A 55,960-nucleotide genomic window follows, 5' to 3' on the forward strand; every position below is an offset into this window, starting at 1 on the left:
GAGGGGCCCTTCGTTCCTTGGGGGGAACCAGATGCTCATGCTCCGCGATCCGAACGGCCTTGCGAGAGCCGTGGTGGCCCTGCTCGCCGGCAACATCGTCTTCGACGTCCTGCTCGGCCTGATCGACGTCCGCAGTCTCGCGGACGGATCCCTGTACTACTCCGACCCGACCCGGTTCGGGGCCCTCGACCTCAACGCGGCCTACGGCATCTCGTTCCTGGTGTACGTGGCCACCGCGGTCGTCTTCATCATCTGGTTCCACCGGCTGCGGCGGAACGCCGAGGTCTGGGCCGGTGACCTGCAGGGCCGGAAGCCGGGCTACGCCATCGGCGGCTGGTTCATCCCGATCGGCAACCTCTGGATCCCGCGGGCGGTCGCCGTCGACATCTGGCGGGCGAGCCGCTGGGAGCCGTACGCCGCCGACGGCACGCGGGAGCTGGCGCTGCTCAACAGCTGGTGGACGTTCCTGCTGGCCGCCAACACGGTGAACTGGATCTCCAGCAAGCTGTACAACGCGGCCGAGACGCCCGAGGCCTACGACACGGCGACCGTATGGTCGCTCGCGGGCTACGGCCTCGACATCGTCGCCGCCGTCCTCGCGATCCTCTTCGTGCGGCGTCTGACCTCTATGCAGCACGCCAAGGCCACTGGCATGATTCCGGCCGCAGTGACGAAAAGTCGCGCCCCGGCGCAGTAGTGGAAGTACTGCGTCCGAATCGCTGGCGAGGAGGCGTCCATGACGTCCGTGACGAGCACGAGCATGCAGGATCTGATCGACCGCGCCGACGTGCGGGGCCTCGCGGCCGCCGGGCTCGCGTGCCTGGACCGGTGTCTGCCCCTGCTCGCACCCGAGCGCGCCGAGGTGCTCCGGCCCGTGTGGGCCGCGGTGGCGCGCGGGGACGGCGGAGCGTGGGCCGAGGCTGTCGGCAAGGCGCGGGTCGAGCTGGACGGCGTGGGAGGCGAGGCCGTGGACGCCGGCGGGGTCGTGACGATGGTTCACGCGATGCTCGACGGAGTCCCCGCAGAGTGGGCCGATGAGCCCCTGCGGGCCTGGGCCGAGCGGTGCTCGGCGGTCGCGCTCGCCGTCCACCGCCTGTACGACGCGACCGAGACCGGCCCGCTCCACGCCGGCGAACTCCGCCGCCAGCAGGCCGTCCTGGAAGCCGCCGCGCACGGACCGACCGGTCTGCGCCGGGCCCGCGAGCTGTCCACCGAGGGCGGACGGGTGCTGCGCGCGGTCGTCTCGCGCCGGGCGCGGACCGCCTGAGCCGCGAGGGAAAGCAACGAGGGGGTGGCCGGCGCCGGCCACCCCTCGCTTCGTACGGACCTCGCTTCGTACGGAACGTCGGCTCAGGCCTCCGGCTCCGGCTCCTGGATCGACACCGAGGCGATCGCCTCGGCGATCTCCCGTTCCGCCGTGGCCTTGTCGAGGCCGAGGCCGGTCAGCACGCCCGCGCCGTCCTCGTGCTCCAGCAGCGCCAGCAGGATGTGCTCGGTGCCGACGTAGTTGTGGCCGAGGCGCAGGGCCTCGCGGAACGTCAGCTCCAGGACCTTCTTCGAGTCCGCGTCGAACGGGATCAGCGGCGGGATCTTCTCGGCCCGCGGCGGCAGTGTCGGGGTCACCGCGTCGCGTACCGCCTCCGCCGTCACGTCGTGCCCGGTCAGCCACCGCATGGCGAGCGACTCGGGCTCGGCGAGCAGTCCGAGGACGAGGTGACCGAGCACGATCTCCGCGTTGGCGGCCGTCCGGGCCTCCTCCTGCGAGGCCACGACCACCTTGCGGGCGCGCGGGGTGAAGCGGCTGAACCCTGCGTTCGGGTCCATCGTGGACGCGTCGGGGTCCTTCGCCACGAACCGCTTCTGGGCCGCCTGGCGGGTGACGCCCATGCTGCGGCCGATGTCGGTCCAGGAGGCGCCGGAGCGCCGGGCCTGGTCCACGAAGTGGCCGATGAGGTGGTCGGCGACGTCGCCGAGGTGGTCCGCCGCGATGACCGCGCCGGAGAGCTGCTCCAGGGCGTCGGAGTGGACCTTCTTGATCGCTTCGATGAGCTCGTCGAGACGGACGGGCACGTTCATTCCGGCTGGATTCGTCATGAGGCAACCCTAGGTTGACACCCCTGCACTGTCAACCTTCGGTTGACAGTGAAAAGGGCGCAGTGTGCCCAGCCCAGGGCGGGCGATGTCACGGAGGGAGGGGAGGGGCGGAAAAGGGAGACGACCGGGGCCGCCACCCCCCACAGGAGAGGCCCCGGTCGTCATCCACGGAGCCGCAGCACGGCTCCGTACTCCATACAGCGCCGGTGGTGCGCTTTCTGTCACACCGGCACGTGCACCCGCACGTGCAGCACGGCCCCGATCTCGAAGGTTGCAAGTTGTACAAAGACCCCGGACCGCGTGGACGCGGCGCGGGGACACGACGTAGCGTGCAGATGCGCGAGGTGGCGTGGCGGTGGTGACCAGCCGCGACGACGCGAGGACGCGACCGACGAACAGGGTTTGGGGAGTGCTGGGGGACGACGCGGAGCTGACGGCCGCGGTGCTCGCTGCGCAGGACGGGGACGAGAACGCGTTCCGGACTGTGTATCGCGCCGTGCATCCTCGGTTGGTCGGCTACATACGCACACTGGTCGGCGAGGGCGACGCCGAGGATGTCGCCTCGGAGTCCTGGCTCCAGATCACGCGCGACCTCGACCGCTTCAGCGGGGACGCGGACCGCTTCCGCGGCTGGGCTGCCCGGATCGCCCGCAACCGCGCGCTCGACCACATCCGGATGCGCGGCCGGCGGCCCGCCGTGGGAGCCGACGAGACCGAACTCACCGACAAGCCCGCCGACTCCGACACGGCGGACGAGGCACTGGAAGCCCTGGCCACCGGCCGCACCATGCACTTGATCGCCCAACTCCCGCAGGACCAGGCCGAGGCCGTCGTCCTGCGCGTCGTCGTCGGCCTGGACGCCAAGAGCGCCGCCGACACCCTGGGGAAGCGCCCCGGTGCCGTAAGGACCGCCGCGCACCGGGGTCTCAAGAAGCTCGCCGAACTCCTCGGGGCGGACGGAGTGGCTGACGGGACCGGTGGGGACGTCGTTCCGCTGGACGGTGTGCCTCCGCAACGCGGGCGCGGGCCGGGGCCCAAGGGTCCCGGCGGTGTGACGCATTCACGTCCGCGTACGCAGAAGGACATGTGATGGCCGACGAGCGCTACCAGTGGCTCGACCAGGAGGCCGCGGAGCGGCTGCTCCGGGGTGAGCCGGTCGATGCCCTCGACGATCCCGCACGGACCGAGGCGGGACGTCTCGCCGAGGCCCTCGACGCGGCCCGTACGCCGTCCATCGCCCGGGCCGGACAGGCCGAGCTTCCCGGCGAGGCGGCGGCAATGGCCGCCTTCCGCAGGACCACGGCCGAACGCGCTGCCCACGCCGCCCACGCCGAGCACACCGCCCGCGGCGGGCGCACCGAGCGTGCCGACCTGGGCCGGGTCCGCCTCGCCCCCGTCGCCGCGCCCGCGCGCCGCTGGGGGCGTTCCCTGCGGTACGGGCTGGCCGCCGCGGTCGCCGCCGTCACGGTCGGCGGGGTCGCCGTCGCCGCCGGTACGGGCATGCTGCCGATGGTCGGCCCCGAGCCCGCGACCTCCGTCACGGCGGGGGAGAGTCCCGATGCGCCGGTCGTCTCGGAGTCGCCCGGGATCCGGAAGGATCCCGAGGCCCCCTCGGTGGCACCGGGCGGCGGCGAACACTCACCGGGCTCGTCGCCCTCGCCCGGGACCTCGTCCTTCCCCGCCTCGCCCTCCGCGTCCGGGTCCCCTTCGCTCTCCATGCCGCCGGGCACCCGGCGCACCCCGGACCCGGGCCGGACGACGTCCCGCCCGGCCGGGGGCAAGAGCGCCGACGGGTCGACGGCGAAGGAGAAGGCCCTCAAGGCCTGCCGGGACTACCGGGCCGGCCGGCTCGACTCCGCCGGTAACCGGCAGCTCACGAGCACCCTGCGCAGCGGCGAGACGCTCCGCCGGTACTGCGACCGGATCCTCGGCTCCGGCGGCACGGGCGCGTCCGCCGATCCTCAGGAGGACGGCAAGAAGGACGACGGCACGAAGGACGACGGCAAGGACGACGGGAAGAGCGACGGGAAGAGCGACGGCACGGCCGACGGCAAGGACGACGGGAAGAAGGATTTCCGTCGGCAGACCGGCGGGAGTGACAGCGGGAACGACGGTGGGAACGAAGGCTCCGAGCGCCGGAACCGCAGCTCAGAGGGCGCGGACAGGAACCGCAACGGCGCCCTTCTCGCACCAGGTGTGACACTTTCCGGGCCGTCGGCGCAGTACTGAGTGAGCCGACTGGTCATCGGCCGCGCGTGAGCCGGGGTTCCCCCCGTACCTACGGCTCCGCGCACCCGGCGCGGGTGGGGCACGTTCCCCCGGTCCCACCCGCGCCCTTTCTTCTCCCCGCCGCTACCAGTGGACGACGACCTTGTCGCCGGGCTTCACCTGGTCGAAGAGGGCCGAGAGCTTCGCCTTGTCCCGGACGTTGACGCAGCCGTGCGAGGCCCCGTTGTAGCCGCGGGCCGCGAAGTCCGCCGAGTAGTGCACCGCCTGGCCGCCGCTGAAGAACATCGCGTACGGCATGGGCGTGTGGTAGATCGTCGACGTCCACTTGCGGGCCTTCCAGCCCACGCTGAACGTGCCCTCGCGGGTCGGGGTGTTCTCCGAGCCGAAGCGGACGTCCATGGACGAGACGACCCGGCCGTCGATCATCCAGGCCAGGGTCCGGCTCTCCTTGCTGATGCACAGCACCCGGCCGGTCATGCAGCGCGCGTCCGGGGTGTCCAGCTGGTTCGTGGTCGACGGCTTCAGCTCGTCGGCGGTCGGCTTCCGGCTGGCCGTGAGCAGCCGCTGCCAGGTCGTCTCGTCGACCGAACCCGTGCCCGGCAGCCCCTGCTTCTTCTGGAACGCCGTGACCGAGGCCGCCGTCATCGTCCCGTAGAAACCGGTGGGAGCCCGGTCGAAGTGGCCGAGCTGACGGAGCCGCGCCTGGAGCTCGCGGACCTGCTCGCTCTCGTCGCCGTCGCCCATGAGGGCCTTGGACGCCGGCGCCCCGGTGCTGGGAGTGGCGGAGGGGGACGGCGGCTTGTCGTCGGTCGTCGGCGTGGCGGTCGGGGCATCGGTGGGGGCGGACGTCGTCGCCTTCGGCGCCTGCGTCGTCGGGCTCGCGCCGCCGCCTCCGGGGCCGGCCGCCTCGGGCGTACAGCCCACGGCCAGCGCCACCACCGCTGCTGCCAGTACCGCTCTGCGTATGACGGACGTGGTCCGCTTCATCGTTGCCCCCCGAGGCGAGTCGTGTGTGTACGTAGGGATGCTTTCCGCGCGCGTGCGGTTGCGTACGCGCGTATGAAGATCGGAGAGAAGTGCGGGCAAGCTGTGAGGAAGGTCCCAGCGTGCTGCCCTCCACCGGCCGCACGCCCGCCGCTACAGTCCGTCGCGAGGGTCGGTACCGCTGAGCAGCAGGTCTATCGGGAAGGCACAACACATGGCGCGCGAGTCGGAGTCGGGGCTGCCGATCGAGCCGGTCTACGGGCCGGGGGCTCTGGAGGGGTGGGATCCCGCCGGGAAGCTGGGCGAGCCGGGTGCGTACCCCTTCACGCGCGGCGTCTACCCGTCGATGTACACGGGCCGTCCCTGGACGATGCGGCAGTACGCGGGCTTCGGTACGGCGGTCGAGTCGAACGCCCGTTACAAGCAGCTGATCGCGAACGGCACGATGGGTCTGTCGGTGGCGTTCGACCTGCCGACGCAGATGGGCCACGACAGCGATGCGGCGATCTCCTCGGGCGAGGTCGGCAAGGTGGGTGTCGCGATCGATTCGATCGACGACATGCGGGTCCTGTTCGACGGCATCCCGCTGGACAAGGTCTCGACGTCGATGACGATCAACGCCCCCGGTTCGCTTCTCCTCCTGCTGTACCAGTTGGTGGGTGAGGAGCAGGGTGTTCCGGCGGACAAGCTGACGGGCACGATCCAGAACGACGTGTTGAAGGAGTACATCGCGCGGGGGACGTACATCTTCCCGCCGAAGCCGTCGCTGCGTCTGATCGCGGACATCTTCAAGTACTGCCGGGCCGAGATCCCGAAGTGGAACACCATCTCGATCTCCGGCTACCACATGGCCGAGGCCGGGGCGTCGCCCGCGCAGGAGATCGCGTTCACCCTCGCGGACGGCATCGAGTACGTCCGCACGGCGGTCGCGGCCGGCATGGACGTCGACGACTTCGCCCCGCGCCTCTCCTTCTTCTTCGTGGCGCGCACGACGATCCTCGAAGAGGTCGCGAAGTTCCGTGCGGCCCGGCGGATCTGGGCGCGGGTGATGAAGGAGGAGTTCGGGGCGAAGAACCCCAAGTCGCTGATGCTCCGCTTCCACACCCAGACCGCCGGTGTGCAGCTGACCGCCCAGCAGCCCGAGGTCAACCTGGTCCGTGTCGCCGTCCAGGGCCTGGCGGCGGTCCTCGGCGGCACGCAGTCCCTGCACACGAACTCCTTCGACGAGGCGATCGCGCTCCCGACGGACAAGTCGGCCCGTCTGGCTCTGCGTACGCAGCAGGTCCTCGCCTACGAGACGGACGTGACGGCCACGGTCGACCCGTTCGCGGGCTCGTACGTCGTCGAGAAGATGACCGACGACGTCGAGGCCGCGGCCCTTGAGCTGATGGCCAAGGTCGAGGACATGGGCGGCGCGGTCGCGGCGATCGAGCGCGGTTTCCAGAAGAGCGAGATCGAGCGCTCGGCCTACCGGATCGCGCAGGAGACCGACAGCGGCGAGCGGGTCGTCGTCGGCGTCAACCGCTACACGATCGACGTCGAGGAGCCCTACGAACCCCTCCGCGTCGACCCGGCGATCGAGGCCCAGCAGGCCGAACGCCTCGCCAAGCTCCGCGCCGAGCGCGACCAGGCGGCCGTGGACGCGGCCCTCGTGGAGCTGAAGAAGGCGGCCGAGGGCACGGACAACGTCCTCTACCCGATGAAGGACGCCCTCAAGGCCCGCGCCACCGTCGGCGAGGTCTGCAACGCCCTCCGCGAAGTCTGGGGCACGTACGTCCCCACCGACGCGTTCTAGCCCTTCAGGCCGCGTAGACGCAGGTCACGCAGGTCACAGCGGAGTGTCGTACTCGTGTGCGACACTCCGCTTTATGTTGGGTGTCACCGATCTGTCGACCTATCTCGTGGGGCTCGTCCTCATCATCCTGCTGCCGGGGCCGAACTCGCTGTATGTGCTGTCCGTTGCCGCCCGCAAGGGCACGCGGACCGGGTACAAGGCCGCCGCCGGAGTCTTCACCGGGGACGCGGTCCTGATGACGCTGGCCGCGCTCGGCGCGGCCTCGCTCCTCCAGACCACGCCGCTCCTCTTCACCGTCGTGAAGTACGCGGGCGCCGGCTACCTGGCCTGGATGGCGTACGGGATGCTGCGGTCCGCCTGGTCGATGTGGCGCGGCCAGGGCGGATCGGCGGACGAGGAGCCGGAGCAGGCCGTGCCCGCGCCGGCCGAGCGTCCGTACCGCCGCGCGCTGCTCATCAGCCTGTTCAACCCGAAGGCGATCCTCTTCCTGATCTCGTTCTTCGTGCAGTTCGTGGACCCCGCGTACGCCTACCCGGCCCTGTCCTTCCTGGTGCTCGGCACGCTGCTCCAGATCGGCAGCTTCCTCTATCTCACGATGCTGATATTCGGCGGGACGCGGCTGGCGGCCGCGTTCCGGAGCCGTCGTCGGCTGTCCGCCGGGGCGACCTCGGCGGCGGGTGCGCTCTTCCTCGGCTTCGCCGCGAAGCTGTCGCTCAGCAGCGCCGCCTGACCCTGAGGCCGCTTGTCCCCGGTTTTGCTTGACCCTGACACCGTGTGAGGCCGTTCCGTAGGGGGCGTCATGTTTGTTATCGGAGACTTCGCCCGGCACGGGCGGGTGTCGGTCCGCATGCTGCGTCACTACGACGCCATCGGGCTGCTGCGCCCGGCCCGGGTCGACCCGCACACGGGCTACCGCTTCTACACGGGGGAGCAGCTCGCCCGGCTCAACCGTGTCATCGCGCTCAAGGACCTCGGCTTCACCCTCGAACAGGTGGGGGCGATCCTCGACGAGCAGATCGACGCGGACGAGCTGCGGGGCATGCTGCGTCTGCGCCAGGCCGAGCTGGAAGCGGCCCTGGAAGCGGCGCGGGCCCGGCTCACCCAGGTCGGTGCGAGGCTCCGGGCCATTGAAACGGAGGGACGCATGTCCACTCAGGACGTCGTCGTCAAGAAGATCCCCGCCGTGCGCATCGCCGAGCTGAGCACGGTCGCCGCGAGCTTCGGCCCGCACGACATCGGCCCCGCCATCGGGCCGCTCTACGACGAGCTGTGCGGTCGGCTCGAAGCCGCGGGCGTCACCGGCTTCGGTCCGGGGATCGCGTACTACGAGGACGCGGGCAAGGGCGACGGCTCCGTCCTCGTGCACGCCGGCATGACCGTTCCCGAGGGGACCGTCGTGGAGGGCGTCGAGGTGCACGTCCTGCCCGGCATCGAGGAGGCCGCGACCATCGTCCACCGGGGCTCGATGGACGACATCCTGCCGACCGCGCAGACCCTGGCCCGCTGGATGGAGACCAACGGCTACGCGTCGCAGCACTACGCGCGCGAGCTGTACCTGGAGTGCCCGGAGGACCGTTCGCAGTGGGTGACGGAGATCCAGGAGGCGATCGTCCGCGCCTGAGGCGAACCCTTGAGGCGAAACCCGAGGCGAACCCTGACGTGAAGAGGGGGAGGGGCCCGGGACCCCCGCACGGGTTCCCGGGCCCCTCCTCTCTTCGGCCGCCTACTTCCGGGCGGCGCCGCGCTTCCGCAGCTCCTTGCGGAGCCGCAGCGCGCGGCGCGCCAGACGGCGGACCTGCGGATGCCGGGGCAGGGGGAGGCCGCCCGGCAGGTTCAGGACGGTGAGGCGCCGGCGGGTGAAGTGGTGCCGGGTGCGCTCGGCGTGCGGGCCCGACAGGTGCCGTGCCGCGGCCTCCCGCAGGTCGGCCCGGATCTTCGGCTGCATCGCGAAGCCGACCGCGGCGACCAGGTCGTTCAGCTCCGCCACGTCCGGGACCGGCCCGGCCGGCTCGTCCGCGCCGCCCTCCTCCAGGGGCGGGACGACCGCGTCCACCACGGTGAGCGGGATCCGGTTGCTGTTCTGGAAGGGGGTGAGCCGCTCCAGGAGCGGGCCCGTGCCGACCCGGGCGACCGGCAGCCCGTAGAAGGCGTGCGCCGTGAGCAGCGCCGTGGAGAAGCAGCCGACCACGAGGGCGGGCCGCAGCTCGCGGTAGAGCACCTCGGCGAGGACGGGCCGGTCCTCGACGGTCAGCTCGGCACCGAGCCGCTCCGCCTCGTCCACCAGCGACCGCGACCAGGCGTCCGGGGCGGTCGGGTGGGGCTTGAAGACGAGCTTCCGGTGGCCCCGGGCGATCGCGCCGCGGACCATCCGCAGGTGCAGCTCCTCCTCCTCGGCGGCGGTGACCAGCTGCAGGGCGGCCAGGTACTGGCCGAGGAGCAGCGCGGGGCCCTCCTCGCGCGTTCCCGGTCCCGCGGCCGGTCCGGAGAGTTCCTCGACGACCTTCGTGAAGGCCTCCACCGGTACGGCCTCCGGCGGCGCCCCGAACTCGGCGAGCAGCAGCGGTTCGAGCCCGGGGACGAGGTCCAGGTGGAGCAGCCTGCGGACCCGTCCGCCGATCAGCGGGTCGATCTTGTTACGGGTCGGCCCGTAGCTCATGAGACCGTCGGCGTACGCCGTGATCGGCGCGTCGGGCAGCAGCTGGGCGATGGCGAGCGCGGGTGTCACCTGGAGCGATTCCAGGGCGAGTTCGACCCGGTCGTCACCGAGCTCCCAGAGCAGCCGCAGATGGCGCTGGAGCATCGCCATGTCCTGTCCCCGGGGCGTCCAGCCGGCGGGGTGGAGCGGGGAGATCGTCTCGTTCCAGGACAGGACGGAGTCGAAGCGGCCGCGCAGCCGCTCGAAGCCCTCGGCCTCGTCGAGGGCGGGTGTCGTCTCGGGCACGGCGGCGTTGTTGGTGACGAGCAGGATCCGGCGGTCGGCCCGGCCGAAGCAGCCGCTGTCCAGTGCGGCGGCCAGGGTCGCCGCCCCGTAGAGGGTGGAGGCGCAGAAGATCTGTGTGGTGCGTCGGGCGCTCATGCCGCCACCTCCGGGGAACCGTTCGCGCCGGCCCCGGAGACAGGCGCCGACGCCGACGCCGACACCGACACGGACACGGACCCGGACACGGACCCGGACACCGTCTCGGCCGTCGACACCGACACCGCCGCAGGTGTCGGATCCGGTGCCGCCGGTGGCGGTGCCGGGCGCTGCTTCCGCAGTTTCCGCAGCAGCGTCGCGCGGTCCCCGCCCATCGACGTGAGGGCCTCGTCGAGGACCGCCTGCGGCATCCGGCGCAGCGCTCCCGCGCTCATCGCCTTCAACTGGCGTGCCACCTCGGGTTCGAATCGTCCGATCCCGCCGATGTGATGGGAAATCAGTGCGCAATACGTCCGCACCGCTTTGGGGAGAAGGAGATCAGCGTCCCGGTCCTTCGCCGTTTCCTCGATCACCAGGTCGAATGCACGGATGAAATCCAATTGCCGCACATCGCCGATCTGGGTGAGCGAGGTCGCGACTCCGCGCCGGTAGAAGACGCCGAGCTCCCCGATCGCCGCGAACGATTCCGCCTCGCGGTGCAGCTTCCAGATCCAGGGCCGGTCCTCGGCCGTCCGCAGGCCGTGCGGGAAGTGGAGGAGCCCGCGCTCCAGGAGCCGTCGGTGGTAGATCCCGGCCCACGCGTACGGGTAGTCGACGGAGGTCGTCCGGTGGGCCGGCAGTATCGCGTCGCGCGGGTCGAGCACCTCGTCGCGGCGCGGGACCGGCACCCCGCGGACCGAGCGGCTGCGGCCCGAGACGGAGACGTGGCCGGTGCGCAGGAAGTCGCATCCCAGCTCGTCCATGGCGGCGACGAGCCGCCCGTAGTAGCCGGGGGAGAGCCAGTCGTCCCCGTCGAGGAAGGTCACGTACTCGCCGCGGGCCGCGTCGAGGCCGGTGTTGCGGGCCGTGGCGAGTCCTTCGTTGCGTTCGTGCCTGAGCAGGACGGCACCCGGGACGTCGTGTACGGCCCGTTCGAGGAGTTCGGGAGTCCCGTCGGACGAGCAGTCGTCGACAAGGAGGAACTCGAAGTCCTCGCGGGCGTTGGCACGCAGGCTGGTGAGGGTGTCGGGGGCATATGTCTGCACGTTGAAGAACGGCACGACCACGGAGAGCTTGACCACGTGGCCGACGCTAGGCGCCGACCCGGCACGCCCCCCGACCGGTGGGGGGATATTCGGTGAACACCAAGCGGCGGGCCGCTTAACCGCCTTTACCTACAAGGAAATCCGGCCCCGCCCCGCAGCGATTCCGGCCGGAATCCGACCCGTTTAACACGTCGGAGAGGCGCTGTTCACCCGTTGTTGTGACTCAGTTGGGCCGGAAAGCGGAATGCCCTTCTAGCGTCCTCGACGTGCCAGCAAGTACCAACGAGGCAGTACGAGTAGCCGTACTCGCCGACTCCGACACCCGGTGGAAATGGGGCGCCCTCACGGCGCGCCGCCTCACCACGGCGACAGCCGAACCCACCGGATTCGTCCTACGGGGCCGGGCCACACCCACCCCCCGCCAGCTCGCCGAGACCGGGGTGTCCACGACCACCCCGGGCGAGGTGACGGGCGCGGAGTTCCTCCGTGCCGTACGGGACGCGGCGGAGCGCGGCGAGGGATACGACGTCGTCGTCCTCGCGCTGGTCGGCGGCACCGTCCGGGCCGTCCTCCAGGGCCTGGCCGATCTGGCCCTGGACCGGCGCCCGGTGATCGTCACCGGCTACGTCGGCGTCGTCTACGAGAAGCTCACCGACGGGCTCCTCCTGCGCCACGGCGCCGACGTCGTCCTCGCCAACTCCCGGCACGACGCCGAGCGGTTCCGCGCCGTGTACGAGGGCGTGGGCGCCGGCTCCGACTCGGTCGTCGAGGCCGCGCTGCCCTTCCTCGGCGGCGCCCCGCACACCCCCGAGGCCGGCCGCGACACCCTCGTCTTCGCCGCCCAGCCGTCCGTGCCCGCCACCCGGGCCGAGCGGACCTACGTCCTGCGGCGGCTGATCGACCACGCCCGCCTCCACCCGGGCCGCGAGGTGCTCCTCAAGCTCCGCTCCAAGCCGGGCGAACACACCACGCACCTGGAGGAGTTCCCCTTCCAGAAGCTGGTCCGCGACCTCGACCCGCCCGCCAACTTCCGCCTCGTGTACGGACACATGGGCGAGGTCCTCGACCGCACCGACCTCCTGGTCACCGTCTCCTCCACGGCCGCGCTCGAAGCCCTCCACCGCCGCGTCCCCACCGCGATCCTCACCGACCTCGGGGTCCGCGAGGCGCTCGGCAACCACCACTTCGTCGGCTCCGGCCTGCTGACCTCCTTCGACGGACTCGACAAGGGACACGTCCCCATACCGGACGACACCTGGCTCGCCCGGCAGGGCGTGGCCTCCGACAGCCCGTACGAAGCGGCCTTCGACGCCGCCCGCGACCGGGTCGCCGCACTCCTGGCGCTCCCCGCGCTGCCCCCGATCACCCCCTACTACACAGCGGAGACGGCCCCCGGCTACCTGCCCGGGATCCTCGCCCGCCACCGCCTGGACGTCACCGCGCAGGAGCCCCGCGAGAGCGGCCTCCGCCGGGTCGTCCGGGAGGCGGCGCGGGGCGCGTACCGGCACGGAGTGCAGCGCGTGGCCCCCGTCATCCGCCGGCTGGGAGAACTCTGATGACGACCGCCGCCACGCCGCCCCCGCGGCACACCGCCACCGTGCTCGCCGTGATCCCCGCCCGGGGCGGCTCCAAGGGCGTCCCCGCCAAGAACCTCGCCCCGGTGGCCGGTGTCCCGCTCGTGGCCCGCGCCGTCCGCGCCTGCCTCGGCGCCCGCCCGGTCACCCACGTCGTGGTCTCCACCGACGACGCCGCCATCGCGGCGGCGGCCCGCACCGCCGGAGCCGAGGCCGTGCACCGCCCCGCCGAGATCGCGGGCGACACCGCGACCAGCGAGGCCGCCGTCCTGCACGCGATGGACGCCTTCGAGGCCACCCACGGCCGCCCGGCCGACGTCGTCCTCCTGGTCCAGTGCACCAGCCCCTTCCTCACCTCGGCAGAGGTCGCGGAGACCGTCGAGCGCGTCGCCTCGGGCGCCGCCGACACGGCCTTCACGGCCGCGCCGTCCCACGGCTTCCTCTGGCGGGCGGCCTCCGGCCCCGACGCTGCCGACGGCGCCGAGGGCGTCAACCACGACAAGGCGCACCGCCCGCGCCGCCAGGACCGGGAGCCCGAGTACCTGGAGACCGGCGCCGTCTACGCGATGGACGCGGCCGGCTTCCGTACCCACGGACACCGCTTCTTCGGCCGTACCGCGCTCGTCGTCACCGACCCCTCCCGGGTCCTGGAGATCGACGACCCGCACGACCTCGCCCGCGCCAAGGCCCTCGCGCCGCTCCTCGACGAGCCCGCCACCCCCGGCTTCGGCGACATCGACGCGGTCGTCCTCGACTTCGACGGCACCCAGACCGACGACCGGGTCCACCTCGACGCCGAGGGACGCGAGTTCGTCTCCGCGCACCGCGGCGACGGCCTCGGCATCGCGGCCCTGCGCCGCGCCGGCCTCCCCGTCCTCATCCTCTCCACCGAACAGAACGCCGTCGTCGCCGCCCGCGCCCGCAAGCTCAAGATCCCCGTCCTGCACGGCATCGACCGCAAGGACCGGGCCCTCAAGGAGTGGTGCGACGCCGAGGGCATCGACCCCCAGCGCGTGCTCTACGCCGGCAACGACGTCAACGACCTGCCCTGCTTCCACCTCGTCGGCTGGCCCGTCGCGGTGAGCAGCGCCCACGACTCCGTACGGGCCGCGGCCCGCGCGGTCACCGCCACCCCCGGTGGCTTCGGAGCGATCCGCGAGATCGCGGCCTGGCTCCTCGGACCCGAGCTCGACACCCCCGCACCCCGCATCCCCAACTCGTAAGGAACAGCACCATGAGCACCCGTCTGCGCACCTTCGGTTCGAAGACCGCCGGCCCCGGCCAGCCCGTCTACATCACCGGCGAGATCGGCATCAACCACAACGGCGACCTCGAGAACGCCCTCGCCCTCGTCGACGTCGCCGCCGAGGCCGGCTGTGACGCCGTCAAGTTCCAGAAGCGCACCCCGGAGATCTGCACCCCGCGCGACCAGTGGGACATCGAGCGCGACACCCCCTGGGGCCGCATGACGTACATCGACTACCGCCACCGCGTGGAGTTCGGCGAGGACGAGTACCGCGCCATCGACGAGCACTGCAAGAAGCGCGGCATCGACTGGTTCGCCTCCCCGTGGGACACCGAGGCCGTCGCCTTCCTGGAGAAGTTCGACGTCCCGGCCCACAAGGTCGCCTCCGCCTCCCTCACCGACGACGAGCTGCTCCGCGCCCTGCGCGCCACCGGCCGTACGGTCATCCTCTCCACGGGCATGTCCACCCCGAAGCAGATCCGCCACGCGGTCGAGGTCCTCGGCTCGGACAACATCCTGCTCTGCCACGCCACCTCGACGTACCCGGCCAAGGCCGAGGAGCTCAACCTCCGCGTGATCAACACGCTGAAGGACGAGTACCCGAACGTCCCGATCGGCTACTCCGGCCACGAGACCGGCCTGCAGACCACCCTCGCCGCCGTCGCCCTCGGCGCCACCTTCGTCGAGCGCCACATCACCCTCGACCGCGCCATGTGGGGCTCCGACCAGGCCGCCTCCGTCGAGCCGCAGGGCCTCCAGCGCCTCGTCCGCGACATCCGCACCATCGAGACCGCCCTCGGCGACGGCGTCAAGAAGGTCTACGAGTCGGAGCTCGGCCCGATGAAGAAGCTCCGCCGGGTCCAGGGGCTCGTCGCCGCATGACCGGGCAGCTGGCGTTCGTCGAGAGCCCGGTCCAGCTCCTCAACGTCCTGGAATGGGCGCACACGCAGGCGCCCGACCGGGCGCCCGGCGCGGCACCCGCCCCCGGAGCGTCCGCTCCGGACGAGCCCGTCGGCACGTCAGCCGCGGCGTCCCGCACCACGGACGCCCTCACCCCGGGGGCGGCACCCGCCCCCACCCCGGGGGCGACGCACGCGACGCCCGCCCCCACCCCGGCGGCCGCCCCGGCTTCCGCGCCCGCGCCCGCCCTCACGGTCGTCGTCCTCTCGCCGACCGACCCCATGTCGCGGGGCCAGCTGCGCCGCATGGCCCAGCTGGCCCGCGACGAGGGCTTCACCGTCCACTGGCAGGAGGCCCGCGGCGGCCGGGGCGCGCTCGTCCGCACCCTGCGGCAGCTCGCCCCGCCGCTGCGCCGGGCGGAGCGGGTCATCATCGGCGACCCGTTCTCCCGCTACGTCCAGCTGCTCCTGTCGCTCTTCTCGCCCCGGCACCTGACGGTGGTCGACGACGGCACCGCCACCATGGAGTTCGCCGCCCAGCTCGGCCGCGGCGAGCGCCTGGTGCGCTGGCACCGCAAGGGCAGCCTGGGCCCGCGCGAGCTGGTCCTCGCCCCGGTGACCTCGCTGGCCCGGCGGCGACTGGCCCCGGCCCGCGGCCGTACGGTCGAGATCTTCACGTCGCTGCCCGTCGAGGCCCCGGCCGGCATCGAGGTCACGGAGAACTCCTACGCCTGGACCCGGTCCCGCTTCGGCCCCCCGCTGCTGACCGGCGGCGCGGACCTGGTGGGCACCTCGCTGGTCGAGACGGGCGTGGTCGACGCCGATCACTACGCGCGCGTGGTCGCGGAACTGGCCCGCGCCCACGGCGCGACCCGCTACTTCGCGCACCGCCGCGAGAGCGCCGAGAAGCTGCACCGCATAGCGGTCGAGACCGGCCTCCAGGTGGTCCGGCCGGACCTGCCCCTGGAGCTGATCGCCCGCCGCGGCCCGATCGGCCGGACGGTCGTCAGCTTCCCGTCCACGGTCGTCCACACCCTGCCGCTGGCCCTCGCCGGTACGGGGGTGAAGGTCGCGGTCATCGAGGTCGCGCCCGAGTGGCTGCGGGCCACCGCCTCGCCGCGCGCCCAGGGCTTCCTGTCCGGAGTGGCGGGCACGGCGGCCCACGAGGTCGACCGGCTCACCGCACGGGTCACAGGGGCCACGGGAGCCACAGGGGCCGCAGGAACGGCCTGACGGATCAATCGGGCCGAATTCGGCCGAGCGTACCCACACCGAAGGGCCTTCATGCCTGCCAAACCGAGATTCTTTCCCCTAACGGGCTGAACTTTTGGTGATCAACGGGCAGTTGACCACTCAAGGGGCCTACCCTTCACAAGGTGAACCAGTTGAAGTCCCGTGAGCCAGGCTCCGCCACCCTGCCCGGAACGCTGTCCGCACCCCTGCGCGCCGAACTGATCGCCTTCCGCAGGGACTTGCACATGCACCCCGAGCTGGGCAACCAGGAGTTCCGTACGACCGCCGCGCTCAAGGCCCGCCTGGAGGCGGCCGGCCTCGCGCCGAAGGTCCTGCCGGGCGGCACCGGGCTCATCTGTGACATCGGCACCCCGGACCGTCACCGCCCCATGCTCGCGATCCGCGCCGACCTCGACGCGCTGCCCATCCCCGACGTGAAGACCGTCGCCTACCGCTCCACCGTGGCCAACCGCGCGCACGCCTGCGGACACGACGTCCACACCACCACCGTCCTGGGCGCCGGGCTCGTCCTCGCCGAGCTCGACCGGCAGGGCCTCCTCCCGAACGCGGTACGGCTCCTCTTCCAGCCCGCCGAGGAAGTGCTGCCCGGCGGCGCCGCCGACGCGATCGAGGCCGGAGTGCTCGACGGCGTCGGCCGCATCATCGCCGTCCACTGCGACCCCAGGGTGGACGCGGGGAAGATCGGACTCCGTTCCGGCCCCATCACCTCGGCCTGCGACCGGCTGGAAGTCACCCTCGACGGCCCCGGCGGCCACACCGCCCGCCCGCACCTCACCACCGACCTCGTCACCGCCGCCGCCCGCGTCGCCACCGACGTCCCGGCCGTCCTCGCCCGCCGCGTCGACGCCCGCTCGGGCCTCTCGGTCACCTGGGGCCGCATCGAGGCCGGCCACGCCTGCAACGTCATCCCGCAGCACGCCGAGCTCTCCGGCACCGTCCGCTGCCTCGACCTGCCGACCTGGCGCGACGCGCCCGACCTGGTCCACGCGGCGATCGACGAGATCGCGACCCTCCACCGCGCGAAGTCGACGGTGAACTACGTCCGGGGCGTCCCCCCGGTCGTGAACGACGCGGTCGTCACCGACCTGCTCGCCGACGCGATGACCGCCCGCCGCGGACCGTATGCGATCGAGGACACCGAGCAGAGCCTCGGCGGCGAGGACTTCTCCTGGTACCTGGAGCACGTCCCCGGCGCCATGGCCCGCCTCGGTGTCCGCACCCCCGGCGACACCCGCGTCCGCGACCTGCACGCGGGCGACTTCGACGTGGACGAACGCTGCATCGAGACGGCCGTGGAACTCTTCACCGCCGCGGCCCTGCTCGACCGCAAGGCCTGATCCGGTCGCCCCGGGCGGCCGGGGACGGGGCGGGAGCGCGGGGTGTCGTCCACCATCCGGCGGTCCCGCCGACCGTAGGGTGGTCGGAGCGTCACATCGCGGTCCCGCCGCCCGCGTCGGGTCTCGGGGTGTCGGACCGTCTCCGTGCCGCTACCGTCTGGTACGACTCGTGGGCGTCGATCCGGTAACGACTCATGAACGGGTCTTTAACTGACATCTACGCGCGTTACGATCGCCCGAAACCAGCGCCGGAAGAGGCGCTTTCGGTCAGTCTTGAAGGGACCTCCTCGTGCGCCGGGTATCCAAGATCACCGCCGCGTGTGCTGTCACTGCGGCTCTCGCTCTCACTGCCACCGCCTGCGGGGAGTCCTCCACCGGGGACTCGGGCTCCGACTCGGGCACCATCAAGGTCGGCATGGCCTACGACGTGGGTGGTCGTGGCGACAACTCCTTCAACGACTCCGCCGCGCGCGGTCTCGACAAGGCCAAGGCCGACCTCGGTGTCGAGACCAAGGAGCTCACCGCGAAGAACGGTGAGACCCCGGCCGACCGCGAGCAGCGCCTCGCCTCCCTCGCCGAGGGCGGCTACAACCCGGTCATCGGTGTCGGCTTCGCCTACAAGGACGCGATCGACAAGACCGCGGCGAAGTTCCCGAAGACCACCTTCGGCCTCATCGACTCGGTCTCCGAGCAGAAGAACGTCGACTCGATCGTCTTCACCGAGGAGCAGGGCTCGTACCTCGCCGGTGTCGCGGCCGCGGAGAAGTCGAAGGACGGCAAGATCGGCTTCATCGGTGGTGTCGACCTCCCGCTGATCAAGAAGTTCGCCGCCGGCTTCCAGCAGGGCGTCAAGGAGACCAACCCGGACGCCACGGTCCAGATCCAGTACCTCTCCACCGGTACGGACCTGTCCGGCTTCGGTGCCCCGGACAAGGGCAAGGCCGCCGCCAAGGGCATGCTCGACAAGGGCATCGACGTCATCTTCGCCGCCGCGGGCGGCTCCGGCGCCGGCTCCATCGAGGCCGTCGCCGCGAAGCCGGGCGCCTGGGCGATCGGCGTCGACTCGGACCAGGCCAAGGACCCGGCCCTGTCGAAGTACGCCGGCTCGATCCTCACCTCGGTCGTCAAGAACGTCGACACCGGTGTCTACGAGCTCATCAAGTCCGAGAAGGACGGCAAGCCGCTGACCGGCACGCACACCTACTCGCTCGCCGAGGACGGCGTCTCCCTGACCACCACGGGTGACCACCTCAAGGACATCCAGGCCAAGCTGGACGCGGCCAAGAAGAAGATCGTCGACGGTCAGATCAAGGTCGCCACGACCCTCTGACACACGTCGCGAAGGGGGCCCGGAGAGCGGCTTCGGCCGACACTCCGGGCCCCCTTTCACACCTGTGCCCGCGGGCAGTTGAACATTTTGGCGACGCTACGCGCGTAGCTATCGCCCGGTGCGGGTATTTTTCGCCACCGAGCCCCGCCCGCGGCCGTGTTCCGGTCTGCTCCCTGTCCCAGCCTTCCGCTCCCACGCTCCCTGCCTTGGAGAGTGCGTCATCAAAGCCTCCAGCCCCAACGCCGTAGAACTCCGCGGCATCACCAAGCGATTCCCCGGAGTCGTGGCCAACCACGACATCGACATCACCGTGCGCCGCGGCACCGTCCACGCCCTCGTGGGCGAGAACGGCGCGGGCAAGTCGACCCTGATGAAGATCCTCTACGGCATGCAGAAGCCGGACGAGGGCACCATCGCGATCGACGGCGAGCAGGTGTCGTTCAACAACCCCGGTGACGCCATCGCCCGCGGCGTCGGCATGGTGCACCAGCACTTCATGCTCGCGGACAACCTCACCGTCCTCGAGAACGTCGTCCTCGGCTCCGAGAAGCTCTACGGCATCGGAGACAAGGCCCGCGCCAAGATCAAGGAGATCTCCGACGCGTACGGCCTCGGCGTCCGTCCGAACGTCCTCGTCGAGGACCTCGGCGTGGCCGACCGCCAGCGCGTGGAGATCCTCAAGGTCCTCTTCCGCGGCGCCCGCACCCTGATCCTCGACGAGCCGACCGCCGTGCTCGTCCCGCAGGAGGTCGACGCGCTCTTCGACAACCTGCGCGAGCTCAAGGCCGAGGGCCTCACCGTCATCTTCATCTCGCACAAGCTGGGCGAGGTCCTCGCCGTCGCCGACGACATCACCGTCATCCGGCGCGGCACGACCGTCGGCACCGCCGACCCGGCCAACACCACGACCAAGCAGCTCGCCGAGCTGATGGTCGGCAGCGAGCTGCCGTCCCCGGAGACCCGCGAGTCGACCGTGACGGACGTGCCGATGCTGACGGTCCAGGACCTGTCGCTCAGCGCCGTCGACCCGGACGGCGTCGTCCGCTCCGTCCTCGACGGCATCAGCCTCACCATCCACAAGGGCGAGGTCCTCGGCATCGCCGGTGTCGAGGGCAACGGCCAGTCCGAGCTCGTCGACGCGATCATGGGCATGCGCAACCCCGACTCGGGCGTGCTGACCCTCGACGGCGCCGACATCTCCACCGCCCCGACCCGGAAGCGGCGCGAGGAAGGCATCGGCTGCATCCCCGAGGACCGCCACCGGCACGGTCTCCTTCTGGAGGCCCCGCTCTGGGAGAACCGGATCCTCGGCCACGTCACCGAGCGGCCCAACTCCAAGGGCGTCCTGCTCGACCTGAAGGGTGCCCGCAAGGACACCGAGCGGATCGTCAAGGAATACGACGTCCGCACGCCCGGCATCGAGGTCACGGCGGCCTCGCTCTCCGGCGGCAACCAGCAGAAGCTGATCGTCGGCCGCGAGATGAGCCACAACCCCAAGCTGCTGATCGCCGCGCACCCCACCCGGGGCGTGGACGTCGGCGCGCAGGCGCAGATCTGGGACCAGATCCGCGAGGCGCGCCGCGACGGCCTCGCCGTCCTGCTGATCTCCGCGGACCTGGACGAGCTGATCGGCCTCTCCGACACCATGCGCGTGATGTACCGCGGCCGGCTGGTCGCGGACGCCGATCCCGCCACGATCACCCCGGAGGAGCTGGGCTCGGCCATGACCGGTGCCGCCACCGGTCACCTTGAGCACGAAGAGAGCCCCGAGACCGAAGCCGGTCCTGAGGGCACCGACGGCCCGGAGGACGAGGCCCGATGAAGAAGATCGACAAGGAGCGGCTGCTCCTGGGCATCGCGGCACCGCTTCTCGCGGTGGTCGCGGCCTTCCTGATCACCGCCCTGGTGCTTGCCCTGACAGGCAAGGAACCGTTCAGCGCCTTCGGCATCATGTTCGAGTACGGCGTGAAGTCGGACAGCCAGGTCTACATCATCAACAAGGCGACGACGTACTACCTGGCGGGTCTCGCGGTGGCCATCGGCTTCCGCATGAACCTGTTCAACATCGGTGTCGACGGCCAGTACCGTCTCGCGGCCTTCTTCGCCGCCGCCGTCGGTGGCGCGCTGACCCTGCCGGGCATCGTCCAGATCCCGCTGATCATCCTCACCGCGATGATCGTCGGCGGCATGTGGGCCGGCATCGCCGGTGTCCTCAAGGTCACCCGGGGCGTCAGCGAGGTCGTCGCGACGATCATGCTGAACTTCATCGCCACCGCGATCATCGGCTACCTCCTCCAGCCCGGCCGCCTCGGCCACCTGGACGAGGCGGGCACCAAGGTCTCCACGACCCCGCTGCCCGAGTCCTCCCGCTTCTTCGACTTCCCGACCGCGCCGGACCCCGTCTGGGGCTTCCTGATCGTCGCGATCATCGCGGGCGTCGGGTACTGGTTCACGCTCTCCCGCACCCGCTTCGGCTTCGACCTGCGGACCGTCGGCCAGTCCGACTCGGCGGCCTCGGCGAGCGGCGTCAACGTCAAGAAGATGGTCGTGACGTCGATGCTGATCTCCGGCGGCATGGCCGGCCTGATCGGCATGCCGACCCTGCTCAACGACTCGTACGAGTACAGCGGCGACTTCCCGGTCGGCATCGGCTTCACCGGCATCGCCATCGCCCTGCTCGGCCGCAACAGCCCGGTCGGCATCGCGCTCGGCGCGATCCTCTGGGGCTTCCTGGAGCGCGGCAGCGGCAAGCTCGAATTCGAGGGTTACGACAAGGAGATCGTCGGCGTCATGCAGGGCGTCATCGTCCTCTGCGTCGTCATCGCCTACGAAGTCGTCCGCCGCTACGGCCTCAAGCGCCAGCAGCGACAGGTCGGCGAGAAGCTCGCCGCCCAGGCCCGTAACTCCGACAAGACGGAGGTGTCGGCGTGAGCGCCACGGCGACTTCCACCCCGCCGCCCGCCGCCCCCAAGGTGGCCGGTGGCAAGGGCGGCCGGACTCGGCTCTCCCTTCCCGTGATCCTGCTGATCGTCGCGGGCGCGCTCATCGCGCTCTCCGCCGTCCGCGTCATCACCGGCGCGCAGGACCTCACCTCGGCCGGCCAGGTCGGCGCCGCCCTCTCGCTCGCGGTGCCGATCGGCCTCGCCGGTCTCGGCGGTCTGTGGTCCGAGCGCGCGGGCGTGGTCAACATCGGCCTCGAAGGCATGATGATCCTCGGCACCTTCTTCGGTGCCTGGGCCGGCTGGCAGACCAGCCCCTGGATCGGCATCCTCGCCGGCATCCTGGGCGGCATGTTGGGCGGTCTGCTGCACGCGGTCGCCACGGTCACCTTCGGCGTCGACCACATCATCTCCGGCATCGCGATCAACATCCTGGCGCTCGGTTTCACCACCTACTTCGCCAAGCTGTGGTTCAACTCCGGCGAGGCCGCGGCCAGGGGCGGCAGCCCCAAGCAGTCCCCGCCGGCCGACGAGATCACCTCGATCACGGTCCCGGGTCTCTCCGACTGGCTGGCCGACATCGAGAAGCACGAGTGGTTCGTGGTCTCGGACGTCGCCGGCATCCTCGGCGGTCTGGTCACCAACCTCTCGCTGGTCACGATCCTCGCGGTGCTGCTGATCATCGGCACGTTCTTCGTGCTGTGGAAGACCTCGTTCGGTCTGCGCCTGCGCTCCTGCGGCGAGAACCCGATCGCGGCCGAGTCGCTCGGCGTCAACGTGTACAAGTACAAGTACATCGCCGTGATCGTCTCCGGCGGTCTCGCCGGTCTCGGCGGCGCGTTCCTGTCGCTCGTCACCTCGCACATCTACAACGAGGGCCAGACCGGCGGCCGCGGCTACATCGGCCTCGCGGCGATGATCTTCGGTAACTGGCGGCCCGGCGGCCTCGCCATGGGTGCCGGCCTGTTCGGCTACGCCGACGCGCTCCAGCTGCGCAGCGGCGGCCAGTCCGTGCACGCGCTGCTCCTGCTGCTCTTCGCCGTCCTCGTGGCCATCGCGGCCTGGAAGGCGTACCAGAAGCGCTGGATCACCTCCTCGATCGCCGTCGTCATCGGCGTCGGCGTCTTCATCTGGTACCTCGGCACGGACACCGTCCCGGTCGAGTTCGTCAGCGCGACCCCGTACGTGGTCACCCTGCTGGTCCTCTCGCTCTCCGCGCAGCGGCTGCGGATGCCGAAGGCCGACGGCATGCGCTACCGCAAGGGCCAGGGCAAGTGACGACGGCCCTCACCGAAGCCGACTGGGAGGCCCTGCGGGTCACGGCGCGCGAGGCGATGTCCCGCGCGTACGCCCCGTACTCGGGCTACCCGGTCGGCGCGGCGGCCCGCGTCGACGACGGGCGGACGGTCTCCGGCTGCAACGTGGAGAACGCCTCCTTCGGCCTGGGCCTGTGCGCCGAGTGCGGTCTGGTCTCCCAGCTCCAGGCGACCGGCGGCGGCCGTCTGACGCACTTCGTGTGCGTGGACGGCCGGGGCGAGTCCCTCGTCCCGTGCGGCCGGTGCAGGCAGCTCCTGTTCGAGTTCGGGGGCCCCGACCTCGTCCTGGAGACGCCCGCCGGGTTCCTGACCCTGGCCGACATGCTGCCGCAGGCATTCGGCCCGGACCACCTTCGCAAGTAACGCCTCGGAGCGGCCCTTCCGGCACGATGGAAGGGTCGCTCCGCCTTTTCCCCTCTATGCGCGTAGAAAGAGGAAGCACCTCATGGACGTCATCTCCGTCATCCGCACGAAGCGGGACAAGGGCGAGCTGAGCCCGGAGCAGATCGACTGGGTCATCGACGCGTACACCCGCGGCGTGGTCGCCGACGAGCAGATGTCCGCCCTGGCCATGGCGATCCTGCTGAACGGCATGAACCGCGCGGAGATCGCCCGCTGGACCGCCGCGATGATCGCCAGCGGCGAGCGCATGAACTTCGACGCGCTCTCCCGTCCGACCTCCGACAAGCACTCCACCGGTGGCGTCGGCGACAAGATCACCCTCCCGCTCGCCCCGCTCGTCGCCGCCTGCGGCGCGGCCGTCCCGCAGCTCTCCGGCCGCGGCCTCGGCCACACCGGCGGCACGCTCGACAAGCTGGAGTCGATCCCGGGCTGGCGCGCGCTGCTCTCCAACGAGGAGATGCTGCACGTCCTCGACACCACCGGCGCGGTGATCTGCGCGGCCGGCGACGGACTGGCCCCCGCCGACAAGAAGCTCTACGCGCTCCGCGACGTCACGGGCACCGTCGAGGCGATCCCGCTGATCGCCAGCTCCATCATGTCCAAGAAGATCGCCGAGGGCACCGGCTCGCTCGTCCTGGACGTCAAGGTCGGCACCGGCGCCTTCATGAAGACCATCGAGGACGCCCGCGAGCTGGCCTCCACCATGGTCCAGCTCGGCACCGACAGCGGCGTGAAGACGGTCGCGCTCCTCACCGACATGTCGACCCCGCTCGGCCTGACCGCGGGCAACGCCCTGGAGGTCCGCGAGTCCGTCGAGGTCCTCGCCGGCGGCGGCCCCCAGGACGTCGTCGACCTGACGATCGCCCTCGCCCGCGAGATGCTGGCCGCGGCCGGCATCAAGGACGCGGACCCGGCGAAGGCGCTCGCCGACGGCTCGGCGATGGACGTCTGGCGCCGGATGATCTCCGCCCAGGGCGGCGACCCGGACGCCACCCTCCCGGTCGCCCGCGAGCAGCACGTCGTCACGGCCCCCTCGACCGGCGTCCTCACCCGCCTCGACGCCTACGACATCGGCATCGCCGCCTGGCGCCTGGGCGCGGGCCGCGCCCGCAAGGAGGACCCGGTGCAGGCGGGCGCGGGCGTCGAGCTCCACGCGAAGCCGGGCGACACGGTGACGGCGGGCCAGCCCCTGCTGACCCTCCACACGGACACCCCGGAGAAGTTCGACTACGCCCTGAAGTCCCTGAACGACTCGTGGGACATCGCGGCCCCGGGCACGTCCTTCACCGCGAACCCGATCGTCCTGGACCGCATCGCCTGACGATCGCCCGAGGCATATACCTCTGACACCTTCGGGTGAACGGGACCGGTGGACCTCCGCCGGTCCCGTTCGGCATGCTGGGATCGGTGACGCACCGATAGAGGAGACCGCCATGAGCGCACTCACCGTCGATCACTCGTCTGATGACTACGGGTGGGACGACCTGGTCCGGATCTGGGAGGAGACGGACGCACCCGAGGGCTGCAAGGTGGAGATCATCGAGGGAATCATCACCGTGTCACCGTCACCGGCCCGCCGGCACAACCTCATTGCATCGCTCGTGCATCGCCGCCTGATCCTCGCGATTCCGGAGGACTGGGCAGTGGTGCAGACTCAGGCGATCGCCGTTCCCGCGCGCAGGGGTATGTACATTCCGGACTTGGCCGTACTTCCGCTAGCGACCCTCGACCAGCCGGGGCAGTACGTTGAGGCAGGTGATGTCGACCTGGTCGCTGAGATCACCTCACCGTCGAACGGAAACCACGACCGCATCAGCAAAGCCGCTGGATACGCTGCTGCCGGTATTCCGCTCTATCTCCTCATCGACTCATTCGCCCCAGGCGGCCCCACCGTCACCCTCTATGGCGAGCCGAAGGCCGACGTCTACCGTGTGCTGAGCGCGGTCCCGTTCGGCGAGCAGATCCACCTCCCCGCCCCCTTCGACCTCACCCTCGACACCGCCGAGTTCCCCGTCACCTGACGAGCAGCCCCGGGAGTTCCCGCATGTCGTCGAAGACCACCGTCCGGGGTCCCATCAGGCGGTCCGCCCGGGTCAGCCCGCCGCAGTAGCCGAAGGCGCGCATGCCGGCCGCGCGGGCGGCCTGGACGCCGTACGGGCTGTCCTCGACGACCGCGCAGCGCTCCGGCGGGACGCCCATCGTGGCCGCCGCGTGCAGGAAGAGATCCGGGGCGGGCTTGCCGTGCGCGACGTCGCGCGCGGAGAACATCCGGCCCTCGAAGCGGTCGAGCAGCCCGGCCCTGCCCAGGTTCTTCCGGATGCCGGCGTGGCTGCTGTTGGAGGCGAGGCAGTACGGAAGCGGCAGGGCGTCCAGGACGTCCGTGATGCCCTCCACGGCCGTCAGCTCGGCGTCCAGCACGTCGTCGTACCGCTGCTTGAAGGGTTCCTGCCAGCCGGGCTCCAGCGGGTGCCCGCGCCGCTCCTCCACGATCGCCGTGAGCATCTCGTGGGAGGAACCGACGAAGTGCTCGACGATCTCCGCCTCGGTGAACTCCGCCCCGAGAGAGGCGAACACCTCCCGGTCCACGCGGCAGTAGAGCCGCTCACTGTCCACCAGAACACCGTCACAGTCGAAGATCACCAGTTCGACAGGCTCGTGAGTCATGATCCACAGCGTAGAGGTACGCGGGGGACCGCCGCCGATGAGTTCCGCGCCTCGGACCGGTCTCAAGGCATGTGGACACCAGTCAGCCCCTTGTCGTGACCCTGCCCGCCCGCCCCACCCGGGACGAGGTGGCGCTCCTCTGCGCCGAGCTCGGCGCAGCCCCGCCCGGCGACGTCGTCTGCGAGGTCGGCGCCCTCGCGCACGCCGACCTCCAGGCCGTCGACGCCCTCGCCCGCCTGAAACTCGCGGCCGGCCGCCGGGGCCACCGCATCCGCTTCCACGGAGCAGGACCCGAGCTGAGGACCCTGCTCCTGCTGACCGGCCTCGACGGGACCCTAGGCGTCTAGCCGCGCCGGCAGGTCGAAGAGCGGGAACCAGCGCTCGGTGTCCAGGAAGAAGTCCATCCCGGCGACCTTGCCGTCCCGCAGCTCCAGGACGATCAGCGCCCACGGCGCGAAGCCGCCCGCCGGGTCCGGGTGGTACTGCGCGAACGCCGGCGAGCCGTTCGCCACGGTCGGCACCAGCTTCGAGCCCGAGCAGACCTCGCCCACGCCCAGCATCCAGCCCACGATGTCGTCGTGGCCCTGGAGCCACAGGTCGTACGGCGGCATGGACATGGTCGCGTCCTCGTGGAGGAGCGCGGTCAGCGCCTTCATGTCGTAGCCCTCGAAGGCGGCGACGTACCGCTCCAGGAGCGCCTTCTGCTCCTCGTCCAGCGGGTTCGCCGGATCGGAGGTGGCCGGCGCCTGCTCGGCCAGGGTCGCCCGGGCCCGCTGGAGCGCGCTGTTGACCGAGGCGACGGAGGTGTCGAGGAGCTCCGCGACCTCGCTCGCCTTCCAGGCGAGCACCTCGCGGAGGATGAGGACCGCCCGCTGCTTCGGCGGCAGGTGCTGGAGGGCGGCGACGAAGGCGAGCCGCACGGTCTCGCGGTGCACGGCGGTCTCCGCGGGGTCGGCGACCGACGGCAGGACCCGCCCGTCCGGGACCGGCTCCAGCCAGGTGATCTCCGGCTGCTTGACGAGCTGCGCCTGGGCGACCGGCGTCGGAGAGGTCAGATCCATCGGCCGCGCTCTCTTGTTGCCCGCGTTCAGCGCGTCCAGGCACACGTTGGTCGCGATCCGGTAGAGCCAGGACCGCAGCGAGGAGCGGCCCTCGAAGGTGTCGATGGCCTTCCAGGCCCGCACCATCGTGTCCTGCACCGCGTCCTCCGCCTCGAAGGAGGATCCGAGCATCCGGTAGCAGTAACCGGTCAGCTCCCTGCGGTACTTGTCGAGTTCGTCGGTCGTCGCGGTCGCGGCGTCACTCATCGGGTCCACACCCCACTCACCCCTCACCGGCACCCGTTCGGTGCCGGTGAGAGGGAAGCTACCGCAGCGGACTGACAGCCGGGGTCAGGTTCCCGGCTTGCGCCCGTAGACGAAGACGTCGTCGCCGTTCCTGAGCAGGTTCCAGTACGCCTTGGCGTCGGCGGAGCGCATGTTGACGCAGCCGCCCGAACCCGGCGGGTTCCACATGGACTTGGTCGTCGAGTGGAACGCCTGGCCGCCGTCGAAGAACTGCGAGTACGGCATGGAGACGTGGTAGAGCGTCGACCAGTGGTTGATGTTCCGCCAGTAGATCTTCTTCGAGCCGGTGCGCGTCTCGGTGCCGTCCTTGCCCGTACGCACCGGCACGGGACCGTACTTGAGGCGCGAGCCGTCCTGGATCCAGGTCAGCTGCCGCGTCAGGTCGACGCAGGCGATCCGGCCCCGGTTCGTCGGACACTTGCGGTCCTTGTTGGGGTTGGTCCCGGCCGCCTTCTGCTGGAGCATCGTGTTCATCGTGCGCCAGGTGATCGTCCCCGCGTACCCCGCCGTCGGCGTGATGCCGTGCTTCGCCTGGAACGCCTGGATGGCCTTGCAGTCGGCGAGCGACTGACGCCCGTCGACCGTCCGCCCGAGGAACTTCTCCACCTGCTTCTGGTACGGCCCCGTCGTCACGTTGCAGGACGCCGCCTGCGCCGGGGCCGTACCGAGCGCGATCGTCATCGGCACCACCAGTGCCGTGAGACCGGTCGCGACTCCCGCTCTCTTGCCTATCCGCCTCGCGATTTGTTTCATGATCGCCAACTCCCCCTTGGGTCCTGCTGCTTAGGACGCCCGGGGGAGCGAGTCAGTTGCAGGCGGCGGCGAGTTGCGGCCGGCGCGCCGCGACCCGGGCGCTGTGGCTCCCGTACAGGGTCACGGAGACGACGCCGAGGACCGCGACGAGACCGATCAGGACCGTGCCGGCCCAGCCGCCCGCGTGGAAGGCGATCGCACCGAGCGTGCCGCCCGCGCTGCTGCCGAGGTAGTACGCGGACTGGTACAGCGCCGAGGCCTGCGCGCGGGCCGTCTTCGCCGTACGGCTCACCGAGGAGGAGGCGACCGCGTGGCCCGCGAAGAAGCCGGCCGTGATGAGGACCAGACCCGCCAGGACCGCGGCGAGCGAGTCGGAGAGCGACAGCAGCAGACCCGCGGCGGTCGTGGAGACCGCCAGGTAGAGCGCCCCGCGCCGGCCGAGCCGCCCGACGAGCTTCCCTGCGGCGGCCGAGGCGACCGTACCGACCAGGTAGACCAGGAAGATCGAGCCGATCACGCCCTGCGGGAGCGAGAACGGCGCCTCGACGAGGCGGTAGCCGATCACGGTGTACACCGCGCCGAAGACCGTCATGAACAGCGCGCCGATCACGTACAGCCGGACGAGCAGCGGATCGGACAGGTGCGTCCGCACGGCGCTCACGAGCGCCTTGGGGTTCAGCGGACCCGGCGTGAAGTGCCGCGCCCTCGGGAGCAGTGCCCGGAAGGCGATCGCGCAGAGCAGCGAGGTCAGGCCGACGGCGGCCAGACCCGCGCGCCAGCCCCACATCTGGGCTACCCAGCCGGTCACGAGGCGGCCGCTCATGCCGCCGATCGAGTTGCCCGCGACGAAGAGGCCGATCGCGGCGATCAGCGCCTTGGGGCGGACCTCCTCGGCGAGGTACGCCATCGCGGAGGCCGGGAGCCCGGCGAGCGCGGCGCCCTGGAGGGCGCGGAGGGCGATCAGGGACTCCAGGTTCGGGGCGAGCGGCACCAGGAGCGCGACGGCGACCGCGACCGTCAGGGAGGCGGTCATCATCGCGCGCCGCCCGAAGCGCTCCGAGACGGCGCTGAGCGGCAGGACACACAGGGCGAGGGCGCCGGTCGCGGCGGAGACCGTCCAGGAGGCGGCCGACGCGGTGGCGCCGAACTCGGCCGAGATGGCCGGGAGGAGGGCCTGTGTGGAGTAGAGGAGGGCGAAGGTCGCCAGTCCGGCGGCGAAGAGCGCGAGGCTCGTGCGGCGGTAGCCGGGGGCTCCGGGGGAAAGGCGGGTGTCGGCGGGCGCGTGGGTGGCGGCCGCCTTGGTACTGGCGGGAGGCATGTCACGAACGTAGGACGGTCCGTTTCATGCGTCCAATGCACGGAACTGCTGTAATCGTTCCCATGGCGCATGAGTACAGGTCACAGCCTCGGCTGTCACCGAACAGTAACGAAGAAGACATGGGACTGCTGCTCGCCCCGCGGCTCGCGTACTTCGCCGCCGTCGCCCGGCACGAGCACGTGACCCGGGCCGCGGCCGAGATGGGCGTGCCGCAGTCCACGCTCTCCCGGGCCATGGTCCGGCTCGAACAGGACCTCGGGGTCGCCCTCTTCGCCCGCCGCGGCCGCACGGTCTCCCTCACCCCGGCCGGCCGCCGCTTCCTCACCGCCGCCGAGAAGGCGCTCGCCGAGGTCGAGCGGGCCGCCGACACCGTACGGGCCGACGCCGACCCCGCCGCGGGCCGCGTCGCCTTCGGCTTCCTCCACACCATGGGCTCCGAGACCGTCCCCGGCCTCATCCGCGCCTTCCGCGTCGACCACCCGCGCGTCCGCTTCTCCCTCGTCCAGAACTACGGCGAGGCCATGATCGAGCGGCTCAGGGCGGGCGACCTCGACCTCTGCCTGACCTCACCGGTGCCGGACGCCCCCGACCTGGTGGCCCGGCGCCTCGACGAGCAGCGGCTGCGGCTCGTCGTCCCCGACGACCACCGGCTCGCGGGCCGCCGCCGCGTCCGCCTCGCCGAGGCCGCCGACGAGACCTTCGTGACCCTGGAACCGGGATACGGGCTCCGCCGCATCACCGACGACCTGTGCGCCGAGGCCGGCTTCAAGCCCCGCGTCGCCTTCGAGGGCGAGGAGACCGAGACCCTGCGCGGCCTGGTCGCCGCGGGCCTCGGCGTCGCCCTGCTGCCCCCGCCCGCCGTCCCGCGCCCCGGCGTCGTCGAACTCACCGTCACCGCGCCGCGCGCGGTCCGCGAGATCGGCGTCGCCTGGCTCGACGGCCACCCGGACACGGCCCCGGTGGCCGCCTTCAAGAAGTTCCTCCTGAGCAGACGGGGCCACCTGCTGTCGTGACCCACGGGCCGTGACGCATGTACGGCTCTGACCCACCCGGCTGCCGCGACTCAGCCCCGCCGGTACGACCCCCCGAACCCCGCCGCGAGCGGCATCCGCAGGCCCAGCGGCGGGGGCGCCGCCAGCGCGTCCGTCACGGGCCGGGCCACCGGCCGGGCGAAGAGCGCGCCGAGGGCGAAGTCCGCGGCGAGGGCCTGCACCTCGGCCGCGTACTGGCGCAGCGCGTGGCCGTCCGAGTGGACCTCGAAGCGGCAGGTGTCGCGGTTGGCCTTCTTCGCGCGCGCCGCGAACCGGAACGACAACTCCGGGTCCGTACGGGCGTCGTTCGTCCCGTGCACGATCAGCACCCGGCGCCCCACCAGCTGCCGCACCGGCTCCGGCTCCGCCGCCACGTCGTCCTCCGGCAGCCACGGCGCCAGCGCGAGGACCGCGCCGACCGCGTCGTGCCCGGCGGCCCGCAGCGCCGCCCGCGCCCCCATCCCGTGGCCGACGAGACAGACGGGGACGTCGCCGTACCGGCGCACCGCCTCCGCGACCGCCCAGGACGCGTCCGCCGCGAGCTCCGCGTCCGTCCCGTTCCAGCCGCGCCCCCGATAGCGCACCACGTGCCCGACGAGCCCCTCCGCCCGCCCGGCCCTGACGAGCGCCCGCCCGAGCGGCAGCACCCCCAGGTGCGCCCACGCCGAAGCGCGCCGTCCCGACATCGGCTCGCCGTCCGGCAGAAGCAGCACCACGCCGCCCACCGCCGCCGACCGGGAACCGCCAACGGGACGACCGAGCCGGGGTCTCCGGGTCTCGGACGGCCCCACGAGTGCGTAGTGCGCCATGGTGGAACAGTCTCAGAAGCCGAGGTGTACGCCACCCGTACACGCGGTCACTGTTACGTATCGCCAGGGGAGCGAACGCCCGCCGCTGCTATGACCGTTCGAAGCGGGACGCGCTTCCGACGGCGGCGAAGCCCTTGCGGCCGTACCAGCCGTGGGGCCAGTCCGTGGGGCGGGCGGTGAGGAAGCGGGTGGTGCAGCCGGCGTCGGCGGCCAGGTGGAGGGCCGTGTCCAGGACGGCGCCGGCGTGGCCCCGGCCGAGGTGGGCCTCGGCCGTGACCAGGTCCTCGATCTGGGCGATCCCGGCCGCCGGGTCCATGTAGAGGTCGGCCCAGGCCGCCACCTCGCCGTCGGCGGAGTACGAGGCGAGGAACCGTACGACCTCGGCACCCCGCCGCCGGGCCGCCCGCCGTCCCACCATGTCGCGGACGTACTCCGGCGGCGCGTCCGGCGCGAAGCGGCTCCAGGACGCGACGGCGGGCTCCCACAGCTCGTCCAGGCCCACCTCCCGCGCCCCGCCGTGGGCGGGCACCGGGCCCCGGTGGCACATGAGGAGGGAGGCCGAGTGCCGGTAGCCGGCCCGCTCCAGCGGCTCCCGGCAGTCCGCGGCGACCTCCTCGTCGAGGACGTACACATGGCGGTACGGGAGCGAGCCCTGGATCTCGTCCGCGAGCCCCGCCAGCGCCTCGGGGTCGGTCCGCCCGTCGACGAGCAGGTGGTTGTTCCCCCGGGACAGCGCGTACGCGTCGTCGAAGACCGCGAAGCCGCCGGGGAAGTCGACCGTACGGGCCGCCTGCCGGCGCCGGAAGTCGGACAGGAAGCCGTGGACGCGCGGCAGTTCGGATTCGGCAGCCAGGGAAGTCATGCGGGCAGCCTAGGCGGGGCCGCCGCCGCTCCGCACGCGAGAAATCCGGGCCCGGATACGGCGCCACGAGGCGCGCTCTACGCGCGTAGGGGCTAGAGTGCGGCAATGACGAGCCAGACCCCCAACGTCCCCACCGCGGACCAGATCCGCCGTGCCCCGAAGGTGCTGCTCCACGACCACCTCGACGGCGGCCTGCGCCCCGGCACGGTCATCGAACTCGCCCGCGAGCAGGGCTACGAACAGCTCCCCGAGACCGAGCCCGACAAGCTCGGCATCTGGTTCCGCGAGGCCGCCGACTCCGGCTCCCTGGAGCGGTACCTGGAGACCTTCGCGCACACCTGCGCCGTCATGCAGACCCGTGACGCCCTGGTCCGCGTCGCCGCCGAGTGCGCGGTCGACCTCGCCGAGGACGGGGTCGTGTACGCGGAGGTGCGCTACGCCCCCGAGCAGCACCTGGAGGGCGGTCTCACCCTCGAAGAGGTCGTGGAGGCCGTCAACGAGGGCTTCCGGGAGGGCGAGCGCACGGCCAGGGCCAACGGCCACCGCATCCGGGTCGGCGCCCTGCTCACCGCCATGCGGCACGCGGCCCGCGCCCTGGAGATCGCCGAACTCGCCAACCGCTACCGCGACACCGGCGTCGTCGGCTTCGACATCGCGGGCGCCGAGGCCGGCTACCCGCCCACCCGCCACCTCGACGCCTTCGAGTACCTCAAGCGGGAGAACAACCACTTCACGATCCACGCCGGCGAGGCCTTCGGACTGCCCTCCATCTGGCAGGCGCTCCAGTGGTGCGGCGCCGACCGGCTCGGGCACGGCGTCCGGATCATCGACGACATCGAGGTCGCCGAGGACGGCTCGGTCCACCTCGGCCGGCTCGCCGCCTACGTGCGCGACAAGCGGATCCCCCTGGAGATGTGCCCCACCTCCAACCTCCAGACCGGCGCCGCCGACTCGTACGCCGCGCACCCGATCGGCCTGCTCCGCAAGCTGCACTTCCGCGCCACGGTCAACACCGACAACCGGTTGATGAGCGGTACGAGCATGAGCCGGGAATTCGAGCTGCTGACCGAGGCATTCGGATACACGCTCGACGACATGCAGTGGTTCACCGTCAATGCGATGAAATCAGCGTTCATTCCTTTCGATGAACGCCTGGCCATGATCAACGATGTGATCAAGCCCGGATATGCCGAGCTCAAGTCCGAATGGCTGTTCCAGCAGACCGCCGCGACCAGCGAAGGTTCACGTTCAGGCGGCTGAGAAGTACCCCCGTACAAGGGTTCGGAGCGACCGGGTCGACGCGACACCCGGTCGCTTTCCGGTGTTTGCGGAGGAGTCTTCCACTGGTTAGGTTGCAGAGCCGCTCTGCATTCCCAGGATTTCCCCTCCCGGCTTTCCTCGAAGCCCCCGGATTCCCCAAGGAAGATGTTCAGATGAAGCAGTCTGCCGCCAAGAAGCTCGGTGTCGCCGCCCTCGGTGCCGCTTTCGCCGCCGCCGCCGCCGGCACGGCCTCCGCAGCACCGTCCCTGCCCGTCGGCGCCGACGCGCTGGGCACGGTGACCCAGGCCGTCCCGCTGGGGGACGGCCTCACCACGCTCCCTGACGGCGCCGCCGAATCCCTCGGTGCCGGCCAGGGCGCCCTCGGCCAGGGTGTCGACCAGGGCGTGAAGACCCTCCCGGTCGCCGCCGGCCAGGCCACCCAGGCCACCAAGAACCTTCCGCTCGACGCTGCGGCCGGCGGCCTCGGCGCCACCCCGCTCGGCCCGGTCGTGGGCCTGCTCGGCGGCCTGCCGGTGGGCGGCGCCCTCGGCTGACCCCAGCCGTACACGCCGAAGGGGCGCGCACCCGGAATCCCGGGTACGCGCCCCTTCGGCGTGCGTGCGGCCTGTCAGCGGTGTCCGGAGGACTACCAGGCCGTGGTCGCGCTCTTCTCCGCCGGCAGGAACACCCACAGCGCCAGGTAGAGCAGGAACTGCGGGCCGGGCAGCAGGCACGAGGCCAGGAAGATCAGGCGCATCGTCGTCGCGGAGATGCCGAAGCGCCGGGCCAGCGCCGCGCACACTCCACCGATCATCCGTCCGTTCCGGGGGCGGGAGAGAGCGGCCATGGTGGGCTCCTTCGGAGTCGTTTCCGGGAGCCGCTCCGTCGGGCTCCCGATGACTCCATACTGCTGCCGGGAGGGGGGTCGAGGCGTCGGTCTACCGGGCGATCGGGACCCTGGGAATCGTCGGGGTCTGACCCTGAGGCGTCTCGTTCCGCAGGAGGGGGGAACCCTGACTCGCCCCGGTCCCCGCGGAGGACTCCGCCAGGGCCGCCTCCGACCTGCGGCGCAGCCGTGCCCGGCCGAGCGGCACGAGGAGGACATGGGCGAGCGCCACCCCGGCCGTGTTCAGGAGTACGGAGTCCACGTCCACGACCTGGCCCGGCACGGCGGTCTGCAGCAGCTCCACGGCCAGCGACACCAGCGCGCCGGCGGCGGTCGTCCGGGCCAGGGAGGCCCAGCGGGAGACGTCGAGCCGCCCGTCGGCCATCGGGAGCAGCACCCCGAGCGGGGCCAGGAGCAGCAGCCCCTCGGCGATCAGACGGGCCGCCTCGGCGCCGCCGAGGGCCAGATCGGCCCTGAGGCCGGCCAGCGGGATCGTGTTCGGCGCGGTCACCCAGGCCACGTCCCGTGGCCGCAGGCTGACCCAGGCGACGAGCAGCAGATGCGCGAGGAGGAGAGCGAACCCCACCACGCGGACGACCACGGCGGCACTGCCGCCCGAACCTTGACGCTGCACGCCCCCCAAGACGCCCACCGCGGCGGAATCGGTTCCGCCGGGCAGGTCGCGGCCCCGGAGTCACCCGGGTGGGCTCAGCCCGCGGGCGGCGTCCCGGGCGCTGTGACCGTCGCCCCCGCGCGAGGCGCGGTCGTCGGCGGGGTGGACTCCGGGCGTTCCTTCAGCTCGGTCGTGCACCGGTAGCGCTTCGGCGCGTACGGGCCGGGGCCGCCGAGGAGGACCGTGTGGTCGCCCGCGCCCGCCGAGCTCGCCGAGAAGGTGCAGACGATCTGCGAGAGCGCGACCGGCGTCAGGTCCTCCGGCTGCCGGCTCAGCCGCAGCGTGCCCGCCGGGTCGCCCTTGTGCCCGGCGCCGACCACGAGCGGACCGCGCACCGCGGTCGTGAACCCGGCCCGGCGCTCGTCGTCGGAGGGCTCGGCGAGGAGCTGCGCGAGCAGTCCCGTGGCCGTCGCCACCGGATTGCCGCCCGCCTTCTCCTCCGGCAGCGGCGTCCTGCGGTCCACGGCCTCCAGCTGCGAGCCGCACACCAGGAACACCCGGACGGGCACCCCCTGCGCGGCCGTCGCCGAGGAGCTCTCCCCGGTCACGCTGCACGGCACCCGGGACGGGGCCGCGCCCGCGTCCACGGGGACGGACGTGGTCCTGATGCCGCAACCGGTGACGAGCGCGGTGAGCGCGACCGCCATCAGCGCGCCCGTACGCAGTGTCCGGCCACCGGCCGTGCGGCCGAAGGTGCGGCGCCTCACGCTTCCTCCACCTCGCCCTGGCTGCTGCGGGTCTGCACCTCGCGCGTGATGCCCGACGCGTCCAGGGGCAGCCGCAGCACGAACACCGCGCCGTCCACCGTCCCGTCCTCGCCGACCGAGTTCGCGGCCGTGATCGAACCGCCGTGGATCAGCGCGTTCTCCATGGCGATCGACAGGCCGAGCCCGCTGCCGTCCGACCGCGGCCGGGACGCGCTCGCCTTGTAGAAGCGGTCGAAGACGTGCGGCAGCACTTCCTCGGGGATGCCGGGGCCGTGGTCGCGCACCGCGATGACCAGCTCGTCGTCCTCCGTGCGGACCGAGACCCGGACCGGCGAACCGCCGTGCTTCAGCGCGTTCCCGATGAGGTTCGCCAGGATCACGTCGAGGCGGCGCGGGTCGAGCGGCGCCACGATCCCGCGCTCGGCGTCGAGGTCGACCGCGTCGAGCCAGGCCCGCGCGTCGATGCACGCGGTGATCTGGTCGGCGATGTCCACCTCGTCGAGGACGAGCCGGGCGGTGCCCGCGTCGAAGCGGGTCACCTCCATCAGGTTCTCCACCAGGTTGTTGAGGCGATGGGTCTCGCTCACGACCAGCGCCACCGCCGGGGCGATCATCGGGTCGAGCGAGTCCTGCTCGTCCTCCAGGACCTCGGTGACGGCGGTCAGCGCGGTCAGCGGGGTCCGCAGCTCGTGCGACATGTCGGCCACGAAGCGCCGGCTGGACTCCTCCCGTGCGCTCATGTCCGCGACCTTCTTCTGCAGCGACTCCGCCGCGCTGTTGAACGTCCGGGTCAGATCGGCCAGTTCGTCCGCGCCGGTGACCCGCAGCCGGGTGTCGAGCTTCCCCTCGCCGAGCTGCTTCGCCGCCTCGCCGAGCCGGTGCACCGGGCGCAGCACGGTCGTCGCCGCGACCTGCGCGAGCAGCACGGACCCGGCCACGGCGAGCGCGGTCGCGATCCCCAACGACCAGGCGAGCGAGTTCAGATCGGCCTTCTCGGCCGCCAGCGACTTGAACATGTACCCGGCGGGCCCGCCGCCGTCGATCCGCGTCCCGCCGACCAGGAACGGCGTCCCGTCCCGCTCCGTGCGCTGCCAGAACAGGTGGTACGGATACGGGTTGGCCTCCGTCACCGGCCGCTTGGTGTCGACGGCGTCCCGCAGCGGGCGCGGCACGTCGGCGAGCGTGAAGTCGTCCGGGTCGGAGGCGCCGACGATCGGCTTGCCCGCGTCCCGCTCGCCGAGCAGCAGCACCTGGTAGCCGGCGCTGCCGCTCGCCATCTGCTCGGCGGTCCGCCGCAGATCGTCCTGGGTGGGCCGCAGCGGCAGCGTCGCCGCCCGGTTCTGCATCTCCTGCCGGAAGTCGTTGAGCGCCCCGTCCTGGGTACGGGTGAGCACCGCCTCGCGGTTGAGCCAGTACGCGATGCCGGAGGCGGCGACGGCCGCGGTCAGCGCGACCAGGGCGAAGACGACCACGAGCCGCAGCCGCAGGCTGGAGAGCCGCAGCCGCGCGAAGATCCCCTTGCTCACGCAGGAACGTCCAGCCGGTAGCCGACGCCGCGGACGGTGCGGATCAGGGTCGGCGAGGACGGCACGTCCTCCACCTTGGCGCGCAGCCGCTGCACACAGGCGTCGACGAGCCGCGAGTCGCCCAGGTAGTCGTGCTCCCACACGAGCCGCAGCAACTGCTGGCGCGACAGCGCCTGGCCGGGCCGCCGGCTCAGCTCCAGGAGCAGCCGCAGCTCGGTCGGGGTGAGCTGGAGGTCCTCGCCGTTCTTGGTGACGGTCATCGCGGACCGGTCGATGACGAGCGAGCCGTAGGTCGCGGAGTCCGTCGACTCCCGCTCGCCGCGCCGCAGTACGGCCCGGATGCGGGCGTCGAGGACGCGGCCCTGCACCGGCTTCACGACGTAGTCGTCGGCCCCGGACTCCAGGCCCACGACCACGTCGATGTCGTCGCTGCGCGCGGTCAGCAGGATGATCGGCAACTGGTCGGTGCGGCGGATGCGCCGGCAGACCTCGAAACCGTCGATGCCGGGCAGCATGACGTCGAGCACGACCAGGTCCGGCCGCTGCTCGCGCAGCAGCTGGAGGCCGTCCTCACCCGTCGCGGCGGTGGCCACCCGGTGGCCCTGCCGGGACAGGGAGAGTTCGAGGGCCGTGCGGATGGCGTCGTCGTCCTCGATCAGCAGCAGAAAAGGCACGCCGTCATTCTGTCGCATGCGGCCGTCCGAGGACGACCGCTCGCGGACTCGCTTCTGTTCCGTCCCCTGTGACACGGCTGTGACAGTCGGCGGACACCGCCATGAAGTCCGATGGGCAAGCTTCTTGGCACACGGACCGAAACACACTCCAGCCGACGGGGGGCGCACGATGAACGCACTGCACAGCACCACTTCAAGCGCAGTTGTCACGCGTCTCCACGACGTCGTGCGGAGCACCGAGAAGTCCGGCGCGGTGAACGGGCGGGGGTGCGTTCGCAGCGTCGGGCGTCAGCGCAAGGCGCCGTACATGGTGGCCATTGCTGACGGGGGAGCGGCGTACGGGGAGGTCACGGGGGAGCGTTCCTGTTCGGAGGCCGAGTTCACGGCCTACGTCCAGGAGCGTCGTGCCTCCCTGTACGCCACCGCCTACCACCTGACCGGTGACCGTTTCGAGGCCGAGGACCTGCTCCAGAGCGCGCTGTTCTCCACGTACCGCGCCTGGGACCGGATCAGCGACAAGGCCGCGGTCGGCGGGTACCTCCGCCGGACGATGACGAATCTGCACATCAGCGCGTGGCGCCGGCGCAAGCTCAACGAGTACCCGACCGAGGAGCTCCCCGAGACGGTGGGCGAGACGGACGCGATGCGCGGCACGGAGCTGCGCGCGGTGCTGTGGCAGGCGCTGGCCCGGCTGCCCGAGCTCCAGCGGACGATGCTGGTGCTGCGTTACTACGAGGGCCGTACCGATCCGGAGATCGCGGAGATCCTGGACATCAGTGTCGGCACGGTGAAGTCGAGCATCTGGCGCTCGCTGCGGCGACTGCGCGAGGACGAGGTGCTGAGCTTCGGCCGTGACGAGGAGGAGTCCTTCGGCGAGCTGGTGGCCTGAAGGTCGGGGGGAACGACCCACGGGGGCCCACGGGGGAAACGGGGCTTGCGGGGGAGACCGTACGGGGGTACGGGGTACGGGGGAAAAAGCGAAGCGGGTCGTACGAGCTGGGGGGCTCGTACGACCCGCTTCGTGCTGTGCGCGGTGTGCTGTGCGTGGTGGGGGTGTGCCCTGGTCAGCCGGCTGCCGGGCTGCGGTGGCGGCCCGCCGCGGCGGCGGCGAGACGGCCGAGGGCCTCGTCCTTGGCGCAGGGGTGGGCGCCCAGCTCCGTCTGGCGGGCCACGATCGCCCGCTCGGTGCGCATCAGGCGCCAGCCGCGGCGCAGCAGGAACGGCACGGACTTCCGGCCCTCCTTGAGGTCCCGGGCCAGCCGGCGGCGGAAGGTCGTCGACGGGCGGCCGCGGAGGCAGAGCGCGTCGGCGAGGACGTCGAGCTCACGGCAGCGGGTGACGATCTCGGCCGCGAAGATCCCCTCCGCCACGAAGAGCGGGGTCCGCTCGATGTCGAGCCGCTCGTGGTCCACCCGGGAGCTGGTGGCGATGTCGTACACGGGGACGTCGGTCCGTCCCGTACGGCACAGCTCGACGATGGCGGCGACGGCGGCGTCCGCGTCCCAGGACCGCGGGGAGTCCCAGTCGATGTCCGAACTGCCGTCGACGAGCGGGAGCGTCGGGTCGTCGTGCTCCTTGTAGAAGTCGTCGAGGCGCAGGACCGGGAGGCCGGTGACGGCGGCGAGGGACGACTTGCCCGAGCCGGAAGGGCCGGCGAGCAGGACGACGCGGGTCGGAATCGGTAGGGAACTCACGGGACACCAGTGTGAACCATTCCCCCGTGCGGTGGACCCCCGAGGAAGGCCGTTGGTATCGAGCATCACACCTCAACTACTCTCGGTGCCCGATTGATTACCTCCTGACGGTCTCGGAAGGACTCTCATGGCGCGTCACGCAGAACCCCGGACCCCCCGCCGCAGCGCCCTGCTCAAGGCCGGGCTCACCGTCACGGCGGCGGGTGCCGCGGTACTCGGCGCGGGCGCGGCGGCCCAGGCGGTGGCCCCGGTGCCGCTGCCCGTCGACTCGCTGACCCGGACGGACGCCGCCGCGGCCGGCGCGGGCGCGCTGGGCGGCGTCACCCACGGCCTGGGCCCGCTGACCCGGCTCCAGCTCGACCCGCTGGCCAACACGGGCGTCGACCCGCTCGCCAACGGGCTCGGCACCCAGGTCGCCGACTTCAAGCCGGTGGGCACCAACCTGGTGACCGACCACGTGACGAAGGGCGGGGCGGTCGCCGACCTGCCGGTGGCCGGTCCGCTGACGCAGGGGCTGCTCCCGTAGTCGGGGGCGGGCGGCTCAGCGTCTGGTGCGTCGCAGCCAGGCCGTCGCCGCGCTCGGCTGCTTCAGACGCGCGCGCCAGGGACCGTCCGCCCGCACCAGATGGATGAGGAGCGGCCCCTCGGGCAGCGGCAGGGTCTCCCGGCGCCTGCCGATCTCGTTGACGTGCGGCCCCCTGGCCCTGGGGAGGGTGGTGGGGTCGTCGTGCCCCGCCAGCTCGTAGACGTCGACGATGAAGTTGCTGCTGCCGCGGTAGTGGAAGGCGGCGTCGGCCGTGCCTCCCGTGTGGAGCAGGACGTCCGGGCCCCAGCGCTCCACGGCGTCCTCCGTCAGGCGTTTCGCCGCCGCCAGCGGCAGGATCCGCATCTGCCAGGGGCCGTCGGCCCTGAGCTTCAGCCGCAGCCGCCCGTTCGCGGGGACGAAGGCGAGCAGGCGGCCCCGGAAGTTCTCCTCCGTGCTGTTGACGAGGGTGCGTCCTTCCTTGTTGCGCTCGTCGAGGGGCCACAGGCCGGTGTATCCGTCGCTCTTGACGGAGAGCTCGACCATGAGCGGACCCGGCGGGAGGTCTTCCTCCGTGATCACGTCGTTCCCCGGGCCGGTTTGTACGCGCGCCTCGAAGACGGCTCCGAACGTCCAGTCCGGCGGGTACAGCTCCGGCGCGGGCGCGGGCTCAGGTACGGGCGCAGGTACGGGCACGGGCGCCACCGTCGTGGGCGGCGCGAAGGCCGGGGCCTCCGGGGCCGGGGCCTCCTGGGGCTCCTCCGCCACGTCCACGCCGTGGTCCGCCGCCAGGCCGACGAGGCCGTCCAGGTAGCCCTGGCCCACCGCGCGGAACTTCCAGCCTCCCGCCCGTCGGTACAGCTCCGCGAGGACCATCGCCGTCTCGCCGCCGGCGTCGGTCACCTCGTACCGCGCGACCGCCGTGGCGTCCGGTGCGAAGGCCTCCACGGAAAGACCGGCCACGTCCCGCAGCGCGCCGTCCTCCGTCGACGCGACGACGAGGACGCGGGTGATCTCCTCCTCGACCGCCGTGAGGCCGGTCTCCAGCCACACCGTGCCGTCCTCGCCGTCGGTCAGCCGTACCGCGCCCGACGGATGGACCGGTGCGCCGTGGAACACGATGTCCGCGTCCCCCCGGACCCTGCCCCGCTCGGTCAGCAGCAGCGCCGCGACGTCGACCCCGTTCCGTACGGCGACGCGCAGCGGCACCGTCGGGACGAAGGCGTTGTCCCCCTTGATCAATCCCCGCATCATGACCGGATCTTGCGCTTGAGGGGACCCGTGGGGCAAGACCCGCGAGAAGCGGCGGGAACGCGCAACGGCCCTCCGGGTGCGTACACCTGGGGGGCCGTCGTCGCGTGGCTCTAGTACGAGGAGCCCGAGGCTCCCAGGGAGCCTGTGGGGTGCCAGACCGTCTTCGTCTCCAGGAAGGCGGTCATGCGGTCCGTGCCCGGGGACTCCGCGAAGTCCTCCGCGCGCGGGCGCAGGACGCGCTTCAGGTTGTCCGCCGCCGCGATCTCCAGGTCGCGGGCCAGGTCGCCCTCGGTCGCGCCCGTCAGGTCGATCGCGTTGACGTCCTGGTGGGCCGCGAGGTGCGGGCCCATCTCGGAGGCCTTGCCGGAGAGGATGTTGACCACGCCGCCCGGGAGGTCGGAGGTGGCGAGCACCTCGCCCAGGGAGAGCGCCGGGAGCGGGGACCTCTCGGACGCGATCACCACGGCCGTGTTGCCCGTGGCGATCACCGGGGCGATCACCGAGACCAGGCCCAGGAAGGACGAGTCCTGGGGGGCGACGACGGTGACGACGCCCGTGGGCTCCGGGGAGGAGAGGTTGAAGTACGGCCCCGCCACCGGGTTCGCGCCGCCCACGACCTGGGCGATCTTGTCGGTCCAGCCCGCGTACCAGACCCAGCGGTCGATGGCCGCGTCGACGACCGCGGCCGCCTTCGACTTCGACAGGCCCTCCGCGTCCGCGACCTCACGGACGAACTGCTCCCGGCGGCCCTCCAGCATCTCGGCGACGCGGTAGAGGATCTGGCCGCGGTTGTACGCGGTCGCGCCGGCCCAGCCGCCGAAGGCCTTGCGGGCGGCGACGACCGCGTCACGGGCGTCCTTGCGGGAGGAGAGCGGCACGTTCGCCAGCCACTTGCCCTTCGAGTCCGTCACCTCGTACACCCGGCCGCTCTCGGAGCGGGGGAACTTGCCCCCGACGTACAGCTTGTAGGTCTTGAAGACGTTCAGACGGGTCTGCTGCTCAGACATCGAGGTAGGCCTCCAGACCGTGACGGCCGCCCTCGCGGCCGAAGCCCGACTCCTTGTATCCGCCGAAGGGCGAGGTCGGGTCGAACTTGTTGAACGTGTTGGCCCAGACGACACCCGCGCGGAGCTTGGACGCGACCGCCAGGATGCGGGAGCCCTTCTCCGTCCAGATGCCGGCGGACAGGCCGTACTGGCTGTTGTTGGCCTTCGCCACGGCCTCGTCCGGCGTACGGAACGTCAGCACCGACAGGACCGGGCCGAAGATCTCGTCGCGGGCCACCGTGTGCGCCTGCGTGACGCCCGTGAAGAGCGTCGGGGCGAACCAGTAACCGGCCGACGGGAGCTCGCACGGGGCGGTCCAGCGCTCGGCGCCCTCCGCCTCGCCCCGCTCCACGAGGGAGGTGATGCGGGCCAGCTGCTCGGAGGAGTTGATGGCGCCGATGTCGGTGTTCTTGTCCAGCGGGTCGCCGAGGCGGAGCGTGGACAGGCGGCGCTTCAGGCTGTCGAGCAGCTCGTCCTGGATCGACTCCTGGACCAGCAGGCGCGAGCCCGCGCAGCAGACCTGGCCCTGGTTGAAGAAGATGCCCGTGACGATGCCCTCGACGGCCTGGTCGATGGGGGCGTCGTCGAAGACGATGTTGGCGCCCTTGCCGCCCAGTTCGAGGGTGACCTTCTTGTGCGTACCGGCGATGGAGCGCGCGATCGACTTGCCGACCGCCGTCGAACCGGTGAACGCGACCTTGTTGACGTCCGGGTGCTCGACCAGCGCGGCGCCCGTGTCCCCGTAACCGGGAAGGATGTTGACGACGCCCTTCGGCAGCCCGGCCTGGCGGCAGATGTCCGCGAAGAACAGGGCGGAGAGCGGGGTCGTCTCGGCCGGCTTCAGGACGACGGTGTTGCCCGTCGCGAGCGCCGGGGCGATCTTCCACGCCAGCATGAGCAGCGGGAAGTTCCACGGGATGACCTGGCCGGCCACGCCCAGCGGGCGCGGGTTCGCGCCGTAGCCCGCGTGGTCGAGCTTGTCGGCCCAGCCCGCGTAGTAGAAGAAGTGCGCGGCGACCAGGGGGAGGTCCGCGTCGCGGGTCTCCTTGATCGGCTTGCCGTTGTCCAGGGTCTCCAGGACGGCCAGCTCGCGGCTGCGCTCCTGGATGATCCGGGCGATCCGGAAGAGGTACTTCGCGCGCTCGGAGCCGGGCAGCGCCGACCACTTCTCGAAGGCCTTCCGTGCCGCCTTCACCGCGCGGTCGACGTCCTCGGAGCCCGCCTGGGCGACCTCGGACAGGACCTCCTCGGAGGAGGGGGAGACGGTCTTGAAGACCTTGCCGTCGGCCGCCTCGACGAACTCGCCGTCGATGAACAGGCCGTAGGAGGGGGCGATGTCGACGACGGACCGGGACTCGGGTGCCGGGGCGTATTCGAATGCAGATGCCATGTTGACCATGTTGATCAGTCCACCGTCACGTAATCGGGGCCGGAGTAGCGGCCGGTAGCCAGCTTCTGGCGCTGCATCAGCAGGTCGTTGAGCAGGCTGGAGGCGCCGAAGCGGAACCAGTGGTTGTCCAGCCAGTCCTCACCGACGGTCTCGTTGACGAGGACGAGGAACTTGATCGCTTCCTTGGTGTTGCGGATGCCGCCGGCCGGCTTCACACCGATCTGCACACCGGTCTGCGCGCGGAAGTCGCGCACGGCCTCCAGCATGAGCAGGGTGTTGGCGGGGGTGGCGTTGACCGCGACCTTGCCGGTCGAGGTCTTGATGAAGTCCGCGCCGGCCATCATGCCGAGCCAGGAGGCACGGCGGATGTTGTCGTACGTGGACAGCTCGCCGGTCTCGAAGATCACCTTGAGGCGGGCGCGGTCGCCGCACTCCGCCTTGATCGCGGCGATCTGCTCGTAGACCTTCAGGTAGTGGCCGGAGAGGAACGCGCCACGGTCGATGACCATGTCGATCTCGTCGGCGCCCGCGGCGATGGCGTCGGCCGTGTCGGCGAGCTTCACGGGAAGCGCGGCGCGCCCGGCCGGGAAGGCGGTGGCGACCGAGGCGACCTTGACGCCGGAGCCGGCGACGGCGGCCTTGGCGGTGGCCACCATGTCGGGATAGACGCAGACGGCGGCGGTCGTCGGGGTCGTACGGTCGGTCGGATCGGGGTTGACGGCCTTGGCGGCGAGCGCCCGGACCTTGCCCGGGGTGTCCGCGCCTTCGAGCGTCGTCAGGTCGATCATGGAAATGGCCAGGTCGATGGCGTAGGCCTTGGCCGTGGTCTTGATCGAGCGGGTCCCGAGGGACGCGGCGCGCGCCTCCAGGCCTACGGCGTCGACGCCGGGCAGCCCGTGGAGGAAGCGGCGCAGCGCACTGTCGGACGCGGTCACGTCGGCGAAAGCGGAAGCTGCGGATGCAGTGGTGGGCATGGTCACCAGTCGAGCATATCTACGCGCGTAGCGACCTGTACAGGGGACGCCCTTCACGGAGCCCGAGGTCACAGGGGGTCCGGCGGCGTGGTGACGCCTGTCACACGGCCGTGACGTGGAGTGGACGAGTCCTGAATACAAGATCAATAGATTTTTGACAGCAGCCAGCCAGACCTCACCGGACACAGTCGGACCGAGAAAAAGCGGCATGCGGCTCTCCCATCGACCACGTACCCGAATCACAGGAGTCGTTATGCGCACCGCCCTTCGCACCGCCATCGCCACCGCTCTCGTCGCGGGTGTCGCGATCACCGCCCCGGCCCTCGCGGCGGGTGCCGCTTTCGCCGCCGGTACGGCCCCGGCCCCGGCGCCGAAGGCCGCCGCGACCGCGACCGCCGCCACGCCCGCCGCCTCGGTGGACGCCCCGGTCCCCACCGTCCGGCTCGCCGGTGGGCTGTCGGCCAAGGTGTACGCGAAGGGCGACCAGCACCCGTACTTCACCGCCACCGTCGTGCGGGACGGCACCGTGCTCGGTGAGCTGAAGGCGGGCGGCGGCTACGCCCAGAAGGACACCAAGATCTTCGTCGGGTACGCGGTGACCCTGGACTTCGAGGGCAAGGTGACTGCCGTCGCCACCCCGCAGGGCACCCTCGTCCGTACCCAGACGCTCCTCGGCGGCACCGTCGCCAAGATCTACAAGGTCACGGTGCAGAACTACCGTGCCGAGCTTTTCCGCGAGGGTCACCCGGTCGGCGTCCTGGAGGCGGTCACCCGCTCCGTCGCCGGTCAGGACAACGGCGAGTTCTTCGTCCTCAACCCGGACGGCACCACCTACAACTGGGTCGGCAACATCGCGCCCGGCACCCCCGGCATCTACCGCCTCGTCGACGGCACCGTCCTGCAGCTCGGCAAGAAGGACGGTTCCTTCGGGCTCCAGCGCATCGACCCCGCCACCGACAAGGGCAGCGGCTACGTCTACGTGCACAGCGGCCGCAAGGTCTCCTTCTTCGGCAAGGCCGTCGTCGTCCTGGAGCAGGACGGCCAGTTCGCCGCCTACGTCCCCGGCGCGGCGAAGCAGGCCGCTCCGCAGCCGTACGGGATGGGCGGCGGCGGCCAGGGCGAGTCCACCCCGGTCGTCACCAAGCTCGGCCCCTGCACGGTCAGCACGACCGTCGGCATCGGCGCGGGCACCGCGGCCGAGCTGTTCATGACCCGGCAGGGCCCGGTGGCCGAGTTCTCCGCCGCCGGTGAGGACCGGGTCTTCGCGATGGTCGACCGGGCGCACCCCTCGCTCCCGAAGAGCGTCGGCATCACCGCGCGGATCGTCGCCCCGAACAGCGCCACGCCGTCGCTCTACACCAAGGTCGAGGGCGGCCCCGGGGTCAAGGGCGCCACCCACGCCTTCCCGAAGCTGCCGAAGGGCTGCACGCTGGAGACGGCCCCGGGCAACACGGCGAACGGCACCACCGGCACCACCGGCACCACCGGCACCGCCGGTACCGGCAGCTCCGGCAAGGGCATCACCACCCACGCGGGGCAGACCTCCGTCATCCCGCAGGGCGGAGTCGCCGCCGGTGCCGAACTCGGCACCGAGCTCGGCTCCGAGGACGGCAGCACCACCCTGCTCGCCACCGGTGCCGGGGCCTCGCTCGCCGCCGCCGGCCTGGGTTTCGTCGTCCTGCGCCGCCGGACCGCCGCCTCCCGCGCCTGACCCGTCCGATCCCTGCCCCTTGACCCGAGCGGGAGCACACCCCATACCCCACCCCCGGCCGGTCGCCGCGTCCCGCGCGGCGGCCGGCCGGACCCCTTCGCCGTCTGCCCGTCTGCCCGTCTGCCCGGAGCCCGCCCGTGAGCCGCCGCCCTCGCCGTGTCCGTACCGCCCCTCTCCTCCTCGTGGCCGTCCTCGCCGCCCTCACCGGCTGCTCGGCCGGGACCACGCCGCCCACCACCCCGCCCGCGGGGGTCTCCGAGGCCACGGCCGCCCCCGCGCCCACCGCGGGCGCCGCGTCCGTCCGGGCGCTCGGCCGGTCCCTGCCCGTCCGGGTCCGGCTCCCCGCCGCCGGGGTCGACACCGGCGCCACCGGTCCCGTCCTGGAGCTGGGGCTCGCCGCCGACGGCACCGTCGAGGTGCCCTCGGTCGAGGACGCCGACCGCATCGGCTGGTACGGCAAGGGCGTCACGCCCGGCGAGACCGGCCCCGCCGTCCTCATCGGCCACTTCGACACCGCCCGCGGCCCGGCCGTCCTGAAAGACGTCTCGCGGGTCCGGGTGGGCGACGAGATCGCCGTGACCAGGGCGGACGGCAAGGTCGCCGTCTTCCGCGTAAGGGAGCTGGAGCAGGTCGACAAGGACGCGTTCCCGACGGCCAAGGTGTACGGCGACACCACGCGCCCCGAGTTGCGCGTCGTCACCTGCGGTGGGGAGCTCGTCGACGGCCACCGCCCCGACAACATCATTCTGTACGCGGATCTCGTGGCCACGCGGGCCGCCTGAGCCGTCACCGGCCCGCTGAGGCAGAATCGGCGGCATGACGACCCCGGAGCCGACCCCCGAGCCGACCCCCGAGCCGACCCCTGCGTCGAGCTCCGAGCCGACCCCCGAGTCGACCCCTCAGCCGACCCCTCAGCCGACCCCTGAGTCGACCCCTCGGCCGACGCCCGAGCCGACGCCCGAGTCGACGCCCAAGGCTGTCGAGCCGCAGTACGCCGACCGTGTCTTCCGCTCGCCCCTCGGCATCGCGAGCGGCGTGTTCCTGCTGGTCCTCGCGGTCCTCTTCGGCGGCGACGCGCTGATCCGCGGCGAGGGCCGGACTCCCTGGGTCGCGCTCGCGGGGCTCGTCCTCGCCCTCCCGCTGATCGTCGCCTTCACCATCCGGCCCGCCGTGTACGCCAACGACCAGCGGCTCCGGATCCGCAACCCGTTCCGGTCGATCACGCTGCCCTGGGCCTCGGTCGCCGACGTCCGCGCCGGCTACTCCAGCGAGGTCTTCACCCAGGAGGGCGCGAAGTATCAGCTGTGGGCCGTCCCCGTCTCGCTGCGGCAGCGGAAGAGGGCCGCACGGAAGGCCGCCCGCGCCTCGCAGGACGATCCCCACGGCCGTACCTCCGTCACCGCCGACGTGCGGGACGCCTCCTCCCGGACCGCGCCCACCGACCAGACCGTCGCCGATCTGCGGGACCTCGCCGAGCTCCACGTCGGGGACCCGGGCGCGCAGGGCGAGCCGCAGGTGCGCTGGGCGTACGAGATCGTCGGCCCCGCCATCGCCGGGTTCCTGCTCCTCGTCATCCTCCTCGCGACGGGCTGACGCGCCCCGGCTGCTCCGTCCCTTCCCCCCTCCGTCCCGGCCGGTGTCCAAGGGGCAACGGTCCGGTGAAGCGTGCCACCGGCAATTGGTTTAGCACCCAACTTTCACCCCCGTCTCAATAGATTGCGCTTGCCGAGACTGTGGGGGTGGGGGCGATGACCAAGGACACCGGTGTGTCCACGACGCGCTGTCTGGTCGATCTGGGGACCGACGGGCGGTACGGGTGGCGGCTCGTCGCCCAGAACGGGAGGGTCGTCGCGCGGTCGGGGGGCTGCTACGACGACCACGACGGGTGCAGGGACGCCTTCCTCGCCCTGTGCGCCGGACACGCCGCCATGGCCGGCGGCGTCCAGCACACCGCCGGAGGCAACGGCTGGGTGTGGCTGCTCCGCGACGCCGAGGGCCGGACCGCCGCCCTCTCCGGGCGCTCCTACGAGCGGCACTCCACCTGCCGTACCGCCTATCAGCGGTTCCGGGCCCTGCTCGCCGCCGAGGGTCAGAGATGGACGGCAACGGCCTTATGGTGAACGGAAGTTGCCCCGCGCACGCCCCTCGTTCACGTCGCGTGGCGCACGCGTCCACCGGGCCGGACTTACGTCCTTCCCGTGACGACCGAGACCCTTGACCCGCTGCCCGGACCGCCGTCCGGCACACCGGCGGACCCGCCGCCCGACACGCCGCGCCGGCTCCACGCCGACCCCGGCCTTCCCGACCGGGTCTTCCGCGCCGTCGCCCGCACCGGCGGCGGCCTCGTCCTCGCGGTCATGCTCCTCGTCGGCGGCTTCCTGCTGCTCCGCGCCTGGCAGGCCCTCGACCGCGCCGGACCCTCGTTCCTCACCACGGAGAGCTGGGAACCGGACGCCGGACGCTTCGGGATCGCCGCCGTCCTCCTCGGCACCGTCCTCATCGCCCTCGTCGCGATCGTCGTCGCCGTCCCGCTCGCCACCGGGGCCGCGCTCTACATCTCCGAGTACGCCGCGCCCCGGCTGCGCCGCACGCTCGTCTCCACCGTCGACCTCATGGCCGCCGTGCCCTCCGTCGTCTACGGCCTGTGGGGCGTCTTCTGGCTGGAGGAATCGATCCTCCCGATCGCCCGCTGGATCTCCGCCTACCTGGGCTGGATCCCGTTCCTCCGGGTCGACGGCGCCGACCCGGACGACCCGCTCGCCCCGCCCACCGTCTACACCTCGTCCACCTTCGTCGCCGGTCTCGTCGTCGCGATGATGGTCGCGCCGATCATCTGCTCGATCATGCGCGAGGTCTTCTCGCAGGCACCGGCCGGCGAACGCGAGGGCGCCTACGCGCTCGGCGCCACCCGCTGGGGCATGATCCGAAGCGTCGTCCTGCCCTTCGGCAGGGGCGGCATGATCGGCGGCACCATGCTCGGCCTCGGCCGCGCCCTCGGCGAGACCATCGCCGTCTACATGGTCATCTCGCAGGTCTTCACCATCCAGTGGCACGTCCTGCAGACCGGCACCAGCTCGGTGTCCTCCCTCATCGCCCTGCGCTACGGCGAGGCCACCCCCTTCGGCATGTCCGCGCTCATGGCCGCCGGCTTCGCGCTCTTCGTCATGACCCTGATCGTCAACTTCGCCGCCTCGTCCATCGTCGCCCGCAGCCGCTCCGGCGCCACCAGCGATGCCTAGGACCACGCCCAAGGGGGACCCGAACCCATGACCATCGCCCCCGAGCGGCCCGGGGTGAGCCCGCCCGCCGCGCCGCCCCCGCCCTCGCCCGCCTCCTCTCCCGGACCCGAGCGGCGGCGCAGTACCGGCAGCCTGCGCTCCACCGACGTGTACGCCGTGTTCGGCGCCGCGGCCGCCTCGCTCGCCCTCACCTGGCTGCTCTTCGCCCGCCTGCTGCCCTTCAGCGGCGCCGTCGGCTTCGTCCTCGTCGCGTACGCCCTCTTCCTCGGGCTCTACGCGCTCCTCGTCTCCTTCGACGAGGACGGGCCCGCCGTCCGCGACCGGATCGCCGGGGTCGTCGTCCGCAGCCTGGGGCTCGTGCTGCTCGCCGTGCTCGTCTTCGTCGTCGCCTTCACCCTGTGGGAGGGCCGCAGGGCCCTCGTCCACCTCAACTTCTTCACCGAGGACATGAGCCTCGCCGGCCCCCTCGAACCGCTCGACGTCGGCGGTATCCTGCACGCCGTCGTCGGCACCCTCGAACAGGTCGGCATCGCGCTCGCGCTCACCGTGCCCTCCGGGATCGTCTGCGCGGTCTTCCTCAACGAGGTCCCCGGCCCCTTCGCCCGGCTGGTCCGCACGATCGTCGAGGCCATGACGGCGCTGCCGTCGATCGTCGCCGGCCTCTTCATCTACGCGACCGTCATCCTGGCCCTCGGCACCGAGCGGTCCGGCTTCGCCGCCTCGCTCGCCCTCTCCGTGATGATGCTCCCGATCATCATCCGCGCCGCCGACGTCGTCATCCGGCTCGTCCCCGGCACGCTGCGGGAGGCCTCGTACGCCATGGGGTCCTCGCGCTGGCGCACGGTCTGGCACGTCGTCCTGCCGACCGCCCGCTCCGGTCTGACCACCGCCGTCATCCTCGGCACCGCGCGCGGGGTGGGGGAGACCTCGCCGGTGCTGCTCACCGCCGGCTTCACCGCCGAGCTGAACGCGCTGCCGACCTCCGGCGCCCAGGTCTCCCTGCCGCTCGCCACCTTCGAGCTCGTCAAGTCACCCGAACCGAACATGATCGCCCGCGGTTTCGGCACCGCCGCCGTCCTCATGCTGCTCGTCCTGCTGCTCTTCGTCCTCGCCCGGATCGCGGGCGGCCGCGGCCCGGGGCAGCTGACGAAGCGCCAGGAGCGGCGCCGGGCCGAGGCGTCCCGGAAGGACGCGGCCCGGCAGGCCGCCGCGCGTCCGGAGCGATCCGTACCTTCCAGGAGTACGCCGTGAGACCCGTCCCCGTCACCCGCAGTCTCCTGGGCCTCGGCGCCGCCCTGTGCGCGCTGCTCGCCCTCCTCGTCCACCCGCCCGCCGCCCAGGCCGCCGGATTCACCAAGATCACCGGCTCCGGCTCGACCTGGAGCTCCAACGCCGTCGAGCAGTGGCGCCGCAACATCGGCGCCAACATCGGCCTGACCGTCAACTTCAACGCCAACGGCTCCTCACAGGGCCGCGAGCAGTTCAAGAACGGCACCGTCGACTTCGCCGTCTCCGAGATCCCGTACGGCCTCAAGGACGGCAACGCCACCGACGTGCCGCCGGGCCGCGGCTACGCGTACATGCCGATCGTCGCGGGCGGCACCGCCTTCATGTACAACCTCCGCATCGGCGGCCGGCAGGTCACCAACCTGCGGCTCTCCGGCCCCGTCCTGGCCCGTATGTTCACCGGGCAGCTGACCATGTGGAACGCGCCCGAGATCAAGGCCGACAACCCCGGCCTCACCCTCCCGGCCCGCCGCATCGTCCCCGTCGTGCGCTCCGACGGCTCGGGCACGACCGCCCAGTTCACGACCTGGCTCGCCAAGGAGCACGGCGGCGTCTGGGACGACTACTGCCGGCGCGCGGGCCGCCAGACGCCCTGCGGCATGACCTCGTACTTCCCCGTCGCGCCCGGCGCCACGGCCGTCGCCAAGTCCGGTTCGCTCGGCGTCTCCGCGCACGTCCGCCAGCCGCAGGGCGAGGGCGCCATCACCTACGTCGAGTACTCGTACGCCGTGAACGCCCACTTCCCGGTCGCCAAGATCCTCAACTCCGCCGGGTACTACGTCGAGCCGACCGCCTCCAGTGTCGCCGTGGCCCTGCTCGACGCCCGCATCAATGAGAACAAGTCCTCGACCGACTACCTGACCCAGATCCTCGACGGCGTCTACCGGTCGAGGGACTCGCGCAGTTACCCGCTCTCCAGCTACAGCTACATGGTCGTCCCCACCACCGAGACCGCCCCGCACACCAGGGACAAGGGCCGCTCGCTCGGCACCTTCGCCCGCTACTTCCTCTGCGAGGGCCAGCAGCAGGCCGAGGAGCTCGGCTACTCGCCGCTGCCCAGGAACCTCGTCCAGGCCGGCTTCGAACAGGTCCGCCGGATACCCGGGGCGCCCACGGGCGCCGTCGACCTCTCCGACTGCCGCAACCCCACCTTCTCGGCGGACGGCACCAACACCCTCGCCAAGAACGCCCCGAGGCCGAAGGAGTGCGACAAGCGCGGGACGACGCAGTGCGCCGACGGCACGGGCGGCGCGCGCGGCACGGCCACCCCGGTGAACAACGGCGGTTCGGGAGGGAACGGAAGCGGAAGCGGAGGCGCGAGCGGGAGCGGGACGGCCGCGGGCGGCTCCGGGTCGGGGTCCGGCTCCGGTTCTTCGACCGGCGGTACGGGCTCGGGCTCCGGTTCCTCGACCGGCGGGGGCGGCACGGGCTCCGGCACCGGCTCCACCGGCGGCAGCGGTACGGCCTCGGGCTCGGGCGCCTCGACCGGCGGCGGTACGGGCTCGGGCCCGGGCTCCGCCACCGGCGGCGGCGGTACGGGCGCGGGCGGCGGGTCCTCGACCGGCGGGGGCGCCACGGGCGGGACCGGCGGCGCGGCCGTCGACCCCGACACCGGCGAGCTCCTCGCCGGAGGCTCCGACGGAGGCGCCACGGGCGGCGGCGGCGCCGGCACCGGACAGGACTCCGGCGGCGGCATGATCGTCGGCACCCCCGTCACCCTCGCCGCCGACACGGGCGCCGGACTGCGCGGCCTGCTCATGGCCCTCTCCGCCGTCCTGCTGCTCGCCACGGTCGTCGCACCCCCGCTCGTCGCCCGCGCCCTCGCGGCCCGCGCCCGGCGCGAAGGCGGCACCCGATGAGGCCCGTACAGAGCCGGAGGTCCGGCACCCGACGTCGTACCGCGGGGCTCGGCGCGCTGCTCGCCGCCGTCGTGCTCGCCCTGGTCCCGCTGCCCCGGGACACCGTCGCGGTCGCCGCCGACGCGGAGAGCTCGGCGGTGACCAAGCGCGGCACGAAGGGCCCGTACGACGACTTCTCCGGCCTGGAGGTGACCGTCCACCAGACGAGGAACCTGCGCGCGCAGGGCCTGAAGGTCACGTGGAGGGGCGGGAAGCCGACCCGGGGACGCAACGGCGACTACCTCCAGATCATGCAGTGCTGGGGGGACGACCCGGCCGGGCCGAAGCGGGAGCAGTGCCAGTTCGGCGCCGGCGTCAGCGGCTCCGACTTCGGCGCCTTCATCGGCCGCCGGCTGATCCCCGTCGGCAGCGACCCGCTGGAGAAGCAGTACGACAAGCAGATCCCCTACCCGGACGCTCCCGGGCAGATGACCGACCCGTTCGTCCCCTTCACCCCGGTCTCCGGCCCGCCGACGACCAAGGTCACCGACTGGACCTACTTCAGTCCCGGCGACACCAACGAGGAGTACTTCGCCGCCACCCAGCCCGACGGCACGGGCGAGGCGGCCGTCAACCTCCAGTCGACCCGGGAGGCTCCCCACCTCGGCTGCGGCGACCCGATCGGCACGGGCGGGAACGTGCGCGGCAGGAACTGCTGGCTCGTCGTCGTCCCGCGCGGCTCCCACGAGCCGGACGGCTCGACCGGCAACAACCAGCGCCTGCACAGCTCGCCGTTCTCCACCACCAACTGGAACCAGCGGATGGTCTTCCCGCTCGACTTCCTGCCGGTCCGCGAGGCATGCCCCGCCGACAAGGCCGAACGCCGCATGACCGGTTCCGAACTCGTCACGGACGCCCTCACCTCCTGGCAGGCGGCGCTCTGCGCGGACGGCGCCACCCGCTTCACCTTCACCCAGCGCGGCGAGGACCTGGCCCGGGGCAACCTGCTCAACCCGACCTCCACCTCGCCCGGCCTCGCCTTCACCGTCGAGCCGGTGGACGGCGGGGAGAAGGCGGGATTCGTCCACGCGCCGGTCGCCGTCAACGCGCTCGCCGTGGGCCTCTACTGGGAGGCGGACAAGATCGGCCGCGTCAAGGACCTGAAGCTCAGCGCCCGGCTCCTGGCCAAGCTGCTCACGTACTCCTATCCGTACGACGTCAGGGCCCTCAGCTACACCGCGCCGGCGCCCGACCACCTGAAGGACAACCCGCAGTCCATCGTCCGGGACCCGGAGTTCCTGAAGCTCAATCCGGAATTCGAGAACTCCTTGCAGGCGCCCCAGAAATACCCCGGCGGAATTCTGCTCTCCGCCGAGCGCTCGGACACCACGAGGGTCGTCTGGAGCTATCTCCGAAGCAATGCGGAAGCGCGCGCCTTCCTCGAAGGGAAGCCGGACCCCTGGGGCATGCGGATCAACCCCTACTTCAAGGACCTGGGGCTCGCCACGGCCGGGTCCGACGAATTCCCGAAGGCCGATCCCACGGAGACGGAGCTCTCGCTGGGCGAGAAGCGCATCACGTACGGCGTGACCGAGCGCTCCCCCTACGCGATCGACCTGCACGACGCCGCCCGCTGGGTCCGGCGCGGCACCAACAACGCGAAGGACCAGGTGGCCGAGGACTCGGCGACCAGCGGGCCGAAGCTCGTCGGCGTCGACGTCCTCCCCGGCGACCGGCGGGCCTACGGCATCACCGACGCGGCATCGGCGTCCCGCTACCAGCTCCAGATCGCCGCCCTGCCCGACGCCGACGGCACGTACGTCCGGCCCACGACCGCGTCCATGCTCAAGGCCGTCGAACAGTTCAAGGACTCGGCGGTGCCGGGCGTCCTCGCCCCGGACCCGGCGCGCGCCGCGCACGGCGCCTACCCGCTGACGATGGTGACCTACGCGGCCGCTTCCACGTCGCTCCCGGCCGACGCCCGCAAGGACTACGCGCGCGTGCTGCGGTACGCGGCGGGAGCGGGGCAGAAACAAGGCACCGCCCCCGGTGAGCTGCCCCTCGGGTACGCGCCGCTGCCCGCGAAGCTGAAGCTCCAGGCGGAGGCCGCGGCCGGCCGTCTGGAGCGCGGGGTCCCGGCGGGCCCGGGCACCACGGCGGGAGGCGCGGGCTCCGGATCCGCCTCGGGTTCCGGTTCGGGATCCGGTTCCGGCTCCGACGGCGGAACGGACTCGGGCTCCGCCGGTACGGGCTCGTCGGGCTCGGCATCCGGCTCCGGCGCAGGCTCGGGCTCTGGCGGTACGACGGGCTCCTCCGGCTCGGACACCGGTTCCGGCTCGGGTGCGGGCGGCGGGAGCGCGAGCGGCGGCGGTACGGGCGGCGGCGCGGGAGCGCCTACGACCGCCACCGACCCGCCGTCCTCCGCGCCGCCGCCGGCGTCCGGCGGGGGCGGGAACGGGTCCGGAGGCGCGCCGGGGGAGAAGCTCGCCGACACCGGCAGCACCCCCTCCCAGGTCCTCGGCGTCATCCGCTGGGTCCTCCTCGCGGTCCTCCTCGCCGGCGGAATCGCCGGCCTCGCGGGACCGGCCGTCCTCGCATTCGCAGGCCGCCGCCGAATTCCCTTGGATTCACCTAGGACAGGAATTCGTCACCTGAAGAGCGACTGAACGTGGTGGTTCCCGGAACCGCCCGTACGGAATTGTTGTTCCCGGCCGGTCGACGGGTCGGTCGGAAAAACAATCCGGATTTTCTTGTGCGTCCATTCCATGACATCCGTTTCCACGGAGGAGATCAGAAGTGAACGTCAAGTCCCGCGCTCGTATCGGTGCCGCCCTCGGTGTGGCCGCCCTCGGTCTCGGTGTCGCCCTCGCCCCGGCCGCGCAGGCCGACCCCAGCCCGATCACCCAGTACCGCACCCTCGCCGGTGTCGGCTCCG

At 71.9% G+C, this 55,960-nt stretch carries 54 protein-coding genes (1 of these 54 running past the window's edge); 34 read left to right on the forward strand and 20 right to left on the reverse strand.

Annotation, left to right across the window (positions count from 1 at the left end; genetic code table 11):
* The first annotated feature begins 37 nt into the window (after window positions 1-37).
* Both ACZ6K0_RS03535 and ACZ6K0_RS03540 read left to right on the forward strand, forming a co-directional pair.
* Entirely contained in the window at window positions 38-697 is a 660-nt protein-coding gene (locus ACZ6K0_RS03535) for a DUF4328 domain-containing protein (RefSeq protein WP_469229549.1), read from the forward strand.
* 39 nt (window positions 698-736) lie between these two features.
* Window positions 737-1,267 (forward strand): hypothetical protein, encoded by a 531-nt coding sequence (locus tag ACZ6K0_RS03540; protein ID WP_376401647.1) that lies wholly within the window; start codon window positions 737-739, stop codon window positions 1,265-1,267.
* 83 nt (window positions 1,268-1,350) lie between these two features.
* On the opposite strand, the gene ACZ6K0_RS03545 is transcribed toward ACZ6K0_RS03540, so the two are convergent.
* Window positions 1,351-2,094 carry a Clp protease N-terminal domain-containing protein gene (locus tag ACZ6K0_RS03545; RefSeq protein ID WP_469229552.1) on the reverse strand — a complete coding sequence of 248 codons (744 nt, stop codon included), beginning with the start codon at window positions 2,092-2,094 and terminating at the stop codon, window positions 1,351-1,353.
* A 409-nt stretch (window positions 2,095-2,503) separates the two neighbouring features.
* On the opposite strand from ACZ6K0_RS03545, the gene ACZ6K0_RS03550 reads away from it, so the two are divergent.
* Window positions 2,504-3,184 carry an RNA polymerase sigma factor gene (locus ACZ6K0_RS03550; RefSeq protein WP_376401653.1) on the forward strand — a complete coding sequence of 227 codons (681 nt, stop codon included), beginning with the start codon at window positions 2,504-2,506 and terminating at the stop codon, window positions 3,182-3,184.
* Window positions 3,184-4,323 (forward strand): hypothetical protein, encoded by a 1,140-nt coding sequence (locus ACZ6K0_RS03555; RefSeq protein WP_469229554.1) that lies wholly within the window; start codon window positions 3,184-3,186, stop codon window positions 4,321-4,323. The genes ACZ6K0_RS03550 and ACZ6K0_RS03555 overlap by 1 nt, the downstream gene beginning before the upstream one ends.
* A gap of 123 nt (window positions 4,324-4,446) precedes the next feature.
* Here the strand turns inward: ACZ6K0_RS03555 and ACZ6K0_RS03560 are convergent, their stop codons facing one another.
* Window positions 4,447-5,310 (reverse strand): L,D-transpeptidase family protein, encoded by an 864-nt coding sequence (locus ACZ6K0_RS03560; protein WP_469229556.1) that lies wholly within the window; start codon window positions 5,308-5,310, stop codon window positions 4,447-4,449.
* A 211-nt stretch (window positions 5,311-5,521) separates the two neighbouring features.
* Between ACZ6K0_RS03560 and ACZ6K0_RS03565 the strand changes: the two genes are divergently transcribed.
* From ACZ6K0_RS03565 to ACZ6K0_RS03575, 3 genes are all read left to right on the forward strand, one after another.
* Entirely contained in the window at window positions 5,522-7,102 is a 1,581-nt protein-coding gene (locus tag ACZ6K0_RS03565; protein WP_376401661.1) for an acyl-CoA mutase large subunit family protein, read from the forward strand.
* A gap of 73 nt (window positions 7,103-7,175) precedes the next feature.
* Window positions 7,176-7,832, forward strand: a complete 657-nt coding sequence (gene leuE / locus ACZ6K0_RS03570) for a leucine efflux protein LeuE (RefSeq protein ID WP_376401664.1) — start codon at window positions 7,176-7,178, stop codon at window positions 7,830-7,832.
* Window positions 7,833-7,901: 69 nt separating this feature from the next.
* Window positions 7,902-8,723, forward strand: coding sequence for a MerR family transcriptional regulator (locus tag ACZ6K0_RS03575; protein ID WP_469229558.1), 822 nt, complete (start codon window positions 7,902-7,904; stop codon window positions 8,721-8,723).
* Window positions 8,724-8,825: 102 nt separating this feature from the next.
* Here ACZ6K0_RS03575 and ACZ6K0_RS03580 read toward each other — a convergent pair whose 3' ends face one another.
* Both ACZ6K0_RS03580 and ACZ6K0_RS03585 read right to left on the reverse strand, forming a co-directional pair.
* Window positions 8,826-10,178 carry an alpha-2,8-polysialyltransferase family protein gene (locus tag ACZ6K0_RS03580; protein ID WP_469229560.1) on the reverse strand — a complete coding sequence of 451 codons (1,353 nt, stop codon included), beginning with the start codon at window positions 10,176-10,178 and terminating at the stop codon, window positions 8,826-8,828.
* Window positions 10,175-11,299: a glycosyltransferase family 2 protein gene (locus ACZ6K0_RS03585; RefSeq protein ID WP_469229562.1), complete on the reverse strand. Its 1,125-nt coding sequence runs from the start codon at window positions 11,297-11,299 to the stop codon at window positions 10,175-10,177. The genes ACZ6K0_RS03580 and ACZ6K0_RS03585 overlap by 4 nt, the downstream gene beginning before the upstream one ends.
* Before the next feature lie 230 nt (window positions 11,300-11,529).
* Here ACZ6K0_RS03585 and ACZ6K0_RS03590 point away from each other — a divergent pair, with 230 nt between their 5' ends.
* The 12 genes from ACZ6K0_RS03590 to ACZ6K0_RS03645 all read left to right on the forward strand — a co-directional run bounded on the left by ACZ6K0_RS03590 (window position 11,530) and on the right by ACZ6K0_RS03645 (window position 25,581).
* Window positions 11,530-12,819, forward strand: coding sequence for a DUF6716 putative glycosyltransferase (locus ACZ6K0_RS03590; RefSeq protein WP_469229564.1), 1,290 nt, complete (start codon window positions 11,530-11,532; stop codon window positions 12,817-12,819).
* A complete protein-coding gene (locus tag ACZ6K0_RS03595) occupies window positions 12,819-14,060 on the forward strand; it encodes a cytidylyltransferase domain-containing protein (RefSeq protein WP_376401678.1) in 1,242 nt (413 codons plus the stop codon). Before ACZ6K0_RS03590 ends, ACZ6K0_RS03595 begins: the two co-directional genes overlap by 1 nt.
* 11 nt (window positions 14,061-14,071) lie before the next feature.
* Entirely contained in the window at window positions 14,072-14,965 is an 894-nt protein-coding gene (locus ACZ6K0_RS03600; protein ID WP_376401681.1) for an N-acetylneuraminate synthase family protein, read from the forward strand.
* Window positions 14,962-16,215 carry a hypothetical protein gene (locus tag ACZ6K0_RS03605; RefSeq protein ID WP_469229567.1) on the forward strand — a complete coding sequence of 418 codons (1,254 nt, stop codon included), beginning with the start codon at window positions 14,962-14,964 and terminating at the stop codon, window positions 16,213-16,215. Before ACZ6K0_RS03600 ends, ACZ6K0_RS03605 begins: the two co-directional genes overlap by 4 nt.
* Window positions 16,216-16,358: 143 nt before the next feature.
* Entirely contained in the window at window positions 16,359-17,573 is a 1,215-nt protein-coding gene (locus ACZ6K0_RS03610; protein WP_376401686.1) for an amidohydrolase, read from the forward strand.
* Between the two features lie 289 nt (window positions 17,574-17,862).
* Window positions 17,863-18,903: a BMP family lipoprotein gene (locus tag ACZ6K0_RS03615; RefSeq protein WP_376401689.1), complete on the forward strand. Its 1,041-nt coding sequence runs from the start codon at window positions 17,863-17,865 to the stop codon at window positions 18,901-18,903.
* Window positions 18,904-19,069: 166 nt separating this feature from the next.
* Entirely contained in the window at window positions 19,070-20,725 is a 1,656-nt protein-coding gene (locus ACZ6K0_RS03620; RefSeq protein WP_469229682.1) for an ABC transporter ATP-binding protein, read from the forward strand.
* Window positions 20,722-21,834 carry an ABC transporter permease gene (locus tag ACZ6K0_RS03625; protein ID WP_376401692.1) on the forward strand — a complete coding sequence of 371 codons (1,113 nt, stop codon included), beginning with the start codon at window positions 20,722-20,724 and terminating at the stop codon, window positions 21,832-21,834. Before ACZ6K0_RS03620 ends, ACZ6K0_RS03625 begins: the two co-directional genes overlap by 4 nt.
* Entirely contained in the window at window positions 21,831-23,120 is a 1,290-nt protein-coding gene (locus tag ACZ6K0_RS03630) for an ABC transporter permease (RefSeq protein WP_376401695.1), read from the forward strand. Before ACZ6K0_RS03625 ends, ACZ6K0_RS03630 begins: the two co-directional genes overlap by 4 nt.
* Entirely contained in the window at window positions 23,117-23,521 is a 405-nt protein-coding gene (locus ACZ6K0_RS03635) for a cytidine deaminase (protein ID WP_376401698.1), read from the forward strand. The genes ACZ6K0_RS03630 and ACZ6K0_RS03635 overlap by 4 nt, the downstream gene beginning before the upstream one ends.
* An 82-nt stretch (window positions 23,522-23,603) precedes the next feature.
* The gene (locus ACZ6K0_RS03640; protein ID WP_469229570.1) at window positions 23,604-24,881 is read left to right on the forward strand and encodes a thymidine phosphorylase; all 1,278 of its coding nucleotides are present in this window, start codon (window positions 23,604-23,606) and stop codon (window positions 24,879-24,881) included.
* Between the two features lie 112 nt (window positions 24,882-24,993).
* Window positions 24,994-25,581, forward strand: a complete 588-nt coding sequence (locus tag ACZ6K0_RS03645; RefSeq protein ID WP_376401704.1) for a Uma2 family endonuclease — start codon at window positions 24,994-24,996, stop codon at window positions 25,579-25,581.
* Here the strand turns inward: ACZ6K0_RS03645 and ACZ6K0_RS03650 are convergent.
* Window positions 25,574-26,224: an HAD family hydrolase gene (locus ACZ6K0_RS03650; RefSeq protein WP_469229572.1), complete on the reverse strand. Its 651-nt coding sequence runs from the start codon at window positions 26,222-26,224 to the stop codon at window positions 25,574-25,576. The two genes, ACZ6K0_RS03645 and ACZ6K0_RS03650, sit on opposite strands and share 8 nt — an antisense overlap.
* Window positions 26,225-26,319: 95 nt before the next feature.
* Here ACZ6K0_RS03650 and ACZ6K0_RS03655 point away from each other — a divergent pair, with 95 nt between their 5' ends.
* Window positions 26,320-26,571: an STAS domain-containing protein gene (locus ACZ6K0_RS03655; protein WP_376401710.1), complete on the forward strand. Its 252-nt coding sequence runs from the start codon at window positions 26,320-26,322 to the stop codon at window positions 26,569-26,571.
* Here the strand turns inward: ACZ6K0_RS03655 and ACZ6K0_RS03660 are convergent.
* From ACZ6K0_RS03660 to ACZ6K0_RS03670, 3 genes are all read right to left on the reverse strand, one after another.
* Window positions 26,560-27,531 carry a sigma-70 family RNA polymerase sigma factor gene (locus ACZ6K0_RS03660; protein WP_376401713.1) on the reverse strand — a complete coding sequence of 324 codons (972 nt, stop codon included), beginning with the start codon at window positions 27,529-27,531 and terminating at the stop codon, window positions 26,560-26,562. The genes ACZ6K0_RS03655 and ACZ6K0_RS03660 overlap by 12 nt on opposite strands.
* Window positions 27,532-27,615: 84 nt before the next feature.
* Window positions 27,616-28,323, reverse strand: a complete 708-nt coding sequence (locus tag ACZ6K0_RS03665) for a L,D-transpeptidase family protein (RefSeq protein ID WP_469229574.1) — start codon at window positions 28,321-28,323, stop codon at window positions 27,616-27,618.
* A 52-nt stretch (window positions 28,324-28,375) separates the two neighbouring features.
* Window positions 28,376-29,641 (reverse strand): MFS transporter, encoded by a 1,266-nt coding sequence (locus ACZ6K0_RS03670; RefSeq protein ID WP_376401718.1) that lies wholly within the window; start codon window positions 29,639-29,641, stop codon window positions 28,376-28,378.
* A gap of 62 nt (window positions 29,642-29,703) precedes the next feature.
* On the opposite strand from ACZ6K0_RS03670, the gene ACZ6K0_RS03675 reads away from it, so the two are divergent.
* Complete coding sequence (locus tag ACZ6K0_RS03675; RefSeq protein ID WP_376401721.1) at window positions 29,704-30,654, forward strand: LysR family transcriptional regulator; 951 nt, start codon at window positions 29,704-29,706, stop codon at window positions 30,652-30,654.
* Between the two features lie 50 nt (window positions 30,655-30,704).
* On the opposite strand, the gene ACZ6K0_RS03680 is transcribed toward ACZ6K0_RS03675, so the two are convergent.
* Window positions 30,705-31,481 (reverse strand): alpha/beta hydrolase, encoded by a 777-nt coding sequence (locus ACZ6K0_RS03680; RefSeq protein ID WP_469229576.1) that lies wholly within the window; start codon window positions 31,479-31,481, stop codon window positions 30,705-30,707.
* 88 nt (window positions 31,482-31,569) lie between these two features.
* On the reverse strand, window positions 31,570-32,343 hold the full coding sequence (locus ACZ6K0_RS03685; RefSeq protein WP_469229578.1) for a GNAT family N-acetyltransferase: 774 nt from the start codon (window positions 32,341-32,343) through the stop codon (window positions 31,570-31,572).
* A gap of 105 nt (window positions 32,344-32,448) precedes the next feature.
* Between ACZ6K0_RS03685 and ACZ6K0_RS03690 the strand changes: the two genes are divergently transcribed.
* Both ACZ6K0_RS03690 and ACZ6K0_RS03695 read left to right on the forward strand, forming a co-directional pair.
* Entirely contained in the window at window positions 32,449-33,603 is a 1,155-nt protein-coding gene (locus ACZ6K0_RS03690; protein WP_376401730.1) for an adenosine deaminase, read from the forward strand.
* Window positions 33,604-33,776: 173 nt separating this feature from the next.
* Window positions 33,777-34,157 (forward strand): hypothetical protein, encoded by a 381-nt coding sequence (locus ACZ6K0_RS03695; RefSeq protein WP_469229581.1) that lies wholly within the window; start codon window positions 33,777-33,779, stop codon window positions 34,155-34,157.
* Window positions 34,158-34,249: 92 nt separating this feature from the next.
* Here the strand turns inward: ACZ6K0_RS03695 and ACZ6K0_RS03700 are convergent, their stop codons facing one another.
* The 5 genes from ACZ6K0_RS03700 to afsQ1 all read right to left on the reverse strand — a co-directional run bounded on the left by ACZ6K0_RS03700 (window position 34,250) and on the right by afsQ1 (window position 38,069).
* Entirely contained in the window at window positions 34,250-34,450 is a 201-nt protein-coding gene (locus tag ACZ6K0_RS03700) for a PspC domain-containing protein (protein WP_469229583.1), read from the reverse strand.
* Between the two features lie 91 nt (window positions 34,451-34,541).
* Window positions 34,542-35,123, reverse strand: a complete 582-nt coding sequence (locus ACZ6K0_RS03705) for a VanZ family protein (RefSeq protein WP_376401740.1) — start codon at window positions 35,121-35,123, stop codon at window positions 34,542-34,544.
* A gap of 74 nt (window positions 35,124-35,197) precedes the next feature.
* Window positions 35,198-35,869 carry a hypothetical protein gene (locus tag ACZ6K0_RS03710; RefSeq protein WP_376401743.1) on the reverse strand — a complete coding sequence of 224 codons (672 nt, stop codon included), beginning with the start codon at window positions 35,867-35,869 and terminating at the stop codon, window positions 35,198-35,200.
* Window positions 35,866-37,395, reverse strand: a complete 1,530-nt coding sequence (locus ACZ6K0_RS03715; RefSeq protein WP_376401746.1) for an ATP-binding protein — start codon at window positions 37,393-37,395, stop codon at window positions 35,866-35,868. The genes ACZ6K0_RS03710 and ACZ6K0_RS03715 overlap by 4 nt, the downstream gene beginning before the upstream one ends.
* Window positions 37,392-38,069, reverse strand: coding sequence for a two-component system response regulator AfsQ1 (gene afsQ1, locus ACZ6K0_RS03720; RefSeq protein ID WP_017239746.1), 678 nt, complete (start codon window positions 38,067-38,069; stop codon window positions 37,392-37,394). The genes ACZ6K0_RS03715 and afsQ1 overlap by 4 nt, the downstream gene beginning before the upstream one ends.
* 169 nt (window positions 38,070-38,238) lie before the next feature.
* Here afsQ1 and ACZ6K0_RS03725 point away from each other — a divergent pair, with 169 nt between their 5' ends.
* Complete coding sequence (locus tag ACZ6K0_RS03725; protein ID WP_024755347.1) at window positions 38,239-38,958, forward strand: SigE family RNA polymerase sigma factor; 720 nt, start codon at window positions 38,239-38,241, stop codon at window positions 38,956-38,958.
* 175 nt (window positions 38,959-39,133) lie between these two features.
* Here the strand turns inward: ACZ6K0_RS03725 and ACZ6K0_RS03730 are convergent, their stop codons facing one another.
* Complete coding sequence (locus ACZ6K0_RS03730; RefSeq protein ID WP_376401750.1) at window positions 39,134-39,829, reverse strand: uridine kinase family protein; 696 nt, start codon at window positions 39,827-39,829, stop codon at window positions 39,134-39,136.
* A gap of 61 nt (window positions 39,830-39,890) precedes the next feature.
* Here ACZ6K0_RS03730 and ACZ6K0_RS03735 point away from each other — a divergent pair, with 61 nt between their 5' ends.
* Window positions 39,891-40,289: a hypothetical protein gene (locus ACZ6K0_RS03735; protein WP_376401753.1), complete on the forward strand. Its 399-nt coding sequence runs from the start codon at window positions 39,891-39,893 to the stop codon at window positions 40,287-40,289.
* 15 nt (window positions 40,290-40,304) lie between these two features.
* Here the strand turns inward: ACZ6K0_RS03735 and ACZ6K0_RS03740 are convergent, their stop codons facing one another.
* The 4 genes from ACZ6K0_RS03740 to deoC form a co-directional block, all read right to left on the reverse strand.
* Complete coding sequence (locus tag ACZ6K0_RS03740; RefSeq protein ID WP_469229586.1) at window positions 40,305-41,540, reverse strand: TerD family protein; 1,236 nt, start codon at window positions 41,538-41,540, stop codon at window positions 40,305-40,307.
* Window positions 41,541-41,650: 110 nt separating this feature from the next.
* Complete coding sequence (locus ACZ6K0_RS03745) at window positions 41,651-42,547, reverse strand: aldehyde dehydrogenase family protein (protein WP_376401759.1); 897 nt, start codon at window positions 42,545-42,547, stop codon at window positions 41,651-41,653.
* Window positions 42,540-43,976 carry an aldehyde dehydrogenase family protein gene (locus ACZ6K0_RS03750; protein ID WP_376401762.1) on the reverse strand — a complete coding sequence of 479 codons (1,437 nt, stop codon included), beginning with the start codon at window positions 43,974-43,976 and terminating at the stop codon, window positions 42,540-42,542. Before ACZ6K0_RS03750 ends, ACZ6K0_RS03745 begins: the two co-directional genes overlap by 8 nt.
* A 14-nt stretch (window positions 43,977-43,990) precedes the next feature.
* Window positions 43,991-44,950, reverse strand: coding sequence for a deoxyribose-phosphate aldolase (gene deoC, locus ACZ6K0_RS03755; RefSeq protein ID WP_056641646.1), 960 nt, complete (start codon window positions 44,948-44,950; stop codon window positions 43,991-43,993).
* Window positions 44,951-45,203: 253 nt separating this feature from the next.
* Between deoC and ACZ6K0_RS03760 the strand changes: the two genes are divergently transcribed.
* From ACZ6K0_RS03760 to ACZ6K0_RS03800, 9 genes are all read left to right on the forward strand, one after another.
* Complete coding sequence (locus tag ACZ6K0_RS03760; RefSeq protein ID WP_469229589.1) at window positions 45,204-46,661, forward strand: hypothetical protein; 1,458 nt, start codon at window positions 45,204-45,206, stop codon at window positions 46,659-46,661.
* 137 nt (window positions 46,662-46,798) lie between these two features.
* Window positions 46,799-47,443 carry a class F sortase gene (locus ACZ6K0_RS03765; protein WP_376401769.1) on the forward strand — a complete coding sequence of 215 codons (645 nt, stop codon included), beginning with the start codon at window positions 46,799-46,801 and terminating at the stop codon, window positions 47,441-47,443.
* 34 nt (window positions 47,444-47,477) lie between these two features.
* Window positions 47,478-48,254 carry a PH domain-containing protein gene (locus ACZ6K0_RS03770; protein ID WP_376401772.1) on the forward strand — a complete coding sequence of 259 codons (777 nt, stop codon included), beginning with the start codon at window positions 47,478-47,480 and terminating at the stop codon, window positions 48,252-48,254.
* Window positions 48,255-48,409: 155 nt separating this feature from the next.
* A complete protein-coding gene (locus ACZ6K0_RS03775) occupies window positions 48,410-48,781 on the forward strand; it encodes a DUF1508 domain-containing protein (protein ID WP_376401775.1) in 372 nt (123 codons plus the stop codon).
* Window positions 48,782-48,859: 78 nt separating this feature from the next.
* A complete protein-coding gene (gene pstC, locus ACZ6K0_RS03780; protein WP_376401779.1) occupies window positions 48,860-49,900 on the forward strand; it encodes a phosphate ABC transporter permease subunit PstC in 1,041 nt (346 codons plus the stop codon).
* Between the two features lie 27 nt (window positions 49,901-49,927).
* The gene (pstA, locus tag ACZ6K0_RS03785) at window positions 49,928-51,151 is read left to right on the forward strand and encodes a phosphate ABC transporter permease PstA (protein ID WP_469229592.1); all 1,224 of its coding nucleotides are present in this window, start codon (window positions 49,928-49,930) and stop codon (window positions 51,149-51,151) included.
* A complete protein-coding gene (gene pstS / locus ACZ6K0_RS03790; RefSeq protein WP_469229594.1) occupies window positions 51,148-53,046 on the forward strand; it encodes a phosphate ABC transporter substrate-binding protein PstS in 1,899 nt (632 codons plus the stop codon). Before pstA ends, pstS begins: the two co-directional genes overlap by 4 nt.
* Complete coding sequence (locus ACZ6K0_RS03795) at window positions 53,043-55,691, forward strand: hypothetical protein (RefSeq protein WP_469229596.1); 2,649 nt, start codon at window positions 53,043-53,045, stop codon at window positions 55,689-55,691. Before pstS ends, ACZ6K0_RS03795 begins: the two co-directional genes overlap by 4 nt.
* A gap of 130 nt (window positions 55,692-55,821) precedes the next feature.
* Window positions 55,822-55,960: the 5' end (the start) of a substrate-binding domain-containing protein gene (locus ACZ6K0_RS03800; protein ID WP_376401790.1), read on the forward strand. Its footprint extends 836 nt past the window's final position; the window shows 139 of its 975 coding nt (coding positions 1-139); it begins with the start codon at window positions 55,822-55,824; the stop codon falls past the right edge of the window.

The organism is Streptomyces sp. NPDC042346, from assembly GCF_055581845.1.

Bases quoted from the DNA above. Each gene is read 5' to 3' on its own strand.
- ACZ6K0_RS03535 (WP_469229549.1), top strand. From the start codon at position 38: ATGCTCCGCGATCCGAACGGCCTTGCGAGAGCCGTGGTGGCCCTGCTC.
- ACZ6K0_RS03540 (WP_376401647.1), top strand. From the start codon at position 737: ATGACGTCCGTGACGAGCACGAGCATGCAGGATCTGATCGACCGCGCC.
- ACZ6K0_RS03545 (WP_469229552.1), bottom strand. From the start codon at position 2,094: ATGACGAATCCAGCCGGAATGAACGTGCCCGTCCGTCTCGACGAGCTC.
- ACZ6K0_RS03555 (WP_469229554.1), top strand. From the start codon at position 3,184: ATGGCCGACGAGCGCTACCAGTGGCTCGACCAGGAGGCCGCGGAGCGG.
- ACZ6K0_RS03560 (WP_469229556.1), bottom strand. From the start codon at position 5,310: ATGAAGCGGACCACGTCCGTCATACGCAGAGCGGTACTGGCAGCAGCG.
- ACZ6K0_RS03565 (WP_376401661.1), top strand. From the start codon at position 5,522: ATGGCGCGCGAGTCGGAGTCGGGGCTGCCGATCGAGCCGGTCTACGGG.
- leuE (WP_376401664.1), top strand. From the start codon at position 7,176: ATGTTGGGTGTCACCGATCTGTCGACCTATCTCGTGGGGCTCGTCCTC.
- ACZ6K0_RS03575 (WP_469229558.1), top strand. From the start codon at position 7,902: ATGTTTGTTATCGGAGACTTCGCCCGGCACGGGCGGGTGTCGGTCCGC.
- ACZ6K0_RS03580 (WP_469229560.1), bottom strand. From the start codon at position 10,178: ATGAGCGCCCGACGCACCACACAGATCTTCTGCGCCTCCACCCTCTAC.
- ACZ6K0_RS03595 (WP_376401678.1), top strand. From the start codon at position 12,819: ATGACGACCGCCGCCACGCCGCCCCCGCGGCACACCGCCACCGTGCTC.
- ACZ6K0_RS03600 (WP_376401681.1), top strand. From the start codon at position 14,072: ATGAGCACCCGTCTGCGCACCTTCGGTTCGAAGACCGCCGGCCCCGGC.
- ACZ6K0_RS03605 (WP_469229567.1), top strand. From the start codon at position 14,962: ATGACCGGGCAGCTGGCGTTCGTCGAGAGCCCGGTCCAGCTCCTCAAC.
- ACZ6K0_RS03625 (WP_376401692.1), top strand. From the start codon at position 20,722: ATGAAGAAGATCGACAAGGAGCGGCTGCTCCTGGGCATCGCGGCACCG.
- ACZ6K0_RS03640 (WP_469229570.1), top strand. From the start codon at position 23,604: ATGGACGTCATCTCCGTCATCCGCACGAAGCGGGACAAGGGCGAGCTG.
- ACZ6K0_RS03645 (WP_376401704.1), top strand. From the start codon at position 24,994: ATGAGCGCACTCACCGTCGATCACTCGTCTGATGACTACGGGTGGGAC.
- ACZ6K0_RS03650 (WP_469229572.1), bottom strand. From the start codon at position 26,224: ATGACTCACGAGCCTGTCGAACTGGTGATCTTCGACTGTGACGGTGTT.
- ACZ6K0_RS03660 (WP_376401713.1), bottom strand. From the start codon at position 27,531: ATGAGTGACGCCGCGACCGCGACGACCGACGAACTCGACAAGTACCGC.
- ACZ6K0_RS03665 (WP_469229574.1), bottom strand. From the start codon at position 28,323: ATGAAACAAATCGCGAGGCGGATAGGCAAGAGAGCGGGAGTCGCGACC.
- ACZ6K0_RS03670 (WP_376401718.1), bottom strand. From the start codon at position 29,641: ATGCCTCCCGCCAGTACCAAGGCGGCCGCCACCCACGCGCCCGCCGAC.
- ACZ6K0_RS03675 (WP_376401721.1), top strand. From the start codon at position 29,704: ATGGCGCATGAGTACAGGTCACAGCCTCGGCTGTCACCGAACAGTAAC.
- ACZ6K0_RS03680 (WP_469229576.1), bottom strand. From the start codon at position 31,481: ATGGCGCACTACGCACTCGTGGGGCCGTCCGAGACCCGGAGACCCCGG.
- ACZ6K0_RS03685 (WP_469229578.1), bottom strand. From the start codon at position 32,343: ATGACTTCCCTGGCTGCCGAATCCGAACTGCCGCGCGTCCACGGCTTC.
- ACZ6K0_RS03690 (WP_376401730.1), top strand. From the start codon at position 32,449: ATGACGAGCCAGACCCCCAACGTCCCCACCGCGGACCAGATCCGCCGT.
- ACZ6K0_RS03695 (WP_469229581.1), top strand. From the start codon at position 33,777: ATGAAGCAGTCTGCCGCCAAGAAGCTCGGTGTCGCCGCCCTCGGTGCC.
- ACZ6K0_RS03700 (WP_469229583.1), bottom strand. From the start codon at position 34,450: ATGGCCGCTCTCTCCCGCCCCCGGAACGGACGGATGATCGGTGGAGTG.
- ACZ6K0_RS03725 (WP_024755347.1), top strand. From the start codon at position 38,239: ATGAACGCACTGCACAGCACCACTTCAAGCGCAGTTGTCACGCGTCTC.
- ACZ6K0_RS03730 (WP_376401750.1), bottom strand. From the start codon at position 39,829: ATGCTCGATACCAACGGCCTTCCTCGGGGGTCCACCGCACGGGGGAAT.
- ACZ6K0_RS03735 (WP_376401753.1), top strand. From the start codon at position 39,891: ATGGCGCGTCACGCAGAACCCCGGACCCCCCGCCGCAGCGCCCTGCTC.
- ACZ6K0_RS03740 (WP_469229586.1), bottom strand. From the start codon at position 41,540: ATGATGCGGGGATTGATCAAGGGGGACAACGCCTTCGTCCCGACGGTG.
- ACZ6K0_RS03745 (WP_376401759.1), bottom strand. From the start codon at position 42,547: ATGTCTGAGCAGCAGACCCGTCTGAACGTCTTCAAGACCTACAAGCTG.
- ACZ6K0_RS03750 (WP_376401762.1), bottom strand. From the start codon at position 43,976: ATGGCATCTGCATTCGAATACGCCCCGGCACCCGAGTCCCGGTCCGTC.
- deoC (WP_056641646.1), bottom strand. From the start codon at position 44,950: ATGCCCACCACTGCATCCGCAGCTTCCGCTTTCGCCGACGTGACCGCG.
- ACZ6K0_RS03760 (WP_469229589.1), top strand. From the start codon at position 45,204: ATGCGCACCGCCCTTCGCACCGCCATCGCCACCGCTCTCGTCGCGGGT.
- ACZ6K0_RS03770 (WP_376401772.1), top strand. From the start codon at position 47,478: ATGACGACCCCGGAGCCGACCCCCGAGCCGACCCCCGAGCCGACCCCT.
- ACZ6K0_RS03775 (WP_376401775.1), top strand. From the start codon at position 48,410: ATGACCAAGGACACCGGTGTGTCCACGACGCGCTGTCTGGTCGATCTG.
- pstA (WP_469229592.1), top strand. From the start codon at position 49,928: ATGACCATCGCCCCCGAGCGGCCCGGGGTGAGCCCGCCCGCCGCGCCG.
- ACZ6K0_RS03795 (WP_469229596.1), top strand. From the start codon at position 53,043: ATGAGGCCCGTACAGAGCCGGAGGTCCGGCACCCGACGTCGTACCGCG.